Here is a 55,849-nt window from a genome sequence, read left to right on the forward strand (position 1 = left end):
CGCCGTTGTCTTCAGGATCCCACACTCCGAGGGGCCCGGCAACGGGGAACGCGGTGGCGGGGACGACGCGTCGAGAGGGGGAAGAAGAACCGTGCCGATGGTGGGAGTCGAACCCACACGCCCTTGCGGGCAACCGAGTTTGAGTCGGTCGCGTCTGCCATTCCGCCACATCGGCGCACACCGACGCGCTGCGCACGCCGATCTCTGACAATACCGTAGGATCTTAGGGTGACTGAGCAGGAACAGAACTCCGGGTCCGCATCCGCACCGCGCCGCGTCGTGGTCGCCGAGGACGAATCGCTGATCCGTCTGGACATCGTCGAGATCCTGCGGGACAACGGCTTCGACGTGGTCGGTGAGGCAGGCGACGGCGAGACCGCCGTGCAGCTCGCGACCGAGCTGCGGCCCGACCTGGTGATCATGGACGTGAAGATGCCCCAGCTCGACGGCATCTCCGCCGCCGAGAAGCTGAGCAAGGGCAACATCGCCCCCGTCGTGCTGCTGACGGCGTTCAGCCAGAAGGAGCTCGTCGAGCGCGCGAGTGAGGCGGGCGCCCTGGCCTATGTCGTGAAGCCCTTCACCCCGAACGACCTGCTGCCGGCGATCGAGATCGCCCTGGCGCGCCACGAGCAGATCATCACGCTCGAGGCCGAGGTCGCCGACATGGTCGAGCGCTTCGAGACCCGCAAGCTCGTCGACCGTGCCAAGGGCCTGCTCAACGAGAAGATGGGGCTGAGCGAGCCCGAGGCCTTCCGCTGGATCCAGAAGGCATCGATGGACCGCCGCCTGACCATGCAGGACGTCGCCAAGGCGATCATCGAGCAGCTCGCGCCCAAGAAGAAGTAGGGCGCTCAGCGCGGCGGCAGGTCGCGCACCATGTTCGTGATGCGGACGGTGGAGCACCGCCGGCGCGCGTCATCGCTGAGCACGATCTCGTGCACCATCACGCTTCGTCCGAGATGGATCGGCGTGCACACACCCGTCACGAACCCCGTGGTCGCCGAGCGGGTGTGCGTCGCGTTGATGTCGACGCCGACCGCGAGCCGCCCCGGACCGGCGTGCCAGTTCGCGTGCATCGACCCCAGCGACTCGCCGAGCACGACGTAGGCGCCGCCGTGGAACAGCCCCACGGGCTGGGTGTTGCCCTCGACGGGCATGCGTGCCACGCAGCGCTCGTCGGTGAACTCGAGCCACTCGAAGCCCATCTTCTCGGCGAGGGCCCCGTTGCCGCGTGACCTTGCCCACTCCAGCGGGTCGGTCGACCTGTCGTCCCAGGTCGCGGCGGGGGCTGCGGGGGGATCGACGGGCATGACTCTCCTTCGGGCGGCGGACGTCGGAAGCCCTGACTAGGCTGACAGGGTGACGGACTCCGCAAAGCCTACCCTCCTGATCGTCGACGGCCATTCGCTGGCGTACCGTGCGTTCTACGCTCTGCCGATCGAGAATTTCTCGACGAAAGACGGGCAGCACACCAACGGCATCTACGGGTTCCTGTCCATGCTCATCAACCTCATCAAGGCAGAGCAGCCCACCCACATCGCCGTCGCGTTCGACACGTCGCGGGTCTCCTTCCGCACCCGCGAGTACGCCGAGTACAAGGGCACCCGGTCGGAGACACCCGAAGAGTTCCGCGGCCAGATCCCGCTTCTGCAGGAGTGTCTGGGCGCGATGGGCATCACCGTGCTGACGGCCGAAGACGTCGAGGCCGACGACATCCTCGCCACGCTGTCGACGCAGGGCTCGGCCGAGGGCTACAACGTGCTGGTGTGCTCGGGCGACCGCGACAGCATCCAGCTCGTCAACGACGAGGTCACGCTGCTCTATCCGAGTGTGCAGGGCGTCTCGCAGCTGAAGCGCTACGACCCTGCTGCGGTCATGGAGCGCTACGGTGTCCCACCCGAGCAGTATCCCGACGTCGCAGCGCTCGTCGGCGAGACCAGCGACAACCTGCCGGGCGTTCCGAAGGTGGGGGAGAAGACCGCGGTCAAGTGGCTCACCCAGTTCGGCTCGCTCGACGCGATCCTCGAGGGCGCCGACCAGATCAAGGGCGTCGTCGGCGGCAACCTGCGCGAGCACATCGATGACGTCCGCCGCAACCGCCGCCTGAACCGCCTTCTGCGCGATGTGCCGTTGCCGGTCACGCCCGCCGATCTCGCGGTCAAGCCGATCGATACGCAGGCGGTGCGCGACATCTTCTCGCGTCTGGAGTTCCGCACCTTGACCGCGCGCCTGTACGAGGCGACCGGCACCGTCGAAGACGAGCCCGATCTGCCCGCGGCCACGGCGCCCGAGCCGGCGCAGCTCGATGCCGATGCGCTTGCGGCGTGGCTGGGCGAGACCGAGGGCGAAGTGGGGGTCACGGTGACCGTCGAGGGCGGCGCGCCGCACCGCATCGGGTTCGCGACGATGGATGCCGCGGCCGAGGCATCCTGGTCACCAGAGGTGGCGGCATCCATCGGCTCGTGGCTGGCCTCTGACGCACCGAAGCTCCTGTGCGATGCCAAGCCGCAGCTCAAGGCTCTGCGCCGGACCGGCTCCGACCTCGGCGGCATCGTCCACGATGTGCTGATCGCCGGGTGGCTCGCGCGTCCCGCACTGCCCGACAAGACACTCGGCAATCTCGTCGAGCGCTTCCTCGACGAGAAGCTCCCCGAAGCCGACCCGACCCAGCTCGTGCCCGAACACGAGGGCGCGACGCCGGGGCAGCTCTCGTGGTACGTGCTGCGGGTAGCCGAAGCGCAGCGCGCCGCACTGCCCGAGCGTGTCGAGGCGGTGCTGACCGACATCGAGATGCCCACGCTGGTGGCCCTCGCCGACATGGAGCTCGCCGGTGTCGCCGTGTCGCACGACAAGCTCAGCGCCTTCTCCGGCGAGCTCGGCGCGCGGGCCGACGCCATCGCCCATGATGCATTCGCGGCGATCGGGCGCGAGGTGAACCTCGGCTCTCCCAAGCAGTTGCAGGAAGTGCTCTTCGACGAGCTCGGCCTGCCGAAGACCCGCAAGACCAAGACCGGATACTCGACCGATGCCGGGGCCCTCACCGCCCTGCAGGAGAGCAGCCCGCACCCGTTCCTCGACCTGCTACTGCAGCACCGCGAAGCCACGAAGCTGCGGCAGATCATCGAGTCGCTCGACGTCGCCATCGGGCCCGACCACCGCATCCACACGACCTACCTGCAGACCGGCAGCCAGACCGGGCGCCTGTCGAGCACCGACCCGAACCTGCAGAACATCCCGATCCGCACCGATGAGAGCCACCGCATCCGCGCGGCCTTCGAAGTCGGAGAGGGCTACGAGACCCTCCTGACCGCGGACTACTCGCAGATCGAGATGCGCATCATGGCGCACCTTTCTGAAGACCCGGGCCTGATCGACGCGTTCCGCAGCGGCGAAGACCTGCACCGGTACGTCGGCTCGCGGGTGTTCGGCGTCGAGCCCGCCGAGGTCACGCCGTTCATGCGCACCAAGGTGAAGGCCATGTCGTACGGGCTCGTGTACGGGCTGAGCGCGTTCGGCCTGTCGAAGCAGCTGCGCATCGAGCAGTCCGAGGCCAAGCAGCTCATGACCGAGTACTTCGCCCGCTTCGGCGCCGTGCGCGACTATCTGCGCGCGTCCGTCGAGAAGGCGCGGGTCGACGGCTACACGGAGACGATCTTCGGCCGCCGCCGCCCGTTCCCCGACCTGGGCAGCCCCAACCGCGTGCTGCGCGAGAACGCCGAGCGTGCGGCACTGAACGCGCCGATCCAGGGCAGCGCCGCCGACATCATGAAGATCGCGCTGCTGCGCATCCACCGTCAGCTCCGCGAAGAGCAGCTGGCCTCCCGCGTGCTTCTGCAGATCCACGACGAACTGGTCGTGGAAGTGGCGCCGGGGGAGTGGGACGCCGTCGAGCACATCGTGCGCGATCGGATGGGGGATGCCGCAGCACTGACCGTTCCCCTCGACGTGCAGATCGGCCGCGGGCCGAACTGGGACGAGGCCGGGCACTGACGACCTCCGCTCCGACGCCGCACCACGCGGCGGATCGCGGATCACACAGGCCCCACCGGGCCGGACACGAAGAGGATGACACCAATGACGGAATCCGAACGCACCCCCACGCCGGTCGACACGATCGCCGAAGCGTGGGTCGACGACCTCGCCGAGCTGTTCCCGACGATCGCCACCTACATCGGGCGCGACGAGTACAACGACCGCTATGGAGACCTGTCGCCGGCGGGTGCTGACGTGGGCGCCGAGCGCGCACGTCAGCGGCTCGCCGAGCTGCGTGCGGCGACCCCCGTCGACCCGATCGACGAGGTCACGAAGATGGACCTGACGGGGCAGCTCGAGCTCGTGCTCGAGACGTATGAAGCGAAGGCGCACCTGCGCGACCTGAACGTCATCGCGTCGCCCGCGCAGGACCTGCGCAACGCCCTCGACATCATGCCGACGGCCACGGTCGATGACTGGGAGGTCATCGCCAAGCGCCTCGACACGCTCCCCGCGGCGCTCGACGGTTACATCGAGACGCTGCGGACCGGCATCGAGTCGGGCGTGGTCCCGGCGCGGCGCCAGGTGAACGAGGTCGCCACCCAGATCGCCCGCTACACGGCCGACGACGGCTTCTTCGCCGCGTTCGCGGGCGAAGCCGCTCCCGCAGAAGGGCAGCTGCCGGCATCCCTCGCCCGTCATCTGGCCGACGCGGCCGGCGGTGCGCGCGTCGCCTATGACAAGCTCGCCGACTTCCTGCAGACCGAGCTGGCACCGGCTGCGACTGAGCAGGACGGAGTGGGACGCGAGCTGTACAGCCTGTTCTCGCGGCAGTTCCTCGGCGCGACGATCGACCTCGACGAGACCTATGAATGGGGCCTCGAAGAGCTCGACCGCATGATCGCCGAGCAGGAGGCTGTCGCGAACGAGATCGCACCCGGCGCCTCGGTCGAGGAGGCCATCGCGTTCCTCGAGGCCGACCCCGTGCGCCGACTGCACGGCACCCAGGCGCTGCAGGAGTGGATGCAGTCCACGGCCGACCGGGCCATCGCCGAACTGGGCAAGACGCACTTCGACATCCCCGAGCCCGTGCGGCGCATCGAGTGCATGATCGCGCCCACCCAGGAGGGCGGCATCTACTACACGGGCCCGACCGATGACTTCTCACGTCCGGGACGCATGTGGTGGTCCGTTCCCGAGGGAGTCGAAGACTTCGACACCTGGCGTGAACTGACCACGGTGTACCACGAGGGTGTGCCCGGGCACCATCTGCAGATCGCGCAGGCCGTGTACAACCGCGGAGAGCTCAACGCCTGGCGCCGCCTGCTGGCGGGCACGTCGGGGCACGCCGAAGGATGGGCGCTCTACGCGGAGCGGCTCATGGAGCAGCTCGGGTACCTCGACGACCCGGCGGATCGCCTCGGGATGCTGGACGGCCAGCGCATGCGCGCCGCTCGTGTGGTGCTCGACATCGGCGTGCACCTCGGCAAGCCGCGCCCGGCCGCCTGGAAGCATCTCGGCGACGACGGGGCGACCTGGGACGCCGGCTTCGCCCTGGAGTTCATGCGTCACAACGTGAACATGTCCGACGCCTTCGTGCAGTTCGAGGTCAACCGTTACCTGGGCTGGCCGGGACAGGCGCCGTCGTACAAGGTCGGCCAGCGCATCTGGGAGCAGCTGCGCGACGAGTACAAGGCCGCGCAGGGCGAGGCCTTCGACATCAAGCAGTTCCACAAGCGCGCGCTCGATCTGGGCGGCGTCGGTCTCGACACGCTGCGCACGGCGCTGCTCGCCCCGGCGAGCTGACGCCGCCCGGTCGTTGAGCGAGCGGAGCAGCCGCGAGTCGAAACGACTCCGGCCCCGCTCGCTCAACGACCCCCGGCCCGAAGCAACCGCACGACCTCCTCGTCCGTCGTCTGTGTGAAGTCGTCGTAGTAACTACCGACGGCCCAGAGTCGCTCGATCGGATGCGCACACACGTACTCATCGACGCTGCCCGGTTCGGGCAGCCACTCCGTGGGCGCGACCGGAACCGCGAGCACGACCCTCGCCGCTCCGCGGGCCCGCAGGCTGCGCACGGCCGCGCGTGCCGTCGACCCGGTGGCGATGCCGTCGTCGACAAGAAGCACGGCTCTGCCGTCGAGGGCGGGCACAGCATCCCGAATCAATTCCTGACGACGCGCGAGCACGGCACGCTCACGCGCCTCGATGCGGGTCAGGTCGGCTTCACTGACCGCACCGTGCCCGCCGGCACGCTCGTCGATGACGGTCACACCCTCGGCGATCGCACCGAGGGCGACCTCTTCGCGCCCCGGCATTCCGAGCTTGCGCACCGCCACCGCCGTCAGCGGCAGGGTCAGCTCGGCGGCGACAGAAGCTGCGACCACCACACCACCGCGCGCGATCCCCGCGACGACAGCATCCGAGCCACGCCACTGCTCGAGGTGCGCGGCGAGGTCGCGGCCGGCATCGGCACGGTCGGCGAAGAGCGCCATGGCGCCACCCTACGTCGTCAAGCGCACCTGCGGCGCAGACGTAGGCTTGAGCAATGGCAGCGGTGCGTTTCGTGGCAATCGGCGACTCGTTCACAGAGGGCGTGGGTGACGAGCTTCCCGATGGCACAGCCCGCGGCTGGGCAGACCTCGTGGCGCAGGGATGGGCGAACTCGAGCGGCGAACCGATCGAGTACGCGAACCTCGCGATCCGCGGCAAACTCATCGAGCCCATCGTCGAGCAGCAGCTCGAGCCCGCACTGGCACTGAAGCCGACGCACCTCTCGTTCAACGGCGGCGGGAACGACATGCTGCGCCCGCACACGTCGATCGAGCACGTGTCCGAACTGTTCCTGCAGGTGCTGCGACGCTGTGACGAAGAGGGTGTGACGCTGATCGCGCTGTCGGGAGCGAACCCGTCCGCGCAGCTGCCCATGCGTCATCTGATCCAGCGCCGCGGCGACGAGCTGTCTGCCGCGGTGGTGGCAAGGCTGGCAGAACGCACCGATGTCGTCACGGCGTGGAACTGGCCTGATCGTGAGCTGAGCACACCCGGCTACTGGTCGGCAGACCGTCTGCACATGAACCCGCGCGGGCATCACCGCGTCGCGGCACGCGTTCTCACCGCTGTCGGAGAGCGTCCGCCAGCCGGCTGGTGGTCACTGCCGGAGATGCCCGACACGGGCCTCAAGGGCGGGGCGTATTACCGAGCCCATGTGCTGCCCTGGATCAAGCGTCGCCTCACGCACACGTCGTCGGGTGACGGCCGGGTCGCGAAGTTCGGCGAGTGGATCGAGATCACTCCGCAGTGACGCGCGCGTACTGAGAGCCCGAACGTGTGCGCTCAACCAGGTCGTGGTCGACGAGGTACCGGCGCAGCACGGCCACGTCCGATGTGTACGCGCTCAGCCGCTCATTCAGCGCTGACTCACTGAGCATCTCACCGGGGGAGAATGCTCGTTCGACGATCCAGACGAGCAGCGCCCGGCGTTCCGGCGCCTTCATGGGGTAGCGGTCGATCTTGCCGTCCGCGTCGAGAAAGCGCTCGGGGCCCGTCGGGCGCACCGGAACGTCTTCTGCGAGCAGAGCGCGCAGCGCGGCATCCGTGAAGCCGACAGCGCCGGCCGCGTTGGTCTCGGCCAGCCCCAGTTCGGTGAGCCGTTGCAGGGCACGCGCCCGGCGCGCATCCGTCAGCCGTACGTCGGCGCTGAGTTCGCCGAGTGCCGCGCGCAGATCGGGATTCAGCAGCGCCGCCACGACGCCGCGCCACTTCTCACTCACCCGTTCAGGCTATCGGTTTCATCGCTCGCAACTCGGTCGTCGCCATCCATGGTCCGCTCCACCACATCCGCCACCCGACGGGTCGGCGGCGCACGTCGGCGGCGCCCAGATCCCGCAGCCGCTGCTCGTATTCGCGGGTCTTCGAGATGTCCACGATGAGCAGCCGTCCGCCGGGGGAGAGCACCCTCCACGCCTCATCGATCGCCTTCTCCCGGCCGTCGGCGGTGTGGATGTTGTGGATCGACAGGCTCGCCGTCACGAGGTCGAAGGATCCATCGGCGCAGGGGAGCTGCGTCATGTCGCCGGTGAGAAGCGAGAGGCGATCGGCGACATCGTTCAGCTGCGCGTTGCGCTCAGCTGCGTCGGGAGTGTTGCCGGACTGGTCGACCGAACGCCACAGGTCGATACCGGTCACCGCCGCCTGCGGATACTGCTGTGCAGCCATGATGCTCACCGCTCCGCGCCCGCAGCCCATGTCGAGCACACGCGTTGCCGCCGGCGTCTCGGCGAGCACCTCGCGCCAGACCGCGAACTTTCCGCGCCGAGTGGTGTGCCAGTACAGCCACGCGCTGACGAACATGAGAAGCCCGATCACGCCGATGACGACCCCGAATCCGGGCGAGTCCCACAGCCAGAAGGCGCAACCGGAGAGCACGAGGTAGATCACCCCGAAGCCCACCATCATCCAAGGCACCCAGGGTGCGTCGACGCCGTAGTCGCCGAGCGGCCGTCCGCGGTTCACGCCGTCAGGCTACCGCTTCGCGTCCCGTGGGCGCCGAGGCTCGTCCATTCCGAGCAGGATGCGGGTGCGCTTGCGTTCGAAGACGATGAAGAACGCGCCGAGAACCCACAGCGGCACCTGCGTGAGGAACGCGATGCGGAACGCGTCGAGACTGTAGGTCGCCGGTGTTCCCGCGCCCTGCAGGTCGAGCGCCGCGCCGATCAGGAAGATGGCGACGAGCCCGGCGACGAACCCGCCGGTGTTCGTGATGCCGGTCGCGGTACTGAGCCGATGGCTGGGGTTGTGCGTACGCGCGTGGTCGAAGGCGATCATGGATGCCGGACCCCCGGTGCCCATCGCGACGGCCAAGACGAACAGCAGCCACAGCGGCGCCGGCCCCGGCCAGGCGATGACCGCGAGCCATGCCACCATCTGGAACACGACCGTGGGCAGCACGAGCACGCGCGAGCGATGGTTCGGCATACGGCCGGAGAGCAGCCCCATCACGGGGCCGAGCACCATCCCCACCGCGATGTAGACCGTCGTGATCACCGCGGCCTCGGCAGGTGTGCGCCCCTCGCCCGCGGTGAGGAACGGGATGCCCCACAGCATGATGAACGCGGTGCCCGAGAACGGCGTCGTGAAGTGCGACCAGAACGCCAAGCGAGTCCCCGGGTGCGAGAGTGCCGCACGCACGCCCACCCGGGTGTCGGCCGCCGAGGTCACGACCTGGATCGCCCCGGTGTCGGTGTTCACGGAGACATCGGTGGCCACGGTCGGCGGGTGGTTGCGCACAACCAGAACGAGAAGGATCGCGAAGAGGACGCACAGGCCGGCGGTCGAGGCGAAGGTGACCTCCCACGTCGTCGCATGCAAGAGGGCGGCGAGCGGCGCGATCGAGAGGAATTGGCCGGTCAATCCCACGATTCCGGTCAGCTGCACCATGAGCGAGCTGCGTTGGGCGGGGAACCAGGTCGCGACCACGCGCAGCACACTCGGGAAGATCGCCGCGTCGCCCGCGCCGATGAGCATGCGGGCGCCGATGGCGATCCCCACGTTGGGGGAGAGCGCCATGACCAGCTGCCCGCCGGCCATCAGGACCATGCCTGCCACGATGATCGGCCGCGTTCCCCAGCGGTCGAGCAGCAGTCCGATCGGCAGCTGCATCGCGCCGTAGACCGCGAGCTGCAGGACCGCGAACATGGAGAGGGTCGAGGCATCCGCACGGAACCGGTGCGCGGCATCCACCCCCACCGCCCCCAACGAGGTGCGGTTCATCACCGAGAGCACATAGGCGGCGACCGCGACGCCCCAGATGATCCACGCCCGCCACAGCGAGGCGGGCAGGCGGGGCGTGGTCACGGATTCCAGGGTAGCCCGCGCCGCGCCCGCCACCCGTCAGTGGTGGATGAGCACTTTCAGCAGGATCAGCACAGCACCGAACGCCCCGCTGATCACCGCGCCGAGCACCCGCTCCCAGAATGATGCCGTCCGGGCGGCGGTCATGAGCCAGCCGTCGATCACCAGGAGAACGAGGGTGATCAGCAGCGCCAGCCAGACGGCCGCCTCGGAGTCCATCACGCCCGATGCGCCGAGGACGAGCACCGCCAGCGGCGGGACGGCCACGATGAGCAGGCCGATCGAATGGTGGATCGCGCCGCGCAGCGACCGCGCGATGGACGCGCCTCGTCCCTCAGCCATGCGCGAAAGGGTTCCGGCGTACACGTGGGCGGCGAAGAACACGAGCACCGTGATGAGAACGGTCAGCATGGTCTCCCACGCCTCATCGCTGTTCTCTGAGCCGACGATGACCATGCCCGCCACGAGGATCAGCCCGTAGACGGCCTCTTCCGACACGAGGAGGCCGCCCAGGCGGGTCTGCGGGCGCACGATGTCATCGCTCATGCCACCCAGCATGACACCCTGCGCGTCAGCGACTGTCGCGGATGTCCCGTGCGAATCCCACGACGCTCTCGCGGAGCGCCTCGATGCGGCGCTGCCGCGCGGCATCCCGATCGAATCCGGGATAGGCGAGCGGAGGCAGCTTGCGCACGTTGCGCGTGCACTCGAAGTGCGCGCAGACGAGGGTTCCGACGGTATCGCCGTTGCGGCCGGCACGGCCCGCCCGCTTGGCGCTGAAGAACACCACGTCGTTCGGCAGTGTAACGTCTTCGCACCACGAGCACTGCGGACGGGTGCGGGCGCGCTGCTCGGATTCGCGGAGCAGGATGCCGACGGGCGCGCCGTCGACGGGGACGACGACGTACCCCTGCTGGACGTACTTGGCGTCGCGCCAGCCGAGGAAGTCGCGATCTTCCCAGTCGATGCGGTCGAGATCGGAGGGCAGCGTCAGGCTGCTGCGCTCGCGCTGCGAGGCGTTGACGAAGGACGCACGGATGTCCTTCTCGGTGAGAGCGTGCATGAGGAGGGTCTTTCTGTCGATGATGTGGAGGGACGACGGGCGGCACTCGGCGCAATGGCGCGAGCGCTGCGGTGCGCGGTCATCTCATGCCGGCGCGGAATGCGCCGACGACCTCCCGACGCCCATACGGACGGCTTATCGATGAAGACATGCGTGCGAGTCTACGCGCGGGGGAGTGGGCGGAGCCTGAAGACGATGATGCCGAGATAGCGGTCCATCCACTCCTGCTTGTGCGGGTAGCGTCGTGCGTGTTTCTTCTGGGGAGATGATTGCCCTTCCGCAGACGAGATGCGAGACTGCGCTCGTGAGCTCGATGAGTGAGACACCGGGAACGACGGAAGTCACCCTGACGCCGGTCGTTGTGAGGCCGAACGCCTGGGCCGTTGCGCTTGCCGCCGTCGGCGGCTTCGCATGGGTCGTCTCGTTCATGCTCTGGCTGGTGCATTCTGCCGTGACAGATGACCTCGGCTATGACCTGGCGAGCGCGTCCGCGCTCCACGTGTGGGTCGTTCTGCTGGCAGTGGTCGGAGGCGCCGCGTTCGTGGGAGCGATCACGATCGTCCGTCTCCGATGAGCTGCGTGTGGATCGGGATACGGCGGGTTCGCCGCGGGGATGGACGCTGACGAGCCTCGCCCGTGTCCGGCTGCTGACCACGCTCGCGCTCAAGACGAAGGATGAACGGGATGCCGCAGCTGCAGGAGATCGCCCCCGGCGTGCTCGTCGCCACAAGTCGCAAGATGTCGACGAACTCGACCGTCGTGACGGGTGGTGGGACGGCGCTCCTGGTCGACCCCGCATGGCTCCCTGATGAGCTGGACGACCTTGCGTCGCAGATCGACCATCGCGGGCTGCGCGTCATCGGCGGGTTCGCGACGCACGCCCACCAGGATCACCTGTTGTGGCATCCCGGCTTCGGTGATGCGCCGCGGTGGGGTTCTCACGAGACGGCACGGCTCGCCGTGTCCGAAAGGCAGACGCTCGTCGGCTTTCTGGGGCCGGACTCTCCGGCTGAGCTCGTGGATCTCATGGGTCGGATCAACGGAGTTGACGACCACGTGCCTGACGACTCGCTACCGGCGGGAGTCGACGTCGAGTTGATCGTTCACGACGGCCACGCCCCAGGTCACACGGCACTCTGGCTTCCGCAAGAGCGGGTGTTGATCGCCGGCGACATGCTCAGCGACACCGAACTGCCGCTGCCGTTCTTCCCTGACGATCTGTCCGCATACATCGCCGCGCTCGACGTGCTCGCGCCCTTCGCTGAGCGAGCCAGTCTCGTCGTCCCCGGGCACGGGAACGTCGGCGCGAATGCCCTCGCGCGTCTGGACGCTGACCGGCGGTACATCGACGGCATGATCACGCGCGGCCGGTCGGACGATCCGCGGATCGCTCGCCCCGGCATGGCCGAAGAGCACGCGCATATGAAGCGGCTGGCGGGGGAGTACCGCGCGATCTCAGAGACGTCGCTCCTACGGGCGCGACACGATCAGGCGCAGCGACCCGTCGAAGGCCGGTGCCGAGCGAAGCGCGCCGTGCCGGGCATCCCACGTCCCGTCCTCGAGGTCTGCGCGGAGGGTCCTCTCGAAGCGGTCGGCGATATCGGGGGAGACGAAGCTCCACGCCGAGTTCGCCCGACGAGCACCCGGATCGAGCAGCGCCTCGGGGCGACCGTAGTACGCCTCGCCGAAGCCGTCGGTGCAGTCGAGGGGAATGGGAACCGACGAGACCTCGATCTCGCCGCCGAGCCGGTCGGCGATGCGCTCGATGCTCGGGTAACGGCCTGCCTCGGTCGCGATCACCTCGGGAGCGTACTCGGCGAGCCAGAAGCGATCGAGCGCGGCGGGATCGCAGGTGAGGATGACCATCGGCCCGCGTGTGACCCGTCGGAGTTCGTGGAGCCCCGCGGTGAGATCGTGCCACTGGTGGACGGTGAAGGAGGCGAGTGCCGCGTCGAAGGCGTGGTCGCCGAAGGGGAGTGCCTCAGCGGTCGCGTCGACGGCGCTGGTGAGATGCGCGGGTCGCTGCGCCCGCATCGTCGCGCTCGGCTCGACAGCGGTCACGTCACGATCGGTCGGCTCATACGAGCCGGCTCCGGCACCGACGTTGATGATGCTGCGGGCGTTGCCGAGGGCTCTCTCGATCGCCGCGAAGACACGCGGGTCGGGTCGGCGGTAGTGAGAGTAGCCGTCGCCGATCACGGCGTAGTCGGCGTCACCCGCGCTGCCGTCGGTGTTCATGGCCTTGCACCGATCGGGCTCTTCACCACGGGGCGGGACGGTCCGGGTCGCGCTTGCTGTCGTCGGGGAGCTTGGGCAGCGGTTCGCCTCCGGAACGGATGCACAGCCACCGAAGCTGCCCATCGCTGTCGGGGCGGGCGCGCCAGGTGCGCCACACACCCTGTCCGACCCTGACGACGGTGCCGGGCCCGACCTCGACGACGTCGTTGTCGAGCCCCATCTGGCCGGTTCCCGCCAGGAAGACGTACAGCTCTTCGATGCGCGCGTGCGCGTGCCAGTATCCGGCTTCCTCACCCGGCTCGAGCGCGTTGGCGGTCATGCCGATGTACTGCATCGTCAGCTCGTGGTCGACGACTCTGCGCCCGTCGCGCGAGCGCGCGGCGTCGAATCCGCCGTGGAACGCACGCCATTGGTCAAGACCACCGATGTTCACGACCTCGTAGTCACCCATGTGTACGAACATCCCACACGCGCGGGTGCGATTGTCAAGGCTGCGGCTGCGGGTCGCGGGGGAGGGCCCGTCAAGATTCAGGTCGCGGGATCCTCATGCCGGGCTGCCCGCAGAGGCGAGAAGACGATGACGAGCGCGGCGACGGCGAAGGCGACAGCACCGAGTCCGAGCGTCCATCGGTAGCCGAGCACAGTCATCAGCACGCCTGTCAGCAACGCGCCGAAGAAGAAGACGATGCGGTTCACGGTGCGGATCGTCGCGTTCATACGGCCCTGGATCGCGTCGGGCGCGATGGCTTGCCGATAGGAGATGTCGTTCGTGTCCTCGATTCCCATCGCCAGACCGTAGACGAACTGCGCCGCCGCAACGATCCAGAGGGTGATGGCCATGGGCCTCTGAGACGAGAACGGCACGACCGCGAGGACGAGCCAGGGGATGACGGCGAGAACGCGTCCGAGCAGGATGCCTCGACCGGCGCCGAGCAGCACCCCCACGTGCGGCGCGATGAGCGCACCGACGAACCCGCCTACCCCGCCCGCAGCGAGTGCCAGCCCGTACGCCCACTCCGGCAGACGCAAAGCCCGCAGCACATAGACGGCGAACGCCGTCACGACGATGCTGTTTCCCAGAAACCAGACGTGTACCGAGATGGCGAGTGGCCGAAGAGTTGCGTGCCGGTAGACAAACCGCATGCCCTCGCCGATGTCGTGGCCGACGTGACGACCGCGCGGTCGCGGTGCCGCTTTGGGCTCGGTGATGCGGATGCGCGCTTGCAACACCGCCGCGATGGCATTGATCAGCGCTTCGATGGCGAACAGCATCGGCGGGCCGATGAGATTGAGCAGTGCGCCGCCGAGCGCGGGCCCGGCCGTGGTCGCCACAGTACTGCTCTGGCCGAGACGTGCGTTCGCCGAGACGAGCGATGCGCGCGGAACGATCCGGGGGAGGAGCGGCTGGGCAGCCGATTCAGCGAAGAGCGTGAGCACGCCGAGAGCGAGGATCACCGCGCTCAGCGACCAGAAGTCGAGGGTGTCTGTCAGCAGAAGGACAGGAACGACCGCAAGCACCATGGCGCGGCCCACCGTGGTCGCGACGAGAGTGCGTTGCCGTCGCCAGCGGTCCATGAACGCCCCGATGATGAGGCCCAGGAAGAGGTAGGGAACCACACCGAGCGAACTCAACACGCTGATCTGCAGGGGAGTGGCCTCGAGCACATTGACGATCACGACCTGGAACGCGACGCCCGCGATAGCACCTCCGAAGGCGCGGAGTGTGGTTGCGGTCCAGAAGTACGCGAATGCGGGATGCCGCAGGATCTCGCGCGGGGCAGACGCAGCGTCTCCATTACCGGCGTCGTCGCGCATGTGCCCAGGGTATCGGGACGATCGGAGCCCACTGCAGGCCCATGCGACGGAGTAGCGTGACTGGGCATGACGAGCCGGCCCGCTGACGCACATGTCCACAGCGAGTGGTCGTGGGATGCCGGATCCGATCCAGCCTCGGCCGGCACCATGGACCGTACCTGCGCGCGTGCCGTACGCATAGGTCTCCCGGCCGTGATCTTCACGGAGCACCTCGACCTCGATCCTGAGTGGGTGGTGGAGGAGCCGGCCGATATCGGGACCACCGCTCAGCGCTATGTGGATGGGCAGGGGCGTGTGCGGTTGCCCCCTTTCGATGTGGAGGGCTACCTCGAGGCCATCGAACGCTGCCGCCGTGTGTACCCGGGACTTCGAATCCTCACCGGCGTGGAGTTCGGCCAGCCTCATCTGTGGGCCCGCGAAGCCGCCGATCTGATCGGCAGCGGCGTGATCGACCGCGTCAACGGGTCGCTGCACATGCTGCCGTACCAGGGATCGACGCGCACTGAGCCGACGAGCCTCTATCACTCCCGACCGGCCGACGAGGTGATGTGGGCGTACCTCGAAGAGATTCCGCGCATGGTCGCCGGGAGCGACTCGTTCGAGGTGTTCACGCACATCGACTTCGCCATCCGTACGTGGCCGGCTGAGCGGGTCGGCCCGTTCGACCCGACTGAGTTCGAAGAGGGGTTCCGCACCGCGATGCGTGCGCTCGCAGCATCCGATCGGGCACTGGAGCTGAATACGCGCCGGCTCTGGCCATGGATACCGCAGTGGTGGGCGGAAGAAGGCGGCCGCGCCGTCACCTTCGGCAGCGATGCACACCGGGCTCAGGATGTGGCGGCGAACTTCCCGGAGGCGGTGCTGATGGCCGAATACTTCGGCTTCAGGCCGGGGCGACGCCCCGAGGACTTCTGGACCCGTTGACGTCGATCGCGTGCGCGGGTGGATACCGGCTCCACGCGTGGTCGGCCGTGCTGCACGTCATTCTTCGTGCGGCGCGGGTTCGTCCGGAAGAGGCGCGCCCGGGCCGTCGAGGCGGAGTGGATCGGCGTGAGGCGGACCGGCGATCTGAGACGTCGCATCAGCGGACGGCACATAATACGTCGGGGGAGTCCGCCCCGAATAGATGGATTGGACCGGGTCCTGACCCGGCACGCTGAGGCGTTCCGCGCGGCGGCCGTGCCGATGGAGGCGCCAGCCGTTGACGACCGCACCGATCGCGAATGTGGCATATAAACCCCAGATGAGCCATATGATCCAGGCGGCTGTCGTGAACGTCGCCCAACACAGCGCCGCGAACCCGCCGAGCAGCAGACCGACCACGATCAGGCGACGGATGCCGGTGCTCATGGCGTCCTCCTCAGCGTTGAGACAGGCTGATGGACCCCGGACTTCCATCCTGGTCCATGGCGGGGCCAAGGGCTTCACACAGTGCGAATCCTCGCGGTGCTCCGTCAGGGGAGTGGTCGCGCGAGCTCGAGCTGTACGCCGGCGGCATATGGGTGCGAGCGAGTGCGGCCCGTCGCTGTGAACCGATGGCGAGCATAGAAGCGGCGTGCGGGTTCCACGTCTTCATGCACGTAGAGGCGGAGCTGCGACGAGCGCGGCTTCGCCCACAGAAGGATGCGCGCGAGAAGCGCGTCCGCTACGCCGTGGGTTCTGCCACGGAAGTCCAGCGCTGCGTGGAGGCCTCGATCGCAACGAGTGCCGTGTCATCGTCCTGCTCACCGCAGCGAGCTCGTAGCCGCCAGTCGTCCTCTGTCATCGACAACGTCGTCTGAAGCGTCGCGCCATAGGAGATCGGATTGTCCGTTGCGTTCTCGACTCGGAACGCACGGACAAGCGGCCAGTCGTCCTCACACGTGGTCCGGATGGTGAAACTCACGAGCTCATTTTATGAAGCCGTCGCGCACGCGTTCTTCGGGATGAACAGGACCGCCCTGCGTACGAGAAGGCAACTCCCAAGAGCGCGATTGAACGCCCACGCCGCGCGCCGGAGGAGGGCGCGTGCAACGGCACCCCGGGCCCTTGTCAACGCGAACTGACATAATGTGCATTATCGGCGTATCTCATGAGGGCCGAGCGGGGCCGCGAATCCACGTGCTCGCCGCCGCGGGATAGAGCGGAACATCGACCTCGGAGTCATCGAACGGTCGCCACACGACGGGCATGACCGCACCGTCCGACTCGGTCAGCGTCCCGTCGTCGTCGGACGGGACCGGATCCACAGAGCCGGAATACAGCGCGACGATCTCATGACCGAGCTCGCCGTTGTAGCGAAAGATGTTCTCGACGACGCCCAGATGCGTCAGGTCGTGCACGCGCGCGCCGAGCTCTTCGTCGACCTCGCGGATGATCGCCTCTTCGAATGTCTCCCCGAGCTCCACGCTGCCGCCGATGACTCGGTGGTATCCCTGAGGATTCTCGTCGGTCGGCTCGTTGACGCTGACGAGATGACTCGTGCCATCGGGGTGCGGCGCGACGAGCATCGCCTTGACGCGGATGTACGAGCGGTCGACAGGCATGCCCTCCATCATGCAGCAACACTGGGGACGTCGACTGCGGCTCGGACAGTCACGAGAGGCGCTGATTCGTATCCACCGTGGCCAGCCCGGAGCGCCGCCAGGCGACGAGTAGATCACGATCCCCCGACATCACGATCGAGTCCAGCGACGCGGCGCGCAGTGCACTCGCGAACTGCACTGCGTCATAGCCGCGGAGCCCCTGATTCCTGGCAGCATCGGCGGCTTCTTCCATCAGCGAGACATCCACCTCGACGATCTGCACCATCTCCCACAGGGTGCTGAGGCGACGGCGAGCCTCGTCGTATGACTCGCGCATCAGCCGACCCATGCGCTCGGCGGACGCCAGCGCCGCGGCGGCTTCCACGTACGAGAGACGACTCGTGACCACCTGATCGGCGACCGTCCACACGTGCGCGCACAGCGGTGAGCTTGGTCCGGCGACAATGAGCGGGACGATCGCCGAGGTGTCGAAATACGCGATCACCGCCGTTGCTCGTCCACGAGGTCGCTCACCGCCCCCTCGGCGCGAACGGGCGCCTCAAGCTCAGACTTCGCTCGCACGGCGAGCGTCACAAGGCCGCGTGACGCCAAAGCTTCCAGAGCAGTCGGAGCGCCGTATGGCACGAGACGCGCGACTGCACGGCCGTGATCGGTCACGACGACCTCTCCCCCATCACGCGCGACAGCGACATAGCGGCTGAGGCCATCGCGCAGCTCCCGGATACCGACATTCATCGCAACCCCTCCGTTTGTGGCTACCAATATCACCACATTGTAGCCACAAAGGCCCTACGCGACATCGGGCCTGGTCATCAGCGGCGCGCGCAGGTGCAGCAGAAGGTCCGGACCCGTCAGCGGGACCGTCGTCCAGCGTGCGCGCGCGACGCCCGTGTCGGCGTCGACCGTGAGACGCACGCAGTGCGGACTGGCGATCACGTAGAGGTCGGTCACGAAGGTGTTGCCTACCCAGGCGCCGGCGGCGCGCACGGGGCGGCCGAGTGGTGAGCTCGCGGCCCAGCATCCATGACCGATCTCGATGTCGAGCAGTCCTTCGAATCGCGCCCGCCAGCCGCCGTCGATCCGCTCGAGGAGTAGCCCCGCTCCCCCGGGGAGCGCGTCGTCCGGACCAGATGCCTCCAGCGTCGCGACGACGGGCACCAAAGGTCCCGCTGCCCCCTCGGGCATCGGCAGCGAGAGTGAGCGCAACCGCTCGACGAGAGCCGCGTCGTCGTCGGCACTGTCAGCGACGTCGAGACCGGGAAGCAGGCACTCCCAGATGGCGTCGAGCACATCCTGGGCTTCGCGGACTTCCCGCTGAGCCGACGTGACGGCGACCACGAGGTCGCAGGAGGGAACAACGACGCAGTACTGACCGAAGGCGCCGAAGCCGTAGAATCCGTGGCGCGACATCCAGATCTGATAGCCATATCCGCTGAGAAAGTCGGGGCCATCGGATCCTTCGCCCGTGCGCCGGCCGGCGATGTGCAACTGCGTCGCACGCTCCACATAGTCGCGCGGTACCAGCTGCCGGTCTCCCCAGCGCCCGCCGCGCAGCAGCAGCTCGCCGAAGGCGGCCACCGACTCGGTCGTCAGGTGCAGCCCGTGAAAGCCGAAGGCACGACCGCTGGCGACGCGGTCCCACTCTGCCTCGTCGATGCCCATGGGACGCAACAGCCGCTCGTCGAGAAACTCGGGCAGGCCCCGGCCGGTGACCTTCTCCAGCATGCGCGCCAGGACGAACGTCGTCGCATTGTCATAGGTGTGCACCTCACCGACGCCCTCGGAGAACGGCACCCGCAGGAAGCCTTTGACAAGATCGCCGGGCTCGAGCCGCCACGCCTCTTCGAGGCTGTCCACCGCATGCCCGGCGCTCATCGAGAGCAGGTGGTGCACGGTCACCGCAGCACCCTGCGGGGACACGTCATCGGGCACGTGCTCAGGCAGCACATCGACCACCCGGTCGTCGAGCGAGAGCAGGCCGTCCGCGATCGCCATTCCGACCGCGATCGAGGTGAACGACTTCGTGAGCGAGTACAGCAGGTGCGGCTGTTCGGCCGCGTAGGGTGCCCACCAGCCCTCGGCGGCGACGTTGCCATGCCGCACCACCATCAGCGAGTGACATTCGACGCTCAGCCGTTCGAGCCGGTCCAGCAGCGCACCGACCGCTCGAGAGGAGACACCGACGGCCGCCGGCACGGATCGGGGCAGAAGACGGCGTTCAGGCACCGACATACTCTGCCAGATACTCCCCCGTCAGCGTCGAGTGGTCGGCGACGAGCTGCGCGGGCGTCCCCTCGAACACCACACGTCCCCCGTCGTGGCCGGCGCCAGGGCCCAGGTCGATGATCCAGTCGGCGTGGGCCATCACCGCCTGGTGGTGCTCGATGGCGATGACGCTCTTGCCGGCATCCACCATCCGATCCAGCAGTCCGAGCAGATTTTCCACATCGGCGAGGTGCAGGCCGCTGGTCGGTTCGTCGAGCACGTACACCTCTCCACCGTCGGCCATCTGCGTCGCGAGCTTGATGCGCTGACGCTCACCGCCCGACAGCGTCGACAGCGGCTGGCCGAGCGTGAGGTAGCCGAGACCGACGTCCACGAGACGGCCGAGGATCTTCGTCACGGCCGGGATCTTCGCCCCGCCGTCGGCGAAGAACGCGGCAGACTCGGCCACCGGCATCCCGAGCACCTCCGTGATGTCGAGGCCACCCAGTGTGTACTCGAGCACGGCGGGTTGGAAGCCCTTGCCGCCGCAGTCCTCGCACGGGGTCTCGACCGTGTCCATGAACCCGAGCTGCGTGGTGATCACGCCCGAGCCCTTGCACGTGGGGCAGGCGCCCTCCGAGTTCGCGCTGAACAGCGCCGGCTTCACGCCGTTCGCCTTCGCGAAAGCCTTGCGGATGGGCTCGAGCATGCCGGTGTACGTGGCGGGATTGCTGCGACGCGACCCCTTGATGGCACCCTGGTCGACCGCGACGACCCCCTCGCGCCCCACGACCGAGCCCTCGATGAGCGAGCTCTTTCCCGAACCCGCCACACCGGTGATGACCGTGAGCACACCGAGCGGGACGTCCACATCCACGTCCTGCAGATTGTGGGCGTTCGCGCCGCGGATGGAAAGAACAGTGGATGCTGCGCGCACAGCCGTCTTCACCGACGCACGGTCGTCGAAATGCCGACCCGTCAGAGTGCCGCTGGTGCGCAAACCGTCCACGTCGCCCTCGAAGCAGACCTGTCCCCCGGACGTGCCCGCACCGGGGCCCAGGTCCACGACATGATCGGCGATCGCGATGGTCTCGGGCTTGTGCTCGACGACCAGCACGGTGTTGCCCTTGTCACGCAGCTGTAGCAGCAGCGTGTTCATGCGCTGGATATCGTGCGGGTGCAGACCGATCGTCGGCTCGTCGAAGACGTACGTCACGTCAGTGAGAGACGAGCCGAGGTGGCGGAGCAGTTTGATGCGCTGCGACTCCCCGCCACTGAGCGTGCCCGACGGTCGCTCCAGGCTCAGATACCCCAGGCCCAGTGTCACGAAGGCGTCGAGATTGGCGCCCAGTGCGTTCAGAAGAGGCCCTGCTTCGGGGCGATCCAGCCCCCGCACCCACGCCGCAAGATCGGTCACCTGCATGCGGCACGCGTCGGCGATGCTCACACCGTCGATCAGCGACGAGCGTGCAGCCTCGGTGAGGCGTGTGCCGTCGCACTCCGGGCAGATCGTGAACGTCGCCGCACGCTCGACGAAGCGCCGGACATGGGGCTGCAGAGACTCGACGTCCTTCGAGAGCATCGACTTCGTGATCTTCGGGATGAGTCCCTCGTACGTCACGTTGATCCCGTTGATCTTGACCTTCGTCGGCTCGCTGTACAGGAAGGCCTGGCGTTGCTTGTCGGTGAACGTCGAGATCGGCTTGTCCGCCGGATAGAACCCCGACTCGGCGAAGCCGCGCACCATCCAGCCGTCGGCGGTGTACCCGGGCACGAGGATCGCGCCGCCCAGAAGCGACAGCGACTCGTCGACGACGGCGGTGAGGTCGATGTCCGAGACCTGTCCCCGCCCCTCGCACCGCGGGCACATGCCGCCGAGATAGACGGCGTTGCGGACGATCTTCTTGCCGCCTTTGGCGGAGGTCATGATGCCGCTGGCCTTCTGCGTCGGGACGTTGAAGGAGAAGGCGGTCGGGCCGCCGATGTACGGTTCCCCGAGTCGCGAGAACAGGATGCGCAGCATCGCGTTCGCGTCCGTCACGGTGCCCACGGTCGAGCGCGGATTCGCGCCGAGGCGCTCCTGGTCGACGACGATCGCCGTCGTCAAGCCTTCGAGCACGTCGACCTCGGGGCGTGCGAGCCGGGGCATGAACCCCTGGACGAAGGCGCTGTAGGTCTCATTGATCATGCGTTGCGACTCGGCGGCGATCGTGCCGAAGACCAGCGAGCTCTTCCCCGAGCCGGAGACACCGGTGAACACCGTCAGACGGCGCTTCGGGATCTGCAGGTCGATGCCTTTGAGGTTGTGCTCGCGAGCCCCGCGGACCCGGATCATGTCGTGTGCGTCGGCGGCATGCATGAGGCACAGCGTACGACAGCGTGTCGGTGGTGAGCGCACTCCCCGGGGCACTAGTCTGGCCCAGAGAAAGGCCTCACAGGTAAATCTCAGAAAGGCACTCCCCCATGTCCACAGATACCTCGCCGGCCGCCAAGTCTGCGGTCAACGGCATCCGCACATTCCTCGGTCTCTCCGGCCTGATCGCCCTCATCGTCGGAATCCTGATCCTCGTCTGGCCGGGCAAGACCGCCGTCGTCGTCACCGCGATCATCGCGATCTATGCGATCGTCGGCGGCCTCGTCTACCTCGGCCTCGGCATCTTCTCGCGCACGATGGGCGGCTGGGCCCGTGTCGGCCACCTCGTGCTCGGCCTGCTCTACATCGTCGCGGGCATCATCGCGTTCACGAACCTGCAGCACACGGCGCTGTGGCTCGCCGTCTTCCTCGGCATCCTGGTCGGCATCATGTGGATCATCGAGGGCGTCGTCGCACTGACGACCCTCGGCGGTGCGGTCTCGAAGGGCCTGACGGTGTTCTTCGCGATCCTGAGCATCATCGCCGGCATCGTCCTGCTGATGTCGCCGCTGTGGGGCGCGGTCGTCCTCTGGTGGCTGCTGGGCATCTCGCTGGTCGTGCTGGGCATCATCCAGATCGTCCGCGCCTTCACGTTCAGCCCTAAGGCGCTCTGACCTCATCACGACATGACGAAGGCCCCGGGACATATCCCGGGGCCTTCGTCGTCTGCTCACTCCGCGACGAACGAGCCGGTGTCGCCGACGAGACGGATGTTGTCCGCGGGGATCGGATCGATCGCGGCCTGCGTGACCTCTGCGGCGAACTCCGCCACGTTGTAGAGCTTCCCGGCGGCGTCCCGACGCGATGCGATCGCGTCGGGGTTCATGCGGTTCAGCAGCGTCGCGGTGATGGTGCCCTCGATCATGTCGCCCGACACGACCACGAACTCGACGCCCTTCTCGGTCAGCGCCGGGATCCGCTCGCGCAGGGCGTCCTCCCCCGCGCGCTTCGACAGCGCGACCGCCTCGTATTCGGGCATGGTCTCGGTGGTACGGATGAAGTGGGCCTGGTGACTGGTCACGAATACGACGCGGGCACCCGCGGACATCAGCGGCAGCGCCGCCTCGAGCACGCGCACCTGCGCGTCGCGGTTCAGCTGCAGGGCGTAGTCCTCGGCCATGCCCGACTCCATGCCGCCGGAGGCATTGAGCACCAGCAGGTCGAGCGAGCCGAACTCCGATGCGATCTGCGCGAACATCCCGTCGACCGACGCCTGGTCGGTGAGGTCGGCGGCGACCGTCAGGACCTGCACCCCCAGCTCGCGCAGCTGGGTCGCCAGACGCTCTGCACGGGGCGCCTTGTTGCGGTAGTTGATCACGACGTTCGCGCCGGCCTCGGCGAGGTAGCGCACGGTGTCGGCGCCGATCCCGCGCGACGAGCCGGTGACCAGTGCGGTCTTTCCCTTGAGGGAATCGGGAGGAAGGATCTGGGTCACGAGAACTCCTGGAGTGTGAGGGATGCCGCAGCCACACGGACAGCGCGACGAAACCGGCGTTTCGACCTTACCAATCCCGTCGGCGCGCGCCCGGCGCATGCTAGGTTCGGAGCACGAAGGGGAGGTGGCGTGGACGTCATCACAGGGATCGAACAGTTCGCCTGGATCGCGTGGATCGCACTGATCGCGATCTTCCTCGTGATCGAGATGCTCACCCTCGATTTCACCTTCCTCATGCTGGGCATCGGCAGCCTCGCCGGACTCATCGCCGATCTGTTCGGCGCCGAGCTCTGGCTTCAGGTTCTCATCGCCGCTCTCGCCGCCGTACTCCTGATCTTCCTCGTGCGGCCGCCGCTGCTGCATCGCCTGCGCCGCGGCGAAGACCCCACGCCGTCCAACGTCGCCGCACTCATCGGCATGCCGGGGCTCGTGCTGTCGACGGTGACGCGTCTGGGCGGCCTCGTCAAACTCGACAACGGCGAGACGTGGACCGCACGGACCGCCGATGATGCGGCATCCTTCCCACCCGACACCCATGTGCGCGTCGCCCGCATCGAAGGCGCGACGGCCTATGTGCACCCCGACGCCGACTTCCCACAGGAGGAGCAGGCATGACACCCGCTCAGTACATCCCCACCATCATCGGGTGGGTGCTCGCGATCGCCGTCGCGATCTTCGTGATCACAGCGATCGTGCGCGCCATCAGGATCATCCCGCAGTCGACCGCCGGTGTCGTCGAGCGACTCGGTCGCTATCACAAGACGCTGACGCCGGGCCTGAACATCCTCGTCCCGTTCATCGACCGGCTTCGCCCGCTCCTGGACATGCGCGAGCAGGTGGTGACGTTCCCGCCTCAGCCGGTGATCACCGAAGACAACCTGACCGTCTCGATCGACACCGTGGTCTACTTCCAGGTCAACGATGCCCGGGCCGCGACGTATGAGATCGCGAACTACCTCAGCGCCGTCGAACAGCTGACCATCACCACCCTCCGCAACGTCGTCGGCGGGCTGAACCTCGAAGAGGCGCTCACAAGCCGCGACGAGATCAACCAGCGGCTGCGCGCGGTCCTCGACGAGGCCACCGGCAAGTGGGGAATCCGCGTGGCCCGCGTGGAGCTCAAGGCCATCGACCCGCCGCTGTCGATCCAGGACTCCATGGAGAAGCAGATGCGCGCGGAACGTGACCGCCGTGCGGCGATCCTGACCGCCGAGGGCACGAAGCAGTCCGAGATCCTCAAAGCGGAGGGCGCGCGCCAGGCAGCGATCCTCACCGCGGAGGGTGACAAGCAGGCACAGGTGCTGCGCGCCGAGGGCGAGGCCCAGGCGATCCAGGCGGTCTTCGACTCGATCCACAAGGGCAACCCCGACGACAAGCTCCTCGCCTACCAGTACCTCCTCACCCTCCCCAAGATCGCCGACAGCGCCTCGAGCAAGCTCTGGATCATCCCGAGCGAGTTCACGGACGCGATGAAGGGCCTCACCGGTGCCTTCGGCGGCAAGATCGCCGAGGCGGCCGAGGCCGCCCGCGCAGCCGAGAGTACGCACGGGACACCGCTGACGCCGCCCACGCCGTGACCCACCCGTGGTTCGAGGGTGCGGGCACGCCACGCGTGCTCGCACACCGCGGACTGGTGACCCCGGAAGACGCCGCCGACGGCATGGTCGAGAACTCGTTCGCCGCCGTCGCCGCCGCACACGCGGCGGGCGTCACCTACGTCGAGTCGGATTGCCACCTCACCGCCGACGGACAGGTCGTGCTCTTCCATGACAGCGACCTGCAGCGCGTCGCCGGCGATCCGCGCGCACTTGCCGAGGTGACCCTGCGAGAGCTCGAGGACCTGATGGGCGATCGCGGCGGGCTGATCACCCTCGCGCAGGCGCTCGACGCCTTCCCCGCACTGCGCTTCAACATCGATGTGAAAGCGGATGCCGCGGCCCGCCCCGCGGGCGAGATCATCGGGCGCTTCGGAGACAGGGTGCTCCTCACGAGCTTCTCCGATCGCAGACGCAGCGCGGCCCTGGCTGCGGCTGCGTCCCGAGGTCGGGTGCCCGCGACATCCGGCGGGCGTGCCACCATCATCCGCGCCCTCGCGGCCGTGCGCACCGGCCTGCGGCCTGCACTCCGGCGGACGCTGACCGGAGTGGACGCGTTGCAGGTGCCGGAGAGTGAGGGACCCGTGAAGATCGTGACCCGTCGGTTCGTCGAGGCGGCGCACCGGAACGGAGTCGAGGTGCACGTGTGGACGGTGAACGACCCCGGCGACATGCGGCGCCTGGTGGCGCTGGGCGTCGACGGCATCGTCACCGACCGCGCCGACGTGGCTCTGGCGACGCTCCACGCGTGACGCGCTGGGATTCCTCTGTGAATAGCAGGTGCGGCTGGGCTCTCTCGGATGATCCGCACAGGTCGTCACGTTATACCTGAGTAGCGACGAGAGGACCACACAATGGCAGACCGCAGCTTGCGCGGCATCCGACTCGGCGCCCAGAGCCTACAGAGCGAAGAGGGCGTCGTATTCCATGACCGCGTGCAGAAGACGTACGTGTGCACCGTCTGCGAACGTGAGACGACGCTGACGTTCGCGGCCGATGCCGAGTTCCCCGACACGTGGGAATGCCGCACCTGCGGCGAAGAGGCCGTGCTCCGCGTCGGCGAGAGCACCGTCACGGTCGACCACAGCGACGACAAGGTCGCGCGCACGCACTGGGACATGCTCCTGGAACGCCGCACGATCCCCGAGCTCGAGGAGCTCCTCGAAGAGCGTCTGGCTTACGTGCGCGCCCGCCGCGGCGAAGGCAGCCCGTCCAAGCTCAGCGCCTGATCAGTTCTTCTCTCGGATGCCGGTCCCGTCGGGGCCGGCATCCTTCGTCTTCCGGCCGTTCCGCAGAACGAGCGCGCCGCACAGCACGAGCGCGAGAAGACTCCCCCAACCCAGAACGAGCGCGAGCGTCGGCCCGATCACGACGGCGGGTGTGAGACCGGTTCTTAGCGGCACGTCGTCGAGCATGTGCCCCGCCGTGTCTGCCTTCAGACCGGCGATCTCCGATCCGTCGGGGGCGATCATCTGACTCGTGCCGACCGTCGAGATGTTCACGACCGAGCGGCCCGTCTCGATGGCGCGCATACGGGCGAACGCGAGCTGCTGCAGATTCTCATCGGTGCCGCGGAAGTCGGCGTTGTTCGTCTGGAACATGAATACCTCGGCTCCCCCCTTCGCGCCGTCGGTGATCACGTCGTCGTAGATCACGTCGAAGCAGATCGCCAGTCCCACCTTCACGTCGCCCAGGTCGAACACCGGCGCGCTGGTGCCGGGTGTGTACTCGCGCTGGATGAGGTCGATGAGATCCGGCGCGAAGAAGTGGTAGAGCCACCGATCGGGCACGTATTCGCCGAAGGGGACGGGATGCCGCTTGTCATAGGTCTGCACCGGGTTCTGCGCGCCCGCCTTCCACAGCAGCGACGAGTTGAAGTACTCCTCTCCCCGCTGGGTGACCGCCGCGACGATGAGCGGGGCGTCGAGCTCGCTCGAGAGGCCGTCCAGAACGGCGGCGGTGGTGGCGTTCTGCGTCGGGTCGGTATCCATGCTGCCCTCCGGCCACAGCAGCACATCGAGGTGCTCGCCCAGCAGCGGTGCCGTCGCATCGAGCTGCGCCTGGAGGACGTCGTTCGGACCGCGCCGGTCGAAGTACCCCGTCGGCCCGTTGCCCTGCACCGCGCCCACGCGCAGCGTGCCGGCCGGGGTCGTCGGAAACTGCGGGATCGCCACGGTCACGATCGCGACGAGCGCAGGAGCGATCAGGAGACGCACGTCTCGCCAGCGGCGGATGCGAGCGTATTCGATGACGGCCGCGCAGACGAACACCACGAGGAACGTCACGCCGTTGACGCCCACCCACGATGCCGCCTGTGCGAGCGGAGCGTTCACCTGCGTGATCCCGATCCGTCCCCAGGGGAAGCCGCCGTAGGGGAATGTGCCCAGCAGCAGCTCTCGCATGGTCCAGAGACCCGCCACGAGTGCGGGCAGCAGCGTCACGCGCGCCCACCGCGCCGGCAGCAGCCGCGGCATCCACCGGTACGCCCAGGCGATCGTCACGGAGGCGGCCGCCGTCAGCAGAGCCTCGAGGACCGACAGTGCCACCCAGGGAACGGGGCCCAGGTACCGGCCGGTGAACGACACGTTGATGAGGAAGAAGGCGATGCCGAACGCGAAGCCGACGAGGAAGGCGGCCCACGCCCGGCGGCCGATCAGCGTCAGCAGCGCGAGCGCGACGGCGACGAACGCCATCGGCCACCAGCTGAGTGCGGGAAAGGCCGTCGTCAGCAGCGCACCGGCGACGACGGCCGCGAACGTGGCGATGCCGAGGGGCAGAACAGGGCGCGGGAGAGCGCGGGCATCGGGCACCCTTCCAGGGTAGGTCACCGATCAGACCGACGAATACGCGACGATCCCGTGCCGCACCGCCTCCAGCGCGGTGCGCGCGACGCCGGCGACCTTGCGGTCGCCGATGAGCGTGAGCTGGTCAAGCAGGTCGATCGTCTGCTTCGCCCAGCGTACGAAGTCGCCGGCCGCCATGTCGGCGTCGGCCAGCACCCGCTCCAGCGGCACGCCCCGCGCCCAGCCGTGCATGGCCTGGGCAAGACCGGCGGACACCTCGGAGGTCCCGGGCAGCTGGTGGTCGTGCTCGACGTCGTCGAGTTGTGCCCACAGCCGCTGCGTGGCGCCCAGCGCGGTGCGGAACGGTCCGCGGGGCAGCGCCCGCTCCCCCGCCGACGCCTCATCACGCCGCGGCTCGTAGACGAGGCTGCAGACGAGTGCGGCCAGGCTCGCGGCATCCAGTTCTTTCCAGATGCCGGTCCGGAGGGCCTCGGACACCAGCAGATCCCGCTCCCCGTAGATGCGGCGCAGCGTGTGTGCGGCCGGCGTGAGTGCGGTCGTGCCGTCGGCGCCGACGGTGACGTAGTCGAGCGCGGCGAGCACGTCGACCACACGATCGAACTGGCGCGCGACCGTTCCGGTGCGGGTCTCGATCTGCCGGCGGAGCTTGTCGGTGGAGCGCTTGAGCTTCCAATACCGTTCGGCCCATCGCGCGTGGCTCTCGCGATCGGGGCAGGAATGGCAGGGATGCCGCTGCATGCGCCGCCGCAGCGCCTGGATCTCGCGCTGCCGCTTCTGCCGTGCCGCGTGCGTGGCCGAGCCGTCCTTGCGGTTCAGCTTCTCCAGGTCGCTGAGCTGCCGGCGGATGCCCGAGTACCCCACGAAGTCGCCGCGGTCGCACGTCATCGGCGTGACGTAGCCGGCCAGCGACTCCTCCTGCTCGCGGACGCGCCGCGCCAGCCCCACGACGGCGCGGTCGGCCTGGAACTGCGCGAACGAGCTCTCCAGGATCTCCCGCGCCCGCGAGCGACCGAACTGGTCGATGAGGTTCACTGCCATGTTGTACGTCGGCCGGAAGCTGGAGTTCAGCGGGTAGGTACGCCGCGACGCGAGGGCTGCGACCGACTGCGGGTCCATGCCCTCGGTCCACTGGATGACCGCGTGCCCCTCGACGTCGATGCCGCGACGGCCCGCACGTCCGGTGAGCTGCGTGTACTCCCCCGAGGTGATCGCGACGCGGGCCTCGCCGTTGAACTTCTCGAGCTTCTCGAGCACGACCGTGCGGGCGGGCATGTTGATCCCGAGCGCGAGCGTCTCGGTCGCGAACACCGCCTTGACGAGCTTGCGCTGGAACAGCTCTTCGACGACCTCTTTGAACACGGGCAGAAGCCCCGCATGGTGAGCGGCGACACCGCGCTCGAGGTTGTCCTTCCACTCCCAGAAGCCGAGGACCCCGAGATCTTCGTCCGCCAGTGTGCGTGTGCGCTCGTCCACGAGCGCGCGGATCTCGTCACGCTCCTCGCGGGAGGTCAGACGCACGCCGGCGCGGCGCACCTGCTGGACGGCCGCCTCGCAGCCCACACGGCTGAAGATGAAGAAGATCGCCGGCAGCAGCCGGTCGCGATCCAGCAGCCGCACGACCTCAGGGCGGTCCATCCGCTCGATGCGGTGCACGTTCGCGGAGCGGACCGGGCGCCGCCCGCCGCGTGACGGCCGGCGGTGGCTCGCCTCATAGCCGCCGCTGCTGCGGAACGACTGCGCGCGGCGGTTGTTCTCGTAGTTCGAGCCCTTGAACGAGCGGATGCGCATGAGCTCCTGATTGACCTGGGCGGTCGCCACCCCCGCACGGTCGTCGAACAGGGGCAGCAGGTCGCCGCGCACGAGGACGTGCTGCTCGAGCGGGACGGGCCGGGTCTCCGACACGACGACCTCGGTGTCGCCGCGGACCGTGTCGAGCCAGTCGCCGAACTCCTCGGCGTTCGAGACCGTCGCCGACAGGCAGACGAGGCGGACGCTGCGCGGCAGATGGATGATGACCTCTTCCCACACCGCGCCGCGGAACCGATCGGCGAGGTAGTGGACTTCATCCATCACGACGAACATGAGCCCGCGCAGCGCGCCCGAGTCGGCGTACAGCATGTTGCGCAGCACCTCGGTGGTCATCACCACGACCCGCGCGTCACCGTTGATGCTCACGTCGCCGGTGAGCAGGCCGACGTCGTCGGGCCCGTACACGTCGACGAGCTCGCGGAACTTCTGGTTCGACAGCGCCTTGATCGGTGTCGTGTAGAACGCCTTGCGACCGGGTTCGCGCATCGCCAGGTCGACCGCGAACTCTCCCACGATGGTCTTGCCCGCACCGGTGGGAGCGGCGACCAGCACCCCGCTGCCCTCTTCGAGCGCATGGCAGGCCGCGACCTGGAAGTCGTCGAGATCGAAACGCTGCCGCGCGGCGAAGTCGGAGGTCAGCGGATGCCGGCGGTCGGCCCGTGCGCTCGCGTAGCGCTCCGCGGGGCTCGGCTCGGTCACTGCTGCACCGCTGCGCGCTTGGCCTTGCGTCGGTCGAAGAGCATCGACAGCAGCGCGGCCGCGAAGTACAGCACGCAGAGGATGCCCGCCAGCAGCAGCATCGACGTGACGTCTGCGGCCGGCGTCGCAGCGGCAGCGAAGACGACGATCACGATGATCGCCACCCGCCATCCCTTGAGGATGGCCCGTCCCGTCATGATGCCGGCCAGGTTGAGTGCGACGAGGAACACCGGGGTGATGAAGGAGATCCCCACGACCAGCAGCAGCTTGAAGACGAAGTCGTAATACGTGGAGTAGTCGTAGAACTGCGCCACGCCCTTGCCGCTCGGAACGAACATCGCCATGATCTCGACCATGTGCGGCATGATCAGCCAGCCCACGAACAGCCCGCCGACGAACAGCGGGATCGCCGCTGACAGGAACCCGATGGTGTAGCGGATCTCCTTGCGGGTGAGGCCGGGCATGATGAAGGCCCAGAGCTGCCACAGCCACACGGGCGCGGAGATGATCAGCCCGATCGAGAACGCGATGCGCATGCGCAGATCGAACCCGCTCGCGACCGTGTTGAAGTTCAGTGCCGTGTAGTTGTCACCGTTGGTCGCCGCGATCTTGGCGATCGGCTCGGTGAGCAGTGCGATCACCGGCTGACTGATGATGAACGCGATGATCATCCCGGCGACCAGGCCGCCGGCGGCGATGAACAGCCGCTTGCGCAGCTCACGCAGATGCTGCCCAAGCGACATCCGCTTGTCGTGTGAGGGCTGTTCAGGCTCCTCGACCTGCGGTGGTCCTGTCTGGGTCACGTCCGGCTACGGTTTGGTGTCACCCGCGGTGTGTGAGGCGGGAGCATCGGACGGCGAATCCGTCTTCGGCTCGCTCGGCGTGGCGGACGACGTGTCGTCCTCCTTCATCGCCTTCATCTCGCCCTTGAACACGCGGGCCGACTGACCGAGACTCTTGGCCAATGCCGGCAGCTTCGCAGCGCCGAACAGCAGCAGGATCACCGCGAGGATGATCAGCAGGTGCGGCCACCCGAATGCGCCCATGATGTCTCCTTGTCGTGCGCCGTCGGTTCAGTCTAACCCTCTGGCGCGGGAGCGTCTTCTCCGCCGCGCTCGGGAACACCGGTATCGGTGTACTGCTCGAGTCCCGCCCGCGCCCAGTCGGCCGCGGCCTCACGGGCGCCGCCCGGCTCCAGGATCTCCACTTCCCCGCCACGTCCGGCCGCCAGTCGCTTCAGGCTCGTGGGGTCGGCGACGCGGATCGCAGCCACCGTCAGGTCGCCGTGCGCGATCGTCTCCTGCGCGCGATCGAGGTAGCCGCGCAGCAGCGGCGCCACCGCGTCGGGGAACCGGATGCGCACGATGTTGCCGGTCTCGCCCATGTCGAAGAGCGCCGGTGGCTGCTCCTCGCCATGGGTGATCGCGATGTCGGTGAGCGCGAGGTCGCTGACCCGATCGAGGTGGAAGGTGCGCATCGCCTGCCGCAGATGGCACCAGCCCTGCAGGTACCACTGGCCGTCGGCGATATGGACCTTCACGGGGTCGACCGTGCGCGTTGTGGCCGGTGCGTCGGGCGCCTTGTAGGTGAACGACACGGCCACCCCGCGGCGCAGGGCCTCATCGACGCTGCCGCGGACGTCGTCCACCGGCTCGGGAGCGACGATGAGATCGGCGGGAGCGCTCGACGCCCCGCGCGCGAGCTTCGCGAGGAGTCCCGCGATGACCCCGCTCTCGCCCACGCCGGGCAGAGAGCGCGCCAGCTGCAGCCCCGCCAGCAGGGCCGCCGCCTCCCGCGCCGTCAGCCGTGGTGCGTGCTCCAGCCCGACCGCGTTGGTCAGCGAGATGCGGTCGTGCTCGTCGAGCAGGTCCCAGTCGATGTCGAAGAGGTCGTTGGCCATCTGCCAGTAGCCGGCGTCACCGGGCCTTCCGATGACGGTGAGCTTCTCGACCATCGCCCGCATCTGCGTCTCAGACACGTCGAAGTCGGCGGCCGCCTCGGCGACCGTGACCTCACCCTTGCTGATGAGGTAGGGCACCAGCTGAAGCATGAGCGCCGCGCGCTCCGTCGCAAGGACCGGGCGTGCGCCGGGGGTCATCGTGCCGCTCCGTTCATGTCGAGCGCGGCGCGCAGCCGGCGCCGCACCTCATCGCGCAGTGCCGGCGGATCGACGACGCGCACCTCGGGTCCATAGGAAGCCAGCTCGTCGGCGAAGATGTGCACATCCACGAACGGGACGCGGATGCCCTGCAGCGCGGGCACCCCGCGCCGGTGCAGCCGCAGCGCCGCCTCGGTGCCGGGGTGCACCTCCAGCAGCGCGGTCTGGCGGCGGGCGAGATCTTCGAGACCCTGCAGTGCACGCTCCCCCGCGCCCTCGCGCAGGCCCGCGTCGAAGGACTCGCGGGTCACCTTCACCGCGCCGACGATGCGGGAGAGAAGGAATGTCCGCTCCTGCTCGATCTCGGTGTCGATGCCGTACACATGCCAGCGACCCTCGTACTCCGCCAGTGCCAGCGGTCGGATGCGGCGTGTGCGCGGGGTCTCGTCGCCGGGCTTGAGATACGGGAACGTCGCCACGCGGCACTGCTCGATCGCCCGCTGCAGAGGTGCGAAGGAGCCCTCATGCAGGCTGATGCGCGGCGAATACCCGATGATGGGCTCGTCGACGGTGATGCCCAGCGACCCGATCTTGCGCAGACCGCTGCGGGCATCGGCCGACAGCGATGCCTCGCCCCAGACGCCGGCCGCCAGGTTCAGCACCGCGATCTCCTCCGGAGTGAAGGTGATCTCCTCGGGGAGCGCGTACTCGCTCGTCGGCACCCGGTATCGGGCCTGTCGCAGGTCGTCGGGCTCCAGGCGGTCGCCAATCGTCTCGATCGGCACACCGAGCGCGCGCAGCCTCTCCTTGTCGCGCTCGAACATCTTCTCCAGGGCGTCTTTCGACGCTCCCGATTCGCCCTGTTCGCGGTAACCGGAGACGGACCCCAGGATCGTGTCCTTGGTCAGCCCCTGATCGGTGGCCATCAGGGCCACCACGAGGTTCAGCAGGCGCTCCTCCGGCGCATTGCGCGCAGCGGTGGACGCAGACAGGTCATCGGCGGGCACCCACCCATCCTAGGGTCGTGCGGGGTGCGATGCCCGCAGGCGCGGCTACTGGGTGCTCGTGCTCGTGTCGGGCCCGATCCCCAGGATGTCGATGACGGCGATCTGGGTGTCCTTCGCTCCGGACTCGCCGTCGGCCGGCGGGATCACGGCGAGCACCTGAGAGCCGACCGTCTGGCCCTCGACCGCCTTCTGGAAGCCCTTCGACTTCGTCGACAGCGTCACGAACTCCGCCTGCGAATCCCATGTGGTGGAGGCCACGGACTTGTCGGACCAGTTGACGATCGTGTACTGCAGCAGCACCGGACGATCCGCCGACACCTTCTCACCGTCACCGCGCTTGAGCAGCTGGATCCTCAGGTCCTTCGGAGCACTGCTGTCGGGCACGATGACACCCGGACGGCCGCCGGGAGCGCGTACGACCGCGGGCATCCCGAAACCGCCGTTGTACACGCTGCGTCCGTTCGCCGCCGCCAGATACACCTTGCGCACATCGAGCACGGCCACGAGCGAATCAGTCGAGCTCATGCCGAGGCTCGACAGCGACGCCTCGGGGATGCCGCCCGGAGCGATCGCGACCGCTGTCCGGGTGCCGGCCGTCGCGCAGTGCAGCGCATCCTCGAAGCCCGGGAATGACTGCACCCACTGCGAGACCGGGTAGACCGTGCTCTGGTCGCCGTCGTAGGCGGTCGTCACGATGGTCTTGCCCGTGGTCGCGCTGACGAGCGCGACATCGAGGACGATCATCTGCGCGTCGCTCGTGATCGGCACCGAGCCGGTGCCGGCGATGACGTCCGCGAACTGCGTCTTCTCGGCGTGCAGCGGCGTGTCGACGTCCACCTTCGGCGCGGAGTCCGCGGAGCCCGTCACCGAGATGAGGTCCATCGTCGATGAACCGGCATCCGTCACCCGCGGGCACGAGGCCGCGGGGTCGTTGCTGGACGCACAGCCGACGAGAGCGACGGCCGTCAGGGACAGGACGGCGAGGGCAGCGGGGAACTTGCGCACCGGAACAGTCTAGGCGGTCTCGTTCGGCGTCTCGTCCGCAGCGCGCCTGTCCGCTGCCGCCCGACGTGCGCCGTCGGCCGCCCGCTCGGCGTCTCGGACCCGCTTGCGCAGGTTCTTGTCGGTGATCTGCCGGTCGCCCACGGCCCCCGGCGTCCACACCTCGACGTCTTCGTCCCCATACGCCGTCTTTCGCACGGCGCGCCGACGCACATCCGGCGGAACGGCGCCCGGGGCCAGACGCCGTGCGGTCAGCAGGAACCCGGTGTGCGCGACCATGCGGTGGTCCGGGCGGACGGCGAGACCGTCCACGTGCCAGCCGCGGACCATCGTCTCGCTCGATTCCGGCTCGGTGAACAGGCCGGTCCCCCGGATGAACTCGGCGACCCGGCTGAGCTGCGTGGCCGTGGCGACGTAGCAGAGCACCACGCCACCGGGGACGAGGGCGTCGGCCACCGCGGGGATGCACTCCCACGGCGCGAGCATGTCGAGGACGACGCGGTCGGCCGTGCCGGCAGCGAACGCGGCGGGCAGTGCGTCGCTCAGATCCCCCAGGACGATCTCCCAGTTCTCCGGGAGCGCACCGAGGAAGGTCGTCGCATTGGCGCGTGCGACCTCGGCGAACTCCTCGCGTCGCTCGAAGGAGACCAGCCGTCCCTGCGGGCCGATGGCGCGCAGCATCCACAACGAGAGCGCTCCCGATCCGACGCCCGCCTCCACCACCGTCGCACCGGGGAAGATGTCGGCCTGTGCGAGGATCTGCGCGGCATCCTTCGGATACACGATCGCGGCGCCGCGGGGCATCGACATCACGAAGTCGCGCAGGAGCGGTCTCAGCGCGAGGTACTCGGTGTCGGAGCTGTTCCGCACCACCGACCCGTCGGGCAGCCCGACGAGGGCGTCGTGACGCAGGACGCCGCGGTGCGTGTGCAGCTCGCCGCCCTCACGAAGGGTGATGGTGTGCAGCCTGCCCTTGGGGCCGGTCAGCTGCACACGGTCGCCGTAGCAGAACGGGCCGCTCGGGCGGGGGAAGTCGGTCATGCGGAGCCTTCGGGACGGTGGTCGGTGTACAGGTCGGCGAGGTCGCCGACGGTGCGGCCCTCGAGAGTGGGCCAGAGCGCATGGGCGCCGACGCCGGTCAGCGAGACCATGAGCGGGACGCCGAGGGTGACGGCGCCGGAGGCGACGGCAGCGCGGAGGCCGTTGGGAGAGTCCTCGATGGCGACGACCTGGTGCGGATCGACGCCGAGGAGCTCGCTCCCCTGCAGATAGGGGTCGGGGTAGGGCTTGGGCCGCGTCACGTCGTCGCCGGCGACGATGACGTCGAAGGCATCGAAGTCGATGAGGTCGACAACCGTCTGCGCCATGCGGCGCATCGACATCGTGACCAGCGCGGTCTTCACGCCGGCATCCTTCAGCGCCTTCAGTAGCTCACGGGCTCCGGGCCGGAACGGCACACCGTCGCGCAGGAGGGACGCCAGCACCTCATCCGTCAGATGCTGGACGATGGCCGCGACATCCATCCGCACGCCGGCGTCCTGAAGGAGACGCGCCGCGTCTTCGAGGCCGAGCCCGACCATGTGCAGCGCCTGCTCCTTCGTCCAGGTGCCGCCGTACGACTCCACCAGGGGCCCCTCGGCCGCCATCCAATAGGGCTCGGTGTCGACGAGGGTCCCGTCCATGTCCCAGAGGACGGCTGCGGGAAGGCGGGAGCTCATCCCTCCATCGTATCGAGACACCCGCGGCGGGCCGGGCGAGTCGGTCGCGGGCGGCGCCTATTCTGGAGGAGGAACGATCGTGGGAGGGGCACGAGTGGACGGATTAGGCCGGCGGGTACTCGTCGTCGCCTTCGACGGCTGGAACGACGCTGGCGAGGCGGCGACCTCGGCGACGGCGCTGCTCAAAGAGACGGGCGCCTACGAGCCCGTGTTCGCCGTCGACCCCGAGCTCTACTTCGACTACCAGTACACGCGACCCGAGATGCATGCGGAGCCCGACGGGCGGCGCACGCTGACGTGGCCGGATGCCACGGTCTACCGCCCCTCGGGACGGCCGCGCGGCACGCAGCTCTGGCTGCTGACCGGGGTCGAACCGGCGCGCGCCTGGAAGGCGTTCTCGGCCGAGCTCGTGGATGTCATGCTCCGCGAGGATGTGACGGGTCTCGTCGCCCTCGGATCGATGATGTCCGACGTGCCGCACACGCGCCCGATCTCCGTGTTCGCGGGCAGCGACAACGACCGGCTGCGCGCCGCCCTCGGAGTCGAGAAGCCCTCCTATGAGGGACCGGTGGGCATCCTCAGCGCACTGTCCGTGGCGGCCGAGGAGGCAGGCATCCCCACCATCGGGCTCTGGGCCAGCGTGCCGCACTATGTCGCGGGCCACACGCCGTCACCGAAGGCGACCCTCGCGCTCCTGGAGAAGCTCGAGGAGATCACCGGCACCGCGGTCCCCCGCGGAGACCTCGCTGCGCAGGCCGCGACCTGGGAGGCCACGATCGACGCCGCAGCCGCCGAGGACGACGAGATGAGCGAGTACATCCGTCAGCTCGAGCAGGCCCGCGACACGTGGGATTCGCCCGAGGCCTCCGGCGACGCGATCGCCCGCGAGTTCGAGCGGTACCTGCGTCGCGGCGGTGAGGGCAAGCCGGGCCGCGACGACCCCCGTCGTTAGGGCTCGATCACGCCCATGCTCAGCAGGACGATGATCGTCGCGCCGATGGCGACGCGGTAGACCACGAACGGCAGGAAGCTGTGCTTGGAGATCCACTTCATGAAGAACGCGATCACGGCCAGCCCCACGACGAAGGCCACGACGGTGGCAGCCGCCGTCTCGCCCATCGTGAAGACCTCCTGCGTCGGCGACTTCACGGTCTTGACGAGCTCGAACAGTCCACTGCCGAACACGGCCGGGATCGCCAGGAGGAACGCGTATCGCGCCGCAGCCTCGCGTGTGTATCCGAGAAGCAGCCCGGCGGTGATGGTGCCGCCCGAGCGTGACACGCCCGGGATGAGCGCGAGGGCCTGCGCGAAGCCGTAGATGACGCCGTGCCCGACGGTCAGGTCGTCGAGCGAGCGACGCTGCTTCGCGTACATGTCCGCGATCCCGAGGATGACGCCGAAGACGATGAGGCTCAGCGCGACGATCCACAGCGATCGCAGCGTCGTCTCGATCGCGTCCTGGAAGAGGAGCCCGAGCACGACGATCGGGATGGTGCCGATGATGATCAGCCAGCCCATCTTCGCGTCGGGGTCGTTGCGCGGAATCCTTCCGAACAGCGCGCGGAACCAGTGCCCGATGATGCGCACGATGTCACGCCAGAAGAAGACGATGACAGCGGTCTCGGTGCCGATCTGCGTGATCGCGGTGAAGGCCGCTCCGGGGTCGCCGGCGTCGGGCAGGAACGCCCCGACGATGCGGAGATGCGCGCTGGACGAGATCGGCAGGAACTCGGTGAGGCCCTGGACGAAACCCAGGAAGATCGCCTCGATCAGGTGCATGGACGCCTTTCGGTCGGAAGGGAGGTGGAGGAGAGCAGGGCGGACGGTGTCAGCAGGTGCGGAGGAGATCGGCGAGCACGTCGCGGCCGAAGTCGAGCGCGTCGAGCGGCACACGCTCGTCGACGCCGTGGAAGAGCCCGGTGAAGTCGAAGCCCGCGGGGAGGCGCAGCGGGGCGAACCCGTAGCCGGCGATGCCCAGGCGCGAGAGCGCCTTGTTGTCGGTGCCGCCGCCCATCAGATACGGCATCACCGGTGCGCCGGGATCGGCACGATCGAGGGCGGCGAGCATCGCCTCGACGAGCGCGCCGCCGAAGGCCGTCTCCAGGCCGATGTCACGGGTGACGACCTCCACGTCGATGTCGTCGCCGACGATCCGGCGGATGTCGGCGAGCACCTCGTGCTCCGTGCCGGGGAGCACGCGTACGTCGATCGCCGCCGAGGCGGTGTCGGGGATCACGTTGTGCTTGTATCCGGCTTCGAGACCGGTGGGGTTGGATGTCGTGCGCAACGTCGACCGCACGAAGCCCGCCGCGGGGCCGGTGAGGTCGGCCAGCGCGTCCGGATCCTCGGCCGGCTCCCCCGTCAGCTCCGACAGCTGTGCGACCAGCGCGCGGGTGGTCTCGGTCAGCCGCACGGGCCACTGCGTGCGCCCCACGGCCGCGACGGCCTCGGCCAGGCGGGTCACGGCGTTGTCAGGGTGGAAGCCGCTGCCGTGGCCTGCGCGGCCCCGCGCACGCAGCCGCAGCCAGAGCAGGCCCTTCTCCCCCACCTGCAGCAGGTAGGCACGGGTGCCGCCCACCGTGATCGAGTACCCGCCGACCTCGCTGATCGCCTCGGTGGCGCCGTCGAACCACTCCGGCCGGTCGCGGACGACGAGCGCCGAGCCGAGCACGCCGCCGTTCTCCTCATCGGCGAAGAACGTGAGGATGACATCCCGCGCCGGCTGCTCTCCGCCGCGCAGCAGATCAGCGACCGCTGTGAGCATCATGGCGTCCATGTTCTTCATGTCCACGGCCCCGCGGCCCCAGAGCATGCCGTCGCGGATCTCTCCGGCGAAGGGGTCGACGCTCCAGTCCTCGGCGATCGCCGGCACGACATCGAGGTGCCCGTGCAGCACGAGTGCGGGCCGCGTGCGGTCGCGACCAGGGATGCGCACCGAGAGATTGGTGCGGCGGTCGACGGGCTCGTAGACCTCGGGATGCAGACCGAGCGCCTCGAGGTAGGCGATCACGTACTCCGCGGCCTCGCGCTCGCCGACAGCACGTCCGCCGCCGTGGTTCGTCGTGTCGATGCGGATGAGGTCCCGCGCGATACGGGCGACCTCGCTGAGTTCGGGCGCATCGCGGTTGTCGGGCATGAGGACCAGGCTACCTGTTGCCCCGGGCGTCATCGGCGCGCCCGGGGTTCGCGGCGGTTCGATCCGGCGCGCAGAACGTGATAATGTCATTCCTCGGTTGCGAAACCGAAAACCACCTGCGCGGGTGGCGGAATAGGTAGACGCGCTAGCTTGAGGTGCTAGTGCCCGTATTAGGGCGTGGGGGTTCAAGTCCCCCCTCGCGCACAGATGGAAAAGGGTCCCGAAAGGGGCCCTTTTCCCTTTGTCGGCGGGGCCGGCGCGAGCCCCCCAAAGGCTGGGCCCTCAGCCCCGCGAGACGAGGTATTCGTCGATCGCACGAAGGGCCTGCGCGCGGTAGTCCTCCTTGCTGAGATAGTGCGCGTAGTGCGGCACCCTCACCATCCGTGCGCCGTCATGCCAGTGCTCGCGCAGCAGAGCGAACAGATCGCCGCCGAACACGATGACCAGAGGATCGTCACTCCCGACCGCCGCGAGCTCGTCGTCGAGCCGTGCCAGCTGATCGCGCACGACCAGCGGATGCGCGCGCAGGAACGCGATCGTGCGCTTCGCTCCGTAGCACTCGATGCCCTTGAACGCGTCGGTCAGGTACGCGCCCCAGAACAACGTCGCCCGGTACGCGTGGCGCAGCTTGAAGTGGTTCGCCCGTGGCGACGGATCGTGGAAGTTGCTGAACGGCACGGGCATCGGCGCGCCCGATCCGTTGATGCCCAGCATCACGACCTCGGGCTGCAGGGTGTCCAGCAGGTGCTCGTTCTGTTCCGGGTCGAGCACCGACATCTCTCCCACGCCGTCCTTCACCCCCTGACCGGGCCGGGCATCCGCCCAGACGGCCCAGCTGCCCACCACGCCCCAGTCCCGTCGTGCCTCCTCGAAGCGGTCACGCGTGATGCTCATCGAGCGCCTTTCTTCCACGATCGTCCGTCTCTCAGTCTTCCGCACCCGCCGGGTGCTCGATCCGCCGCCGCGTGCGCGATAGGTTCGACCCGTGGCATCCCGCTCTCGTACGAAGACCGCACCCGCCTGGCGCAGCCGGTCGGCGATTCCGGTGCGGACCCTGCCGTCACCCGCACACGACACCCCGACCGCGACAGGCCGCATCCCCCTTGTGGATCCGCGACCGACCCTGCCGGGAGTCGGGATGCTCCACCCCAAGGCCTTCTCCGGTGAGGTCGTTCCCTTCCAAGTCGTGGCGTTCCGTGAGGGGCATGACCTGATCGGCGCCCAGCTGCGGCTGTTCACGCCCTCCGGTGACGCCTCGGTGCATCGCCTCGCACCGCTCGCGGACGGCTTCGACACGTGGCGCACAGAGATCGCGCTGCTCGCCGAGGGCGACTGGACCTTCCGGTTCGAGGCGTATGCAGACGACTTCGCCACCTGGCGGCACGCGGCCGCGCTGAAGATCGCAGCGGGAGTGGATGTCGCGGTCATGGCACTGCTCGGTGCGCAGCTGTGCACGCGCGCCGCGGCCGAGACCGATCGCCCCGCCCGGCAGCGCACCGCACTGCGCCGCTGGGCCAAGGCGCTGGGCGCCGCGACCGACGACCCGACCACGGCGCTCGAGATCGTTCGCGATGCGGACCTGGCCGTCGTCTTCCACGACCGCCCGCTGGCATCGCTGGCGACGATCGGCGAGACGTTCCCGCTGCGCGTCGAACGCGAGCGCGCCGGCGTGGGTGCCTGGTACGAGTTCTTCCCGCGCTCGGAGGGCGCGATCCGCGAGAGCGACGGCACCGTGCACAGCGGCACGTTCGCGACCGCGTCCGCACGGCTGCCCGAGGTCGCAGGCATGGGCTTCCAGGTCGTGTACCTGCCGCCGATCCACCCGATCGGCGTGACCAACCGCAAGGGCCCGAACAACTCGCTCACCGCGGGCCCCGGCGACCCGGGATCACCGTGGGCGATCGGTGCCGCCGCCGGCGGCCACGATGCCGTCCACCCCGACCTGGGCACGCTCGACGACTTCCGCGGCTTCGTCGCCGACGCGCGCTCCGAGGGGCTCGAGATCGCGCTCGACCTGGCGCTGCAGGCCTCTCCCGACCATCCCTGGGTGACGACGCATCCGGAGTGGTTCACCACGCTGCCCGACGGCACCATCGCCTTCGCCGAGAACCCGCCGAAGAAGTACCAGGACATCTACCCGATCAACTTCGACAACGACCCCGACGGGCTGAGCGCCGAGGTGCTGCGCATCGCCCTGCACTGGATCGCACAGGGCGTGCACATCTTCCGCGTCGACAACCCGCACACGAAGCCGCTGTGGTTCTGGGAATGGCTCATCCGCGAGGTCACTGCGCGGCATCCCGAGGTCGTGTTCCTCGCCGAGGCGTTCACGCGCCCGAATCCGATGCAGGCGCTGGCCCGCGTCGGCTTCCAGCAGAGCTACTCGTACTTCACCTGGCGCAACACGAAGGCCGAGCTCGAGGAGTTCCTGACCGGCGTCAGTCACGAGACGGCCGACGTCTTCCGCCCGAACCTGTTCGTGAACACTCCCGACATCCTCACCGAGTACCTGCAGTTCGGCGGACGGCCCGCCTACCGCATCCGTGCCGCCATCGCTGCGACGGCAGCGCCGCTGTACGGCGTGTACGCCGGGTACGAGCTCTACGAGAACGTGTCGCGTCCGGGCTCGGAGGAGAACATCGACAACGAGAAGTACGAGTACAAGTTCCGCGACTGGGCGGCCTCTGAGGCCTCCGGCGACTCGCTCGCCCCGTACCTCCGCCTGCTCAACGGCATTCGTGCCGCGCACCCGGCGCTGCGACAGCTGCGCAATCTGACGGTGCAGTACAGCGACGACGACGCGGTCCTCGTCTATGTGAAGCACGCCGACGGCGTGCTGACCGGCACCGGCGAGGACGACACCATCATCGTGGTGGCCAACCTCGATCCGCACTCGGTCCGGCAGACGACGATCCACCTCGACACCCGGCTGTTCGGCATCGCGCCGGGCGAGCAGTACGCGGTGCGCGACCTCGTCACGGGTGCCGACTGGACGTGGACGGATCACAACTTCGTCCGGCTCGACGCGTTCGCCGAGCCGGTCCACATCGTGCAGGTGAAAGGGCGGTCATGACCTCCGACGAACTCCTCGACCGCGTCGCCGCGGGCGCCCACCATGCGCCGCACGATGTGCTCGGACTCCATGAGGGGCGGGATGCCGCGGGCCGGCCGATCTGGCGGGTGCGGGCGCGACGCCCTCTGGCCGAGACGGTGACCGCCGTGTTCGCCGACGGCGACCGGGTTCCCCTGGCGCATGTGCGGTCGGGCATCTGGGAGGGCACCCGGCACGGCCGCGCGGACGCCTACGAGCTCGTCACGACCTACCCCGACGGCCCCGACTTCACCGCCGACGACCCGTACCGTCATCTGCCGACGGTCGGCGAGTTCGACCTGCACCTGATCGCTGAGGGGCGGCACGAGCGACTGTGGGAGGTCCTGGGCGCCCATGTGCGCGACGCCGACGGAAGCTCCGGCACCGCCTTCGCCGTCTGGGCGCCCGACGCACGGGCCGTGCGGGTGGTGGGCGACTTCAACGGCTGGGACGGCGCGGGCCATGCCCTGCGCACCCTCGGCTCCAGCGGCATCTGGGAGCTGTTCGTGCCCGGTGTCGGCATCGGCACGGTGTACAAGTACGAGATCCTCACGCCCGACGGCGACTGGATCCTCAAAGCCGATCCGCTCGCTCGCCTCGCCGAGACTCCCCCGGCCACCGGATCGGTCGTCACCGCGTCGTCCTACGCGTGGCGGGACGAGGACTGGATGGGCGCGCGCGCCTCGGCTCAGCCGGTCGACCGGCCGATGTCGGTCTACGAGCTGCACATGGGCTCGTGGCGCCCGGGACTCGGCTATCGCGACATCGCCGACCCGCTCATCGCGCACGTGCACGAGCTCGGGTTCACGCACGTCGAGTTCCTTCCCCTGGCCGAGCACCCGTTCGGCGGCTCGTGGGGCTATCAGGTGAGCGGGTATTACGCGCCGACCAGCCGGTTCGGCACGCCCGACGACCTGCGCCATCTCATCGATCGGCTGCACCAGGCCGGTATCGGCGTGCTCCTCGACTGGGTGCCGGGCCACTTCCCCAAGGACGGGTTCGCGCTCGGGCGGTTCGACGGACGGCCGGTGTACGAGCATCCCGATCCTCGACGCGGCGAGCACAGGGACTGGGGCACGTACATCTTCGACTACGGCCGCAACGAGGTGCGCAACTTCCTGGTGGCCAATGCGCTGTACTGGCTCGACGAGTTCCACGTCGACGGGTTGCGAGTGGACGCCGTCGCCTCCATGCTCTACCTCGACTACTCCCGGGTGGACGGCGAGTGGGAGCCCAACATTCACGGCGGCAGGGAGAACCTCGAGGCCATCCGCTTCCTGCAGGAGACGAATGCCACCGCCTACCGGCTGCACCCGGGTATCGCGATGATCGCCGAGGAGTCGACCAGTTACGCCGGCGTGACGGCACCGACATCGCAGGGCGGCCTCGGATTCGGGTTCAAGTGGAACATGGGATGGATGAACGACTCCCTCGTCTACGTCGAGCGCGACCCGATGTACCGCTCGTACCACGCCGGCGAGCTGTCGTTCTCGTTCGTCTACGCGTTCAGCGAGAACTTCGTCCTGCCGATCAGCCACGACGAGGTCGTGCACGGCAAGGGCAGCCTGCTCTCGAAGATGCCCGGTGACCACTGGCGCAAACTCGCGAACGCGCGCGCCTTCCTGGCGTACATGTGGTCGCATCCCGGCAAGCAGTTGCTGTTCATGGGCCAGGAATTCGGCCAGCTCTCGGAGTGGTCCGAGTCGCGCAGCCTGGACTGGTGGCTGCTCGATCAGCCGAGTCATCGTCAGCTGCAGGACTTCGTCGCCGCCCTCGGACGCACCTACCGCGACACCCCGGCGCTCTGGGCGCGCGACGGCGACGCCGACGCGTTCCGTCGTCTGGGCGCGCCCGACTGGCATCCCGACGTCCTGGCGTTCTCGCGCGAAGACAGAGACGGCGGGATGCTGGTGGCCCTGTGCAACTTCGGCGGCAACCCCGTCGACGGCATGGTGCTCGACCTGCCGCGGCCGGGCCGCTGGCGCGAGCTGCTCAACTCCGACGCCGTCGCCTACGGCGGCTCAGGGGTCGGGAACATGGGGACGGTCGACGCCGATGCGCAGGGGCGTGCGCGAGTGACGCTGCCGCCGCTGGGCGTGCTCTGGCTGGTGCCCGACAGGGACTGACGAGAACAGCAGCGCTAGAACAGCAGCGAGGTGAGGCGGCGGCGCGCCGCACCCACACGGGGGTCCGCCTCGCCCACGAGCTCGAAGAGTTCGAGCAGCCGCTCACGCACCTCAGTGCGGTCGTCGCCGGGCAGTTGGGCGAACAGGTCGAGCAGGCGCGCGAACGCGTCGTCGACGTGCCCGCCGGCGATGTCGAGATCGGCGACCGCGAGCTGGGCATCGATGTCGGTCGGCGCCTGCGCGGCCGCGGTGCGCACGGTTTCGGCGTTCGCGTTCTGCACACGCTGCAGCAGCCGGACCTGGCCGAGGCCCGCCTTGGCCTCGGCATCGGCGGGGCTCTCGGCCAGCGCCTGCTCGTAGGCCGTGATGGCGCGGGCGTAGTCGCCCTCCTCGATCGCGGCGAACGCCTCGGCGTGCAACGGGGGCATCGGCGGCTCCGCCGGCTCTTCGGCCGGGGCATCCTGCCCCATCGGCACGCTACCCGTCACGCCGTTCTGCGCCGCGACCTGCAGCAGCTGAGTGAAGACCTCGCGCACCTGCTCCTCGGGCACCGCACCCGTGAACAGCGGGACGGCCTGCCCGGCCAGGACGGCCACCACCATGGGGATGGACTGGGCGCGGAACGCCTGCGCGAGCTGGGGGTTCGCGTCCACATCGACCTTGGCGAGCACGATCCGGCCGGCGAACTCGGCGACCACCTTCTCCAGCACCGGGCTGAGCTGCTTGCACGGCCCGCACCACTCCGCCCAGAGGTCGAAGACGACCGGAACCGTCTTGGACAGCTCGGCCGCCTGCGGGAACGTCGCGTCGGTGACATCGATGATCACGCCGGACGCCGGGGTGCCGGCCTCTCCGCCGGTGTCGCCCGCGGCGGGTGCCGTCGCGGCGGGACGGTTGCGCAGCGAGGACAGGTCGACGGCGCCGCGCAGGACGGCGCCCGGGTTGGGCTGGCTCATTGGCTGATCACCTTGGCTCCGAGAATGTTGGACGAGTACCCGAGCAACCGGATCTGGGCATCCGTGGAGCCCACTCCGGGAACGTAGAAGAACAACTGATCACTGTACGTCGTGTTGAAGCCGGACTGCGATTCCTTCACCCCGGTGAGCGCCTTGACCGTGTCGTTCTTGGTGAGCTTGATGACCGAGTCCTTGCTGGTGGGCGTGACGGTCTCCACCTCGTCGACGTTCACCGCGACGATCGCGCCGCTCTCCAGGGTCGCGAGAGCCAGCGGGTCCTCGGCGCCGGCCTCCGAGGAGAACGACATCTTGCCGGTCTTCTTGCCCGAGTCTTCGTCCTTGGCGGTCTTCTCGAACTCTGCGAGCTGCTTCTTGCGGCTCTCGGCGACGCCCTTCAGGAACGGATCGTCGTCGGTCGCGAAGAGGGCCGCGTACTTGCTCTTGTCACCCTTGTCGATCACATCGGCGTATGCCGCGGCGATCTGGCTGGGCGGCATCACGAGGAACGACGAGTCCGGCTGGACCGCCGCCGCGCCGAGGTAGGCGGGTGCGACGTCGGGCAGAGCGTCGGCCTCCAGCCGACCGGTGTAGGCGACCTTGTACTCCGACCACGGATCGGCCTGGGTGATCATCATCATCGTCGACGCGACGGTGTCATCATCGCCGCTCTTCTCGTCGGCGACCAGGAGCACGGTGCGGGGCCAGCCGTTGTACGCCTGCGGCAGCACGACCTTGAGCCCGCCGGCCGGCAGCGGGTCGAGCGCCGCCTGATCGGAGATCTTCTTGCGAAGCGTGTAGTTGGTCTTGCGCTCGGCCAGAGGCGCGCCCGTGAGCCGGGTCGCCGCCAGCGTCGCGTCCTTCTTCTCATCGGCCTTGCTCACAGCGGTGGAGATGCGGCCGAGGATGCGGTCCGCCTGCGTCGCGGTGACCGCCGGGGCCTGCGCGTCGTCGGCGTCCACGACCGTCGCCGTGGGGGTGGGCGTCGGTGAGCCTCCGAACTCGGGCCACGCGTCTGCGGTGCAGCCGGTGAACGCCAGGCTCGACACGACCACGAGCGGCAGCGCGAGGAACGCACGACGGCGCCGAGTGGGTGCCTTCGCGGGGGTTCCCGCACTGATCACGCCCTTGCCCTCCGCCTCGACGGCCAGATCGATCGGCTCGGTCTCGGGCAGCGGAGGCAGGGCCTTTCGACGTGGACCCCGCGAGCGACGCATCCTGCGGATCCCGAGGATGTAGAGGAACACGCCCACGAGCATGAGGATGCCGCCGCCGACGATGAGCGGACCCGCCCAGGGCGTCGAGCGGTGGATCGCCCAGGTGACGGAGATGTCGGCGGGAGCCGGGTCGGTTCCATCCGTGGCGAGCAGGACACTCATCGTGTCGGGCAGCTGAAGGTGCTCGATGAGGATGTCGTCCTGCTGGAACTCGTCGAGCCAGAGGTCCGCCCCTGCGGGGTCGCGGTGCGCGGCATCCGGAACCTTGCCGTTCTCATCCGCCGTCGGCGGTACGACGGCCGTCTTGACCTTGTCGTCCGCGCCGAGGGTCACCGCGTTGTACTCGGTGTCGCTCAGCCACGCCTTCAGATCGGCCGTCGAACCGTAGGCGGCGAACACAGTGCCGTCGGCGGCGGCGCGCAGCGTCTGCGATCCGGGCAGGCGGTCGAGCACTGCTCCGTCGATGAGGGTGTACGACGCCGTGTCGGACACGTCGATCGTGGATGTCTCCGACTTCGGCCCCTGGAAGATGGTCCGCTGCGCCACACCGCTCGCGATCATCACGGCGGCCAGCACGAAGGCGGCCACAGCCCACACGAATCGCACGAATAGTTCCTCCCCGGCCGGGACGTGCGCCCAGCCGATGACTCGACGTTCCAGACTAGCGAACACGACCTGTGTGCGTCCCGGGAGGGTCGTTGTCCCCGCCTGGCGGACCGCCCAGTAGTCTGGCACACATCGCCGACGACGAAGGAGAGCCGTGAAGATCCAGAACCCATTCCGCGTGGCGCTCGTGGCGACGCTCGGGGTCGGCCTCGGGCTCCTTCTGATCGGCAGCATCCAGACGCTCTCCACGATTCTGCTCTATCTCGGCACGGCACTCTTCCTGGCGCTCGGACTCGAACCGGTCGTCGCTTTCCTCGTCCGTCGCCGTCTTCCGCGCTGGACCGCGGTGCTCATCACGATCGTCGCCGTGCTCGCCCTGTTCGCCGGCGTCGTGCTCCTCGTGGTGCCGACCATCGTCGACCAGATCTCACAGCTCGTCGCGTCGGTCACCACGATCGTGCAGGACCCGAACACCCTCGGCAATTTCAAGACGTGGGTCGAGAACACCTTCCCCGGGCTGCAGGTCGACACGGTGTTCGAGACCGTGCAGGACTGGGTCCTGAAGAACCTCGGGAGCATCAGCGGTTCGATCGGCCAGGGCGTGCTGAAGGTGGGCATCGCCTTCCTCACCGGGATGACCGGCGCGTTCATCGTCCTCATCCTGACCATCTACTTCACGGCATCCATCCCGTCCCTGAAATCAGCGGTCTACCAGCTGGTCCCGGCGTCGCGCCGGGCGCGCTTCATCGACCTCTCGGAGCAGATCAGCGATTCGGTCGGCCATTACGTCATGGGCCAGGTGACGCTCGGCGTGATCAACGGCATCCTGAGCTCGATCTTCCTGTCGATCATCCACGCGCCGTTTCCGGCCGTGCTCGCGGTCGTCGCGTTCTTCTTCTCACTGATCCCCCTCGTCGGCACGCTCACGGGATCCGTGATCATCGTGCTCACCTGCCTCATCCCGGGTCTCGGCGCGCCGACGACCGCACTCATCGCCGCGATCTACTACCTGATCTACATGCAGCTCGAGGCGTATGTGATCTCTCCGCGCATCATGAGCCGCGCCGTGTCGGTGCCCGGCGGAGTCGTCGTCGTCGCGGCCCTCGCCGGCGGGTCCCTTCTCGGGCTCCTCGGCGCGCTGATCGCGATCCCGGTGGCGGCGGCCGTGCTGATCATCTACCGTCAGGTGATCATCCCCCGGCAGAACGAGCGCTGACTCAGCCGGCTTCGGGACCGTTCCATTCGGTCGGCAACGGCGCTGCGCCCGGGTTGACCACCGCGACGATCTCGTTCAGCACGCGGCGAGTCTGGTTCTCGCCCACCCAGAGGTGGCGCGCGCCCTCGACCGCGATCATCCTCGCGTGGGGCAGCGCCGCGAAGCGCGGACCCGCATCCGCCGGCGGCAGATAGTCGTCGTGTTCGGGCACCAGAGCGATCACCGCGCGCGGATCGTCGCCCCACGCCGAGAGCTCCTCCTGCGTGGTCCGGTGCAGCGGCGGCGAGAGCAGGATGAGGCCCTCGACCGGGAAGGCGCGCCCGTGCTTGAGGGCGACCTCGGTGCCGAACGACCATCCGACCAGCCAGGGGTGCGGCAGGCGGCGCTCCCCCACGAAGCGCATGGCGGCGGCCAGGTCATGGCGCTCGGTCTCGGCGCCGCCGAATGTGCCCTCGCTGCGCCCTCGCGGCGACGTGGTCCCCCGCGTGTTGAACCTCAGGACGGCGATGTCCGCGAGTGCCGGCAGGCGCCCTGCGGCCTTGCGCAGGATGTGGGAGTCCATGAAGCCGCCGGCTGTCGGCAGCGGGTGCAGGGTGACCAGCGTCGCCACCGGATCGCGCTCTGCCGGTGACGCCAGCTCGCCCACGAGGGTGAGCCCGTCATCGGTGTGCAGCTCGATGTCTTCACGCCGAGCGGGCAGCTGCACCGCACCACGGATCTCCATTCAGTACACCTTCCAGCAGTGCGTGTGCCAATGACGGCGGGCGGCGAGGTCCGCGGCGTCGCCCAGGATCCCATCCGCACGCCACACGACGAGGTGCGCGACACCGACCGCAATCGTGCCGCCGCAGCCGGGACAGACGTACTGCTTCTGCGCCTGGCGAGCTGAGAGCGGCTGCACCGTCCAGTCAACGCCGCGACGGACCTCGGTGCGCTTGAACCCCGCGACGAAGGCATCGAAGGAGTCCCCGCGCGATGGTTCGGGACGCCGCCGGTTCGACCGCGGCATCGGGTCAGTACCAGCCGGTGGACTGCGAGTGCCCCCACGCGCCGCACGGCGTGCTGTAGCGCGACGTGATGTAGCCGAGCCCCCAGGTGATCTGCGTGGCGGGGTTCGTCGCCCAGTCGGCCCCGGCGGAGGCCATCTTGCTGCCGGGCAGCGCCTGCGGGATCCCGTAGGCACCGCTCGCGTTCGCGGCGTTCACACGCCACCCGGACTCACGGTTCCACAGCGCGACGAGGCACGAGAACTCGCTGTCGCCCCAGCCGCGGGCCTTGACCATCTTGTAGGCGATGGCCTGCGCTGTGCCGGCCGACGGCGCCACAAAGGTGGAGGCGACGGATGCCGTCACGGAGGTGCTCGAGCTCGTCTCGACGGGCTTCGGCTTGACCGAGGCCGTATAGCTCTCGCGGTCGATCGCCGCCGCCCCGGTGGATTCGGAGGCCACCTCGACCGACTGGGCATCGCCCAACGCGCTCGTGTACAGCGTGACCGGCGCGGAATCGGACGCGTTCGCAGCCGGCGTCAGAACGGCGCCGAGGGGGCTGAGGCAGGCGACCGCCAGCCCGAGGACGGCGAGACCGGCGAATCCGGCCTTGGCCACCGCGGGCGCCGTGCGACGTCGTCGAACACGGCGGCGGGGAGCCGGGGCCTGCGGGGTCGCCGCATTCTTCAGATCACGGCGCAGCACTGCGCGGGGCGTCTCGGGTGTGGTGGGGGTGCCGGAAGTCACAGTGCCCACGAGTCTACAGAGACGGGCGCGGATTCGCCATGACGACGTGCCGTGGTCATCAGCCGACCGCGAGCATCACGTCGACCACGGCGTCGAGCAGGGCGTCCACCTGCTCCTCCCGATAGCCACGCCGTTGCATGCGGAAGGCCACCGTCCGCACCTGCTCAACGGTCACCGGACGCCCGTCGGCGAGGTAGGCCGCGAGCTTGTCGGCGACGAGGTCGACCTCGTCCAGCCGATACCCGTACCCGAGCAGGCGAGCCCGCGCGAAGCGATGCCGCGGCTCGCGGGTCAGGTGATCCAGGATCTCCTGTGCCTGAGCCCTCGTCTGGTCGATCCACGCGCCGGTGCCGGCCATGGACAGCGCTTCCTTCCGCTCCCGGGCGGCGAAGGCGTCTTCCACCCGACTGAGCGCCGCATCGACGGCATCCGGCTGATATCCGCGCTTCACCAGCGGGAACACCACCGAACGGATGTCGGATGCGCGCAGGCTGCCTTCGCTCTGCGGGCTCTCGAACGCGAGTCGTGCGCGCTCGAGGAATTCGTCCACGTCCGTGCGCGCGTAGCCACGCTCACGTCCGGATGTGCGGGGGAAGGTCGCCTGCGCGGCGGTGCGGGCTTCGGGGCGGGATGTCGTCATCGTGTCACCAGGGGGGTCAGCAGGTAGTACAGCGCCAGGGCGGCCCCGGCGGACGGGAGGATGGAATCGAGGCGGTCGAGCACTCCCCCATGGCCGGGCAGCCATGAACTCATGTCCTTGATGCCAAGGTCGCGCTTGATCATGGACTCGCCCAGATCACCGATGGTCGCGGTGAACAGGATCACGAGTCCGAAGATGATCCCGCTGGCCCACGGCAGTCCGAGCATGAAGGCGGACAGAAGGATGCCGGCGACGACTGCCCCCACGACGGCACCGCCGAATCCTTCCCATGTCTTCTTCGGGCTCACGCGCGGCGCCATCGGGTGCTTGCCGAGGGTGAGGCCGGTCGCGTACGCCGCCGTGTCCGCGACGATCGCGAGAATGATGAACGCCAGGACCCAGAGCTCCCCCGACTCCTGCCGGAGGAGGATGATCGCCAGGCTCGCGGTGAACGGCACGTACAGCTGCACGAGCACGCCGGCGAGCACATCCTGCCACGGCGCGCCACCACCACGAGTGCGCTCCACCACGCCGGCGACCACGCGCCACAGCACGATGAGCACGACCGCACCGCACACCACGACCCAGTGCTGCCAGAGGGGCAAGAACCAGGCCGATGCCACCATCGCCAGCATCCCGATCAGCTGCGGGATCAGGTCGATGCGGCGCCCGCCCGCCTGCAGGGCACGGCCGATCTCGAAGATCCCGGTGCCCGCCGCTGCGAGCACGAACAGGATGAAGACCGGTTTCCAGATCAGCAGGGACAGCAACACGGCCGCCCCGATCACCAGACCGATCAGAATGGCGCCGATGAGGTCTCGGCCGGTGCGCTGCTTGATGCGCTCGTTCGCCTGGTCGAAGTCGGCACGCGCACGATCGAAATCAGCGCGCGCGCGCGAACGCCGACCCCGGCGGCGACCCCCACCGTCGGGTGGCTGTTCGGACGCGTCGGTCATGCTCGTGCTCAGACCTCGAGGAGTTCTGCCTCTTTGCGCTTGAGTGCCTCATCGATGGCATCCACACGCGCACGCGTGATCGCGTCGAGTTCCTTCTCCGCACGTGCGAGTTCGTCTTCGCCGATGTCGCTCTTGAGGGCATCGAGGTCGTCCTTCGCCTTGCGACGGACGCCGCGCACGCGCACCTTCGCGTCCTCGCCCTGCGAGCGCACCAGCTTGACGTACTCCTTGCGGCGCTCCTCGGTCAGCTCCGGCATCGTGATCCGCACGATGTTGCCGTCGTTGGTCGGATTCGCGCCGAGGTTCGGCATCTCGCGGATGGCGTGCTCGATCGCCTTCAGTGCCGACTTGTCGTACGGCGTCACGATGAGCGAGCGCGCCTCCGGCGCGTTCAGCGAGGCGAGCTGTGCGAGAGGAGTGGGAGTGCCGTAGTAGTCCACCAGCACCTTCTGGAAGAGCTGGGGGTTCGCGCGTCCCGTCCGGACGCTCGCGAAGTCGTCCTTCGCGGCCTCAACCGCCCGGTCCATTCGATTTCCGGCATCCGTCAACACGTCCGCGATCACGGTCTCTCCATTCGCTCAGGCGTTCCCGCCCAGTCTAGTCGTGGCTCACCGCGCATCCGCGGCGCACACGGTCACGTGGTGACCAGAGTGCCGATCTGCTCACCGAGCAGGGCCCGGGTCACGTTCCCCTCGGGCTCCATGCCGAACACGCGCATGTCCATCCGGTTGTCCATGCACAGACTGAACGCCGTCGAGTCGACGACCTTCAGCCCCTTCTGCAGGGCCTCCAGATAGGTGATCCGATCGATGCGGGTCGCCGTGGCATCGTGTTTCGGATCCGCCGTGTACACGCCGTCCACGCCGTTCTTGGCGACCAGCACCTCGTCGGCGCGGATCTCGAGGGCGCGCTGGGCGGCGACGGTGTCGGTGGAGAAGTAAGGGAGCCCCGCGCCGGCGCCGAAGATGACGACGCGGCCCTTCTGCATGTGGCGTTCCGCACGCAGGGGGATGTAGGGCTCGGCGACCTGGGTCATCTGGATCGCGGACTGCACGCGCGTGGCGGCGCCGGCCTGCTCCAGGAAGTCCTGCAGAGCGAGCGCGTTCATCACGGTGCCGAGCATGCCCATGTAGTCGGCACGGCCGCGGTCCATGCCGCGCTGGCTCAGCTCCGCACCGCGGAAGAAGTTGCCGCCGCCGACGACGATCGCGATCTCGACGCTGTCGACGGCTGCGGCGATCTCGCGGGCGATCTGGCTGACGACATCGGGGTTGACACCGAGGGATCCGCCACCGAAGGCCTCTCCGGAAAGTTTCAGCAGGACGCGGCGGCGCGTGGTGGCCTCATTGATCACGTGTGTGTTCCTCTCGTCGCGATCACACTGTAGCGAACGGGCATGACAAGGGCCCGCATCGTTGTCCGATGCGGGCCCTTGCGGCGTGTCAGGCGCCGACCTTGAACCGAGCGAAGTCGGTGACGGTGATGCCCGCGTCCTTGGCGACCTGCGCGACGGACAGCTTGTTGTCCTTCGCGTAGTCCTGCTCGAGCAGGGCGACCTGCTTGAAGAACGCGTTGACGCGGCCCTCGACGATCTTCGGCAGCGCGGCCTCGGGCTTGCCCTCGTTGCGGGAGATCTCGGTGACGATCTCGCGCTCCTTCTCGACCTCGGCCGCGGGGACGTCCTCGCGGGAGAGGTACGTCGGGTTCGCGAACGAGATGTGCTGGGCGATGCTGCGGGCGGTCGCCGCGTCGTCACCGCTGTAGGCGACGACCACGCCGATCTGCGGCGGCAGGTCCTTGCTGGTCTTGTGGAGGTAGACCTCGAACTTGTCGCCGGTGACCGTGCGCACGCGACGGAGGACGATCTTCTCGCCGATCACGGCGGCGTCCTCGGAGATGAGCTGCTCGACGGTCTTGTCGCCCGCCGGTGCGGCGAGAGCGGCCTCGACCGAATCGGCTGCGACGGCGGCCGCGGCATCCGCGACCGTCTCGGCCAGGCCGATGAACTTCTCGTTCTTCGCGACGAAGTCGGTCTCGCAGGCCAGCTCGACGAGCGTGACCTTGCCCTCGCCCTCACGGGCGACGACCAGACCCTCGGTCGTGGAGCGGTCGGCGCGCTTCGCGTTGCCCTTCGCGCCCTTCAGGCGGAGGATCTCGACGGCCTTCTCGAGGTCGCCGTCGGCCTCCTCGAGCGCCTTCTTGGTGTCGACCATGCCCGTGCCCAGCTGCTCGCGCAGCGCCTTGATGTCGGCGATGGTGAAGTTTGCCATGGGTGGCGGCTCCTTGCTTGATGAAATCTGTCTCGTGGATGCCACGGCCGGCCCGTCGTGGAAACGGACCGGCCGAAGCGGAAAGGGGTGTTACTCGGCCGGCGCGACCGGGGTCTCACCCTCGGCGACCTGCTCGGCGACCTCGGCGGCCTCGGCCTTGGCCTCGGTCTCGTCGGCGACCTTGTCGGTCTGCGCCGACGACTGCTCCGGGGCGCCCTGCTCGAGCAGCTCGCGCTCCCACTCGGCGAGCGGCTCGGCCGGCTCGGTCGACTCGGCGTCGGCCGGCTGGTGGCGCTGGATCAGGCCCTCGGCCGCGGCGTCGGCGATGATGCGGGTGAGCAGCGAGACGGAGCGGATCGCGTCGTCGTTGCCCGGGATCGGGTACTGGATCTCGTCCGGGTCGGCGTTCGTGTCGAGGATGCCGATCACGGGGATGCCCAGCTTGCGCGCCTCGTCGATCGCGAGGTGCTCGCGCTTGGCGTCGACGACCCACAGCGCCGACGGGGTCTTCTGCAGGTTGCGGATACCGCCCAGCGACTTGTGCAGCTTGTCGAGCTCGCGCTTCTTGAGGAGAAGCTCCTTCTTCGTGAAGCCGCTCTCCGACGGGTTCTCGTAGTCGAGCTCCTCGAGCTCCTTCATGCGCTGCAGACGCTTGCTGACGGTGCTGAAGTTCGTCAGCAGACCGCCCAGCCAGCGCTGGTTCACGTAGGGCTGGCCGACGCGGGTCGCCTGCTCGGCGAGGACCTCCTGCGCCTGCTTCTTGGTGCCCACGAAGAGGATCGTGCCGCCGTGGGCGACGGTCTCCTTGACGAACTCGTAGGCGCGGTCGATGTAGGCCAGCGACTGCTGCAGGTCGATGATGTGGATCCCGCTGCGCTCGGTGAGGATGAAGCGCTTCACCTTCGGGTTCCACCGACGGGTCTGGTGTCCGAAGTGAACGCCGGCATCGAGCAGCTGGCGGATGGTGACGACGGCCATCGCCGCCCTCCTGTTCTCGGCGCTGTGCGCCGCTTTCGGTTGCGTCGGCAGGCGGTCGCCTGCCGAGTCCTGGTGCCCGGCACACATCCCGCCCCGTGTTCGGGGACCGGTGGGAGTGGATGCCACCCGTGAGAGATCACAGGCTCTGGGCACGCGTAGTCACCCCGCAATGCAGGGTGCTCGTCCAGTGTATCAGCACGCGGCTCCTCCCCAGATGTCGACGATGGCCCGTCCTCGCCGGGTTCTCCACATTTCCCGGGGCGGGCCGTCCGCGCGCTCGATGCCTGCACCACGCTGGCTGCATGCCTGTCGTCCCCGTACCTCCTCGACCGCGCACGCGTCGCCATCGCGCGGCGTGTGCGATCGTCGCCGTCCTGCTGGCGTGTGCCGCGGTGTGCATGCCTGCTCCTGCCGCAGCGCGGTCGTCGGCGGGTTCTGCCGGCGCGATGGAGATCGCCATGACCACCTGGTCGTGGCCGGTGGCCGGCGCTCGCATCACCCGTGCGTATCAGGCGCCCGCGCACGAGTACGGCGCAGGGCACCGCGGCATCGACCTGCAGCCGACCGGCGACGACGCGGTGCGCGCGCCCCGCGCGGGCGTGGTCGCGTTCTCCGGCCGGATCGCCGGCCGCGGCATCCTCACCATCGATCACGGGGACGGGTACGTCACGACCCT

Annotated in this window: 57 protein-coding genes, 2 tRNA genes, 1 pseudogene and 1 riboswitch (2 of these 61 cut by a window edge); of the genes and pseudogenes, 18 read left to right on the plus strand and 42 right to left on the minus strand. The window is 68.6% G+C overall.

The window, feature by feature from the left end:
• Positions 1–13: riboswitch (Fluoride riboswitch) on the minus strand (it extends 59 nt beyond the left edge of the window).
• Between the two features lie 79 nt (positions 14–92).
• Positions 93–175: transfer RNA gene (locus ABMQ42_RS13380), tRNA-Leu, on the minus strand.
• 53 nt (positions 176–228) lie between these two features.
• On the opposite strand from ABMQ42_RS13380, the gene ABMQ42_RS13385 reads away from it, so the two are divergent.
• Positions 229–846: an ANTAR domain-containing response regulator gene (locus ABMQ42_RS13385; RefSeq protein WP_129392231.1), complete on the plus strand. Its 618-nt coding sequence runs from the start codon at positions 229–231 to the stop codon at positions 844–846.
• A gap of 5 nt (positions 847–851) precedes the next feature.
• Here the strand turns inward: ABMQ42_RS13385 and ABMQ42_RS13390 are convergent, their stop codons facing one another.
• Positions 852–1,310, minus strand: coding sequence for a PaaI family thioesterase (locus tag ABMQ42_RS13390; protein ID WP_349723487.1), 459 nt, complete (start codon positions 1,308–1,310; stop codon positions 852–854).
• A gap of 49 nt (positions 1,311–1,359) precedes the next feature.
• Between ABMQ42_RS13390 and polA the strand changes: the two genes are divergently transcribed.
• Complete coding sequence (polA, locus tag ABMQ42_RS13395) at positions 1,360–3,990, plus strand: DNA polymerase I (protein WP_349723488.1); 2,631 nt, start codon at positions 1,360–1,362, stop codon at positions 3,988–3,990.
• An 84-nt stretch (positions 3,991–4,074) separates the two neighbouring features.
• The gene (locus ABMQ42_RS13400; protein ID WP_349723489.1) at positions 4,075–5,778 is read left to right on the plus strand and encodes a DUF885 domain-containing protein; all 1,704 of its coding nucleotides are present in this window, start codon (positions 4,075–4,077) and stop codon (positions 5,776–5,778) included.
• Between the two features lie 62 nt (positions 5,779–5,840).
• Here the strand turns inward: ABMQ42_RS13400 and ABMQ42_RS13405 are convergent, their stop codons facing one another.
• Positions 5,841–6,467, minus strand: a complete 627-nt coding sequence (locus ABMQ42_RS13405; RefSeq protein WP_349723490.1) for a phosphoribosyltransferase — start codon at positions 6,465–6,467, stop codon at positions 5,841–5,843.
• A 53-nt stretch (positions 6,468–6,520) separates the two neighbouring features.
• Here ABMQ42_RS13405 and ABMQ42_RS13410 point away from each other — a divergent pair, with 53 nt between their 5' ends.
• Entirely contained in the window at positions 6,521–7,276 is a 756-nt protein-coding gene (locus tag ABMQ42_RS13410; RefSeq protein ID WP_349723491.1) for an SGNH/GDSL hydrolase family protein, read from the plus strand.
• Here ABMQ42_RS13410 and ABMQ42_RS13415 read toward each other — a convergent pair.
• The 5 genes from ABMQ42_RS13415 to ABMQ42_RS13435 are packed head-to-tail and all read right to left on the minus strand — an operon-like array spanning position 7,263 to position 10,888.
• Positions 7,263–7,745 carry a DUF2087 domain-containing protein gene (locus ABMQ42_RS13415; protein WP_349723492.1) on the minus strand — a complete coding sequence of 161 codons (483 nt, stop codon included), beginning with the start codon at positions 7,743–7,745 and terminating at the stop codon, positions 7,263–7,265. The genes ABMQ42_RS13410 and ABMQ42_RS13415 overlap by 14 nt on opposite strands.
• A gap of 4 nt (positions 7,746–7,749) precedes the next feature.
• Positions 7,750–8,487, minus strand: coding sequence for a class I SAM-dependent methyltransferase (locus ABMQ42_RS13420; RefSeq protein WP_349723493.1), 738 nt, complete (start codon positions 8,485–8,487; stop codon positions 7,750–7,752).
• A gap of 9 nt (positions 8,488–8,496) precedes the next feature.
• The gene (locus ABMQ42_RS13425; protein WP_349723494.1) at positions 8,497–9,828 is read right to left on the minus strand and encodes an MFS transporter; all 1,332 of its coding nucleotides are present in this window, start codon (positions 9,826–9,828) and stop codon (positions 8,497–8,499) included.
• 36 nt (positions 9,829–9,864) lie between these two features.
• On the minus strand, positions 9,865–10,371 hold the full coding sequence (locus tag ABMQ42_RS13430) for a hypothetical protein (RefSeq protein WP_349723495.1): 507 nt from the start codon (positions 10,369–10,371) through the stop codon (positions 9,865–9,867).
• A gap of 25 nt (positions 10,372–10,396) precedes the next feature.
• Positions 10,397–10,888, minus strand: a complete 492-nt coding sequence (locus ABMQ42_RS13435) for an FBP domain-containing protein (protein WP_349723496.1) — start codon at positions 10,886–10,888, stop codon at positions 10,397–10,399.
• Between the two features lie 304 nt (positions 10,889–11,192).
• Here ABMQ42_RS13435 and ABMQ42_RS13440 point away from each other — a divergent pair, with 304 nt between their 5' ends.
• Both ABMQ42_RS13440 and ABMQ42_RS13445 read left to right on the plus strand, forming a co-directional pair.
• A complete protein-coding gene (locus ABMQ42_RS13440) occupies positions 11,193–11,462 on the plus strand; it encodes a hypothetical protein (protein WP_349723497.1) in 270 nt (89 codons plus the stop codon).
• Between the two features lie 164 nt (positions 11,463–11,626).
• Positions 11,627–12,121, plus strand: a pseudogene (locus ABMQ42_RS13445) (MBL fold metallo-hydrolase); the annotation flags it as partial.
• Between the two features lie 237 nt (positions 12,122–12,358).
• Here ABMQ42_RS13445 and ABMQ42_RS13450 read toward each other — a convergent pair.
• The 3 genes from ABMQ42_RS13450 to ABMQ42_RS13460 form a co-directional block, all read right to left on the minus strand.
• On the minus strand, positions 12,359–13,126 hold the full coding sequence (locus ABMQ42_RS13450) for a class I SAM-dependent methyltransferase (protein WP_349723498.1): 768 nt from the start codon (positions 13,124–13,126) through the stop codon (positions 12,359–12,361).
• Between the two features lie 22 nt (positions 13,127–13,148).
• Positions 13,149–13,577 carry a cupin domain-containing protein gene (locus ABMQ42_RS13455; protein WP_349723499.1) on the minus strand — a complete coding sequence of 143 codons (429 nt, stop codon included), beginning with the start codon at positions 13,575–13,577 and terminating at the stop codon, positions 13,149–13,151.
• Positions 13,578–13,654: 77 nt separating this feature from the next.
• Positions 13,655–14,941, minus strand: a complete 1,287-nt coding sequence (locus ABMQ42_RS13460; protein ID WP_349723500.1) for an MFS transporter — start codon at positions 14,939–14,941, stop codon at positions 13,655–13,657.
• Positions 14,942–15,007: 66 nt separating this feature from the next.
• Between ABMQ42_RS13460 and ABMQ42_RS13465 the strand changes: the two genes are divergently transcribed.
• Positions 15,008–15,865, plus strand: a complete 858-nt coding sequence (locus ABMQ42_RS13465; RefSeq protein ID WP_349723501.1) for a PHP domain-containing protein — start codon at positions 15,008–15,010, stop codon at positions 15,863–15,865.
• 57 nt (positions 15,866–15,922) lie between these two features.
• Here the strand turns inward: ABMQ42_RS13465 and ABMQ42_RS13470 are convergent, their stop codons facing one another.
• The 7 genes from ABMQ42_RS13470 to ABMQ42_RS13500 form a co-directional block, all read right to left on the minus strand.
• Complete coding sequence (locus ABMQ42_RS13470) at positions 15,923–16,291, minus strand: hypothetical protein (protein ID WP_349723502.1); 369 nt, start codon at positions 16,289–16,291, stop codon at positions 15,923–15,925.
• A 295-nt stretch (positions 16,292–16,586) separates the two neighbouring features.
• Complete coding sequence (locus tag ABMQ42_RS13475) at positions 16,587–16,826, minus strand: hypothetical protein (RefSeq protein WP_349723503.1); 240 nt, start codon at positions 16,824–16,826, stop codon at positions 16,587–16,589.
• Positions 16,827–17,010: 184 nt separating this feature from the next.
• A complete protein-coding gene (locus ABMQ42_RS13480) occupies positions 17,011–17,466 on the minus strand; it encodes an NUDIX domain-containing protein (RefSeq protein ID WP_349723504.1) in 456 nt (151 codons plus the stop codon).
• Between the two features lie 49 nt (positions 17,467–17,515).
• Positions 17,516–17,950 carry a type II toxin-antitoxin system VapC family toxin gene (locus tag ABMQ42_RS13485; protein WP_349723505.1) on the minus strand — a complete coding sequence of 145 codons (435 nt, stop codon included), beginning with the start codon at positions 17,948–17,950 and terminating at the stop codon, positions 17,516–17,518.
• Entirely contained in the window at positions 17,947–18,201 is a 255-nt protein-coding gene (locus tag ABMQ42_RS13490; RefSeq protein WP_349723506.1) for a type II toxin-antitoxin system Phd/YefM family antitoxin, read from the minus strand. The genes ABMQ42_RS13485 and ABMQ42_RS13490 overlap by 4 nt, the downstream gene beginning before the upstream one ends.
• Before the next feature lie 54 nt (positions 18,202–18,255).
• The gene (locus ABMQ42_RS13495) at positions 18,256–19,692 is read right to left on the minus strand and encodes a serine hydrolase domain-containing protein (protein ID WP_349723507.1); all 1,437 of its coding nucleotides are present in this window, start codon (positions 19,690–19,692) and stop codon (positions 18,256–18,258) included.
• A complete protein-coding gene (locus ABMQ42_RS13500; protein WP_349723508.1) occupies positions 19,685–22,030 on the minus strand; it encodes an ATP-binding cassette domain-containing protein in 2,346 nt (781 codons plus the stop codon). The genes ABMQ42_RS13495 and ABMQ42_RS13500 overlap by 8 nt, the downstream gene beginning before the upstream one ends.
• Before the next feature lie 104 nt (positions 22,031–22,134).
• On the opposite strand from ABMQ42_RS13500, the gene ABMQ42_RS13505 reads away from it, so the two are divergent.
• A complete protein-coding gene (locus ABMQ42_RS13505; RefSeq protein ID WP_349723509.1) occupies positions 22,135–22,698 on the plus strand; it encodes an HdeD family acid-resistance protein in 564 nt (187 codons plus the stop codon).
• Positions 22,699–22,754: 56 nt separating this feature from the next.
• Here ABMQ42_RS13505 and ABMQ42_RS13510 read toward each other — a convergent pair whose 3' ends face one another.
• On the minus strand, positions 22,755–23,519 hold the full coding sequence (locus ABMQ42_RS13510) for an SDR family oxidoreductase (protein WP_349723510.1): 765 nt from the start codon (positions 23,517–23,519) through the stop codon (positions 22,755–22,757).
• A 129-nt stretch (positions 23,520–23,648) separates the two neighbouring features.
• Between ABMQ42_RS13510 and ABMQ42_RS13515 the strand changes: the two genes are divergently transcribed.
• From ABMQ42_RS13515 to ABMQ42_RS13530, 4 genes are all read left to right on the plus strand, one after another.
• Positions 23,649–24,134 (plus strand): NfeD family protein, encoded by a 486-nt coding sequence (locus ABMQ42_RS13515; protein WP_349723511.1) that lies wholly within the window; start codon positions 23,649–23,651, stop codon positions 24,132–24,134.
• Entirely contained in the window at positions 24,131–25,096 is a 966-nt protein-coding gene (locus ABMQ42_RS13520; RefSeq protein ID WP_349723512.1) for an SPFH domain-containing protein, read from the plus strand. Before ABMQ42_RS13515 ends, ABMQ42_RS13520 begins: the two co-directional genes overlap by 4 nt.
• On the plus strand, positions 25,093–25,866 hold the full coding sequence (locus ABMQ42_RS13525) for a glycerophosphodiester phosphodiesterase family protein (RefSeq protein WP_349723513.1): 774 nt from the start codon (positions 25,093–25,095) through the stop codon (positions 25,864–25,866). The genes ABMQ42_RS13520 and ABMQ42_RS13525 overlap by 4 nt, the downstream gene beginning before the upstream one ends.
• A 102-nt stretch (positions 25,867–25,968) precedes the next feature.
• Positions 25,969–26,343 (plus strand): RNA polymerase-binding protein RbpA, encoded by a 375-nt coding sequence (locus ABMQ42_RS13530; RefSeq protein WP_349723514.1) that lies wholly within the window; start codon positions 25,969–25,971, stop codon positions 26,341–26,343.
• Here ABMQ42_RS13530 and lnt read toward each other — a convergent pair whose 3' ends face one another.
• From lnt to ABMQ42_RS13575, 9 genes are all read right to left on the minus strand, one after another.
• A complete protein-coding gene (gene lnt / locus ABMQ42_RS13535; RefSeq protein ID WP_349723515.1) occupies positions 26,344–27,924 on the minus strand; it encodes an apolipoprotein N-acyltransferase in 1,581 nt (526 codons plus the stop codon).
• A 21-nt stretch (positions 27,925–27,945) separates the two neighbouring features.
• Positions 27,946–30,426 (minus strand): DEAD/DEAH box helicase, encoded by a 2,481-nt coding sequence (locus tag ABMQ42_RS13540; RefSeq protein ID WP_349723516.1) that lies wholly within the window; start codon positions 30,424–30,426, stop codon positions 27,946–27,948.
• Positions 30,423–31,169: a twin-arginine translocase subunit TatC gene (gene tatC, locus ABMQ42_RS13545; RefSeq protein WP_349723651.1), complete on the minus strand. Its 747-nt coding sequence runs from the start codon at positions 31,167–31,169 to the stop codon at positions 30,423–30,425. The genes ABMQ42_RS13540 and tatC overlap by 4 nt, the downstream gene beginning before the upstream one ends.
• A 66-nt stretch (positions 31,170–31,235) precedes the next feature.
• Positions 31,236–31,472 carry a Sec-independent protein translocase subunit TatA gene (tatA, locus tag ABMQ42_RS13550; protein WP_349723517.1) on the minus strand — a complete coding sequence of 79 codons (237 nt, stop codon included), beginning with the start codon at positions 31,470–31,472 and terminating at the stop codon, positions 31,236–31,238.
• 32 nt (positions 31,473–31,504) lie between these two features.
• On the minus strand, positions 31,505–32,524 hold the full coding sequence (locus ABMQ42_RS13555) for a helix-turn-helix transcriptional regulator (protein ID WP_349723518.1): 1,020 nt from the start codon (positions 32,522–32,524) through the stop codon (positions 31,505–31,507).
• Complete coding sequence (locus tag ABMQ42_RS13560) at positions 32,521–33,450, minus strand: helix-turn-helix transcriptional regulator (protein ID WP_502884713.1); 930 nt, start codon at positions 33,448–33,450, stop codon at positions 32,521–32,523. Before ABMQ42_RS13560 ends, ABMQ42_RS13555 begins: the two co-directional genes overlap by 4 nt.
• Positions 33,451–33,576: 126 nt before the next feature.
• Positions 33,577–34,536, minus strand: coding sequence for an FKBP-type peptidyl-prolyl cis-trans isomerase (locus tag ABMQ42_RS13565; RefSeq protein ID WP_349723519.1), 960 nt, complete (start codon positions 34,534–34,536; stop codon positions 33,577–33,579).
• 9 nt (positions 34,537–34,545) lie between these two features.
• Positions 34,546–35,574, minus strand: coding sequence for a tRNA (adenine-N1)-methyltransferase (locus ABMQ42_RS13570; RefSeq protein ID WP_349723520.1), 1,029 nt, complete (start codon positions 35,572–35,574; stop codon positions 34,546–34,548).
• On the minus strand, positions 35,571–36,251 hold the full coding sequence (locus ABMQ42_RS13575; RefSeq protein ID WP_349723521.1) for an HAD family hydrolase: 681 nt from the start codon (positions 36,249–36,251) through the stop codon (positions 35,571–35,573). Before ABMQ42_RS13575 ends, ABMQ42_RS13570 begins: the two co-directional genes overlap by 4 nt.
• A 94-nt stretch (positions 36,252–36,345) precedes the next feature.
• On the opposite strand from ABMQ42_RS13575, the gene ABMQ42_RS13580 reads away from it, so the two are divergent.
• The gene (locus ABMQ42_RS13580; RefSeq protein ID WP_349723522.1) at positions 36,346–37,203 is read left to right on the plus strand and encodes a proteasome assembly chaperone family protein; all 858 of its coding nucleotides are present in this window, start codon (positions 36,346–36,348) and stop codon (positions 37,201–37,203) included.
• Here ABMQ42_RS13580 and ABMQ42_RS13585 read toward each other — a convergent pair.
• Both ABMQ42_RS13585 and ABMQ42_RS13590 read right to left on the minus strand, forming a co-directional pair.
• Complete coding sequence (locus tag ABMQ42_RS13585; protein ID WP_349723523.1) at positions 37,200–38,030, minus strand: undecaprenyl-diphosphate phosphatase; 831 nt, start codon at positions 38,028–38,030, stop codon at positions 37,200–37,202. The genes ABMQ42_RS13580 and ABMQ42_RS13585 overlap by 4 nt on opposite strands.
• A 49-nt stretch (positions 38,031–38,079) precedes the next feature.
• Positions 38,080–39,387, minus strand: coding sequence for a M20/M25/M40 family metallo-hydrolase (locus ABMQ42_RS13590; RefSeq protein WP_349723524.1), 1,308 nt, complete (start codon positions 39,385–39,387; stop codon positions 38,080–38,082).
• Between the two features lie 118 nt (positions 39,388–39,505).
• Here ABMQ42_RS13590 and ABMQ42_RS13595 point away from each other — a divergent pair.
• A tRNA-Leu gene (locus tag ABMQ42_RS13595) sits at positions 39,506–39,591 on the plus strand.
• A gap of 78 nt (positions 39,592–39,669) precedes the next feature.
• Here ABMQ42_RS13595 and ABMQ42_RS13600 read toward each other — a convergent pair.
• Complete coding sequence (locus ABMQ42_RS13600; RefSeq protein WP_349723525.1) at positions 39,670–40,281, minus strand: hypothetical protein; 612 nt, start codon at positions 40,279–40,281, stop codon at positions 39,670–39,672.
• Between the two features lie 91 nt (positions 40,282–40,372).
• On the opposite strand from ABMQ42_RS13600, the gene ABMQ42_RS13605 reads away from it, so the two are divergent.
• Positions 40,373–42,460: a maltotransferase domain-containing protein gene (locus ABMQ42_RS13605; protein WP_349723526.1), complete on the plus strand. Its 2,088-nt coding sequence runs from the start codon at positions 40,373–40,375 to the stop codon at positions 42,458–42,460.
• A complete protein-coding gene (gene glgB / locus ABMQ42_RS13610; protein ID WP_349723527.1) occupies positions 42,457–44,604 on the plus strand; it encodes a 1,4-alpha-glucan branching protein GlgB in 2,148 nt (715 codons plus the stop codon). Before ABMQ42_RS13605 ends, glgB begins: the two co-directional genes overlap by 4 nt.
• A 14-nt stretch (positions 44,605–44,618) precedes the next feature.
• Here the strand turns inward: glgB and ABMQ42_RS13615 are convergent, their stop codons facing one another.
• Together ABMQ42_RS13615 and ABMQ42_RS13620 are read right to left on the minus strand one after the other, a co-directional pair.
• The gene (locus ABMQ42_RS13615) at positions 44,619–45,560 is read right to left on the minus strand and encodes a tetratricopeptide repeat protein (RefSeq protein WP_349723528.1); all 942 of its coding nucleotides are present in this window, start codon (positions 45,558–45,560) and stop codon (positions 44,619–44,621) included.
• Complete coding sequence (locus tag ABMQ42_RS13620) at positions 45,557–47,380, minus strand: DUF8094 domain-containing protein (protein WP_349723529.1); 1,824 nt, start codon at positions 47,378–47,380, stop codon at positions 45,557–45,559. Before ABMQ42_RS13620 ends, ABMQ42_RS13615 begins: the two co-directional genes overlap by 4 nt.
• A gap of 154 nt (positions 47,381–47,534) precedes the next feature.
• Between ABMQ42_RS13620 and ABMQ42_RS13625 the strand changes: the two genes are divergently transcribed.
• Complete coding sequence (locus tag ABMQ42_RS13625; RefSeq protein WP_349723530.1) at positions 47,535–48,596, plus strand: AI-2E family transporter; 1,062 nt, start codon at positions 47,535–47,537, stop codon at positions 48,594–48,596.
• 1 nt (position 48,597) lies between these two features.
• Here ABMQ42_RS13625 and ABMQ42_RS13630 read toward each other — a convergent pair whose 3' ends face one another.
• From ABMQ42_RS13630 to rpsB, 9 genes are all read right to left on the minus strand, one after another.
• Positions 48,598–49,320: an alpha/beta hydrolase gene (locus ABMQ42_RS13630; RefSeq protein WP_349723531.1), complete on the minus strand. Its 723-nt coding sequence runs from the start codon at positions 49,318–49,320 to the stop codon at positions 48,598–48,600.
• A complete protein-coding gene (locus ABMQ42_RS13635) occupies positions 49,321–49,605 on the minus strand; it encodes an Rv1322 family protein (RefSeq protein WP_349723532.1) in 285 nt (94 codons plus the stop codon).
• A gap of 4 nt (positions 49,606–49,609) precedes the next feature.
• A complete protein-coding gene (locus ABMQ42_RS13640) occupies positions 49,610–50,329 on the minus strand; it encodes an aggregation-promoting factor C-terminal-like domain-containing protein (RefSeq protein ID WP_349723533.1) in 720 nt (239 codons plus the stop codon).
• A 58-nt stretch (positions 50,330–50,387) separates the two neighbouring features.
• Positions 50,388–50,969, minus strand: a complete 582-nt coding sequence (locus tag ABMQ42_RS13645) for a DivIVA domain-containing protein (RefSeq protein ID WP_349723534.1) — start codon at positions 50,967–50,969, stop codon at positions 50,388–50,390.
• Positions 50,966–51,925, minus strand: coding sequence for a phosphatidate cytidylyltransferase (locus ABMQ42_RS13650; protein WP_349723535.1), 960 nt, complete (start codon positions 51,923–51,925; stop codon positions 50,966–50,968). Before ABMQ42_RS13650 ends, ABMQ42_RS13645 begins: the two co-directional genes overlap by 4 nt.
• A gap of 8 nt (positions 51,926–51,933) precedes the next feature.
• Positions 51,934–52,488, minus strand: a complete 555-nt coding sequence (frr, locus tag ABMQ42_RS13655) for a ribosome recycling factor (RefSeq protein WP_349723536.1) — start codon at positions 52,486–52,488, stop codon at positions 51,934–51,936.
• Positions 52,489–52,559: 71 nt separating this feature from the next.
• Complete coding sequence (pyrH, locus tag ABMQ42_RS13660; RefSeq protein ID WP_349723537.1) at positions 52,560–53,279, minus strand: UMP kinase; 720 nt, start codon at positions 53,277–53,279, stop codon at positions 52,560–52,562.
• 88 nt (positions 53,280–53,367) lie between these two features.
• Entirely contained in the window at positions 53,368–54,195 is an 828-nt protein-coding gene (gene tsf, locus ABMQ42_RS13665; protein ID WP_349723538.1) for a translation elongation factor Ts, read from the minus strand.
• A 90-nt stretch (positions 54,196–54,285) separates the two neighbouring features.
• On the minus strand, positions 54,286–55,173 hold the full coding sequence (gene rpsB / locus ABMQ42_RS13670) for a 30S ribosomal protein S2 (RefSeq protein WP_349723539.1): 888 nt from the start codon (positions 55,171–55,173) through the stop codon (positions 54,286–54,288).
• 458 nt (positions 55,174–55,631) lie between these two features.
• Here rpsB and ABMQ42_RS13675 point away from each other — a divergent pair, with 458 nt between their 5' ends.
• Positions 55,632–55,849: the 5' portion of a murein hydrolase activator EnvC family protein gene (locus ABMQ42_RS13675; protein WP_349723540.1), read on the plus strand. 193 nt of this gene lie beyond the right edge of the window; only the first 218 of its 411 coding nucleotides appear in the window; it begins with the start codon at positions 55,632–55,634; the stop codon falls past the right edge of the window.

Source organism: Microbacterium sp. KR10-403, from assembly GCF_040196215.1.
GTDB lineage: Bacteria > Actinomycetota > Actinomycetes > Actinomycetales > Microbacteriaceae > Microbacterium.

Excerpts from the sequence above, each read along its gene's own strand:
- ABMQ42_RS13585 (WP_349723523.1), bottom strand. The coding sequence starts at position 38,030 with ATGCACCTGATCGAGGCGATCTTCCTGGGTTTCGTCCAGGGCCTCACC.
- tsf (WP_349723538.1), bottom strand. The coding sequence starts at position 54,195 with ATGGCAAACTTCACCATCGCCGACATCAAGGCGCTGCGCGAGCAGCTG.
- ABMQ42_RS13650 (WP_349723535.1), bottom strand. The coding sequence starts at position 51,925 with ATGACCGACGCGTCCGAACAGCCACCCGACGGTGGGGGTCGCCGCCGG.
- tatC (WP_349723651.1), bottom strand. The coding sequence starts at position 31,169 with ATGTCGCTTGGGCAGCATCTGCGTGAGCTGCGCAAGCGGCTGTTCATC.
- glgB (WP_349723527.1), top strand. The coding sequence starts at position 42,457 with ATGACCTCCGACGAACTCCTCGACCGCGTCGCCGCGGGCGCCCACCAT.
- ABMQ42_RS13645 (WP_349723534.1), bottom strand. The coding sequence starts at position 50,969 with ATGACGACATCCCGCCCCGAAGCCCGCACCGCCGCGCAGGCGACCTTC.
- ABMQ42_RS13555 (WP_349723518.1), bottom strand. The coding sequence starts at position 32,524 with ATGACCCCCGGCGCACGCCCGGTCCTTGCGACGGAGCGCGCGGCGCTC.
- ABMQ42_RS13520 (WP_349723512.1), top strand. The coding sequence starts at position 24,131 with ATGACACCCGCTCAGTACATCCCCACCATCATCGGGTGGGTGCTCGCG.
- ABMQ42_RS13400 (WP_349723489.1), top strand. The coding sequence starts at position 4,075 with ATGACGGAATCCGAACGCACCCCCACGCCGGTCGACACGATCGCCGAA.
- ABMQ42_RS13470 (WP_349723502.1), bottom strand. The coding sequence starts at position 16,291 with ATGAGCACCGGCATCCGTCGCCTGATCGTGGTCGGTCTGCTGCTCGGC.
- ABMQ42_RS13430 (WP_349723495.1), bottom strand. The coding sequence starts at position 10,371 with ATGAGCGATGACATCGTGCGCCCGCAGACCCGCCTGGGCGGCCTCCTC.
- ABMQ42_RS13500 (WP_349723508.1), bottom strand. The coding sequence starts at position 22,030 with ATGCATGCCGCCGACGCACACGACATGATCCGGGTCCGCGGGGCTCGC.
- ABMQ42_RS13615 (WP_349723528.1), bottom strand. The coding sequence starts at position 45,560 with ATGAGCCAGCCCAACCCGGGCGCCGTCCTGCGCGGCGCCGTCGACCTG.
- rpsB (WP_349723539.1), bottom strand. The coding sequence starts at position 55,173 with ATGGCCGTCGTCACCATCCGCCAGCTGCTCGATGCCGGCGTTCACTTC.
- ABMQ42_RS13410 (WP_349723491.1), top strand. The coding sequence starts at position 6,521 with ATGGCAGCGGTGCGTTTCGTGGCAATCGGCGACTCGTTCACAGAGGGC.
- ABMQ42_RS13480 (WP_349723504.1), bottom strand. The coding sequence starts at position 17,466 with ATGCCTGTCGACCGCTCGTACATCCGCGTCAAGGCGATGCTCGTCGCG.
- ABMQ42_RS13530 (WP_349723514.1), top strand. The coding sequence starts at position 25,969 with ATGGCAGACCGCAGCTTGCGCGGCATCCGACTCGGCGCCCAGAGCCTA.
- ABMQ42_RS13455 (WP_349723499.1), bottom strand. The coding sequence starts at position 13,577 with ATGGGTGACTACGAGGTCGTGAACATCGGTGGTCTTGACCAATGGCGT.
- ABMQ42_RS13570 (WP_349723520.1), bottom strand. The coding sequence starts at position 35,574 with ATGACCGACTTCCCCCGCCCGAGCGGCCCGTTCTGCTACGGCGACCGT.
- ABMQ42_RS13405 (WP_349723490.1), bottom strand. The coding sequence starts at position 6,467 with ATGGCGCTCTTCGCCGACCGTGCCGATGCCGGCCGCGACCTCGCCGCG.
- tatA (WP_349723517.1), bottom strand. The coding sequence starts at position 31,472 with ATGGGCGCATTCGGGTGGCCGCACCTGCTGATCATCCTCGCGGTGATC.
- ABMQ42_RS13490 (WP_349723506.1), bottom strand. The coding sequence starts at position 18,201 with ATGAATGTCGGTATCCGGGAGCTGCGCGATGGCCTCAGCCGCTATGTC.
- ABMQ42_RS13465 (WP_349723501.1), top strand. The coding sequence starts at position 15,008 with ATGACGAGCCGGCCCGCTGACGCACATGTCCACAGCGAGTGGTCGTGG.
- ABMQ42_RS13390 (WP_349723487.1), bottom strand. The coding sequence starts at position 1,310 with ATGCCCGTCGATCCCCCCGCAGCCCCCGCCGCGACCTGGGACGACAGG.
- ABMQ42_RS13435 (WP_349723496.1), bottom strand. The coding sequence starts at position 10,888 with ATGCACGCTCTCACCGAGAAGGACATCCGTGCGTCCTTCGTCAACGCC.
- ABMQ42_RS13590 (WP_349723524.1), bottom strand. The coding sequence starts at position 39,387 with ATGCCCGACAACCGCGATGCGCCCGAACTCAGCGAGGTCGCCCGTATC.
- ABMQ42_RS13460 (WP_349723500.1), bottom strand. The coding sequence starts at position 14,941 with ATGCGCGACGACGCCGGTAATGGAGACGCTGCGTCTGCCCCGCGCGAG.
- ABMQ42_RS13575 (WP_349723521.1), bottom strand. The coding sequence starts at position 36,251 with ATGAGCTCCCGCCTTCCCGCAGCCGTCCTCTGGGACATGGACGGGACC.
- ABMQ42_RS13560 (WP_502884713.1), bottom strand. The coding sequence starts at position 33,450 with ATGGCCACCGATCAGGGGCTGACCAAGGACACGATCCTGGGGTCCGTC.
- ABMQ42_RS13635 (WP_349723532.1), bottom strand. The coding sequence starts at position 49,605 with ATGCCGCGGTCGAACCGGCGGCGTCCCGAACCATCGCGCGGGGACTCC.
- ABMQ42_RS13450 (WP_349723498.1), bottom strand. The coding sequence starts at position 13,126 with ATGAACACCGACGGCAGCGCGGGTGACGCCGACTACGCCGTGATCGGC.
- ABMQ42_RS13630 (WP_349723531.1), bottom strand. The coding sequence starts at position 49,320 with ATGGAGATCCGTGGTGCGGTGCAGCTGCCCGCTCGGCGTGAAGACATC.
- ABMQ42_RS13600 (WP_349723525.1), bottom strand. The coding sequence starts at position 40,281 with ATGAGCATCACGCGTGACCGCTTCGAGGAGGCACGACGGGACTGGGGC.
- ABMQ42_RS13505 (WP_349723509.1), top strand. The coding sequence starts at position 22,135 with ATGTCCACAGATACCTCGCCGGCCGCCAAGTCTGCGGTCAACGGCATC.